Source organism: Paraburkholderia sp. Cy-641 (assembly GCF_011752945.1).
Lineage (GTDB): Bacteria > Pseudomonadota > Gammaproteobacteria > Burkholderiales > Burkholderiaceae > Paraburkholderia.
The window spans coordinates 1-53,818 of record NZ_VWWM01000054.1 but is presented as its reverse complement, the minus strand read 5'-3'; the positions used below and the strand labels follow the sequence as shown (position 1 = coordinate 53,818).

43 protein-coding genes and 1 pseudogene are annotated in these 53,818 nt (G+C 63.8%); 19 read left to right on the top strand and 25 right to left on the bottom strand.

The features are described 5' to 3' along the window. The 3 genes from bcsB to F3J20_RS25000 all read left to right on the top strand — a co-directional run. Positions 1–2,263: cellulose biosynthesis cyclic di-GMP-binding regulatory protein BcsB (bcsB, locus tag F3J20_RS25010; RefSeq protein ID WP_167284850.1), on the top strand; the 2,263-nt coding region annotated here is incomplete at its 5' end. A gap of 19 nt (positions 2,264–2,282) precedes the next feature. After that, the gene (bcsZ, locus tag F3J20_RS25005) at positions 2,283–3,485 is read left to right on the top strand and encodes a cellulose synthase complex periplasmic endoglucanase BcsZ (protein WP_167284849.1); all 1,203 of its coding nucleotides are present in this window, start codon (positions 2,283–2,285) and stop codon (positions 3,483–3,485) included. Then, positions 3,476–8,182: a cellulose synthase subunit BcsC-related outer membrane protein gene (locus F3J20_RS25000; RefSeq protein ID WP_167284847.1), complete on the top strand. Its 4,707-nt coding sequence runs from the start codon at positions 3,476–3,478 to the stop codon at positions 8,180–8,182. Before bcsZ ends, F3J20_RS25000 begins: the two co-directional genes overlap by 10 nt. Before the next feature lie 66 nt (positions 8,183–8,248). On the opposite strand, the gene F3J20_RS24995 is transcribed toward F3J20_RS25000, so the two are convergent. The 8 genes from F3J20_RS24995 to F3J20_RS24960 all read right to left on the bottom strand — a co-directional run bounded on the left by F3J20_RS24995 (position 8,249) and on the right by F3J20_RS24960 (position 14,710). After that, positions 8,249–9,334, bottom strand: coding sequence for a porin (locus F3J20_RS24995; protein WP_167284845.1), 1,086 nt, complete (start codon positions 9,332–9,334; stop codon positions 8,249–8,251). A 185-nt stretch (positions 9,335–9,519) separates the two neighbouring features. Beyond that, positions 9,520–10,584 carry a phenol 2-monooxygenase domain-containing protein gene (locus tag F3J20_RS24990; RefSeq protein WP_167043935.1) on the bottom strand — a complete coding sequence of 355 codons (1,065 nt, stop codon included), beginning with the start codon at positions 10,582–10,584 and terminating at the stop codon, positions 9,520–9,522. Between the two features lie 38 nt (positions 10,585–10,622). Continuing rightward, entirely contained in the window at positions 10,623–10,985 is a 363-nt protein-coding gene (locus F3J20_RS24985; RefSeq protein WP_167284844.1) for a phenol hydroxylase subunit P4, read from the bottom strand. Between the two features lie 38 nt (positions 10,986–11,023). Further along, a complete protein-coding gene (locus F3J20_RS24980) occupies positions 11,024–12,640 on the bottom strand; it encodes an aromatic/alkene/methane monooxygenase hydroxylase/oxygenase subunit alpha (RefSeq protein WP_167284842.1) in 1,617 nt (538 codons plus the stop codon). A gap of 68 nt (positions 12,641–12,708) precedes the next feature. Then, complete coding sequence (locus tag F3J20_RS24975; RefSeq protein WP_167043926.1) at positions 12,709–12,981, bottom strand: MmoB/DmpM family protein; 273 nt, start codon at positions 12,979–12,981, stop codon at positions 12,709–12,711. Further along, positions 12,974–14,011: an aromatic/alkene monooxygenase hydroxylase subunit beta gene (locus F3J20_RS24970; RefSeq protein ID WP_167043923.1), complete on the bottom strand. Its 1,038-nt coding sequence runs from the start codon at positions 14,009–14,011 to the stop codon at positions 12,974–12,976. Before F3J20_RS24970 ends, F3J20_RS24975 begins: the two co-directional genes overlap by 8 nt. 55 nt (positions 14,012–14,066) lie before the next feature. Next, positions 14,067–14,342, bottom strand: a complete 276-nt coding sequence (locus F3J20_RS24965; protein WP_167043920.1) for a phenol hydroxylase subunit — start codon at positions 14,340–14,342, stop codon at positions 14,067–14,069. Positions 14,343–14,413: 71 nt separating this feature from the next. Beyond that, positions 14,414–14,710, bottom strand: coding sequence for a hypothetical protein (locus F3J20_RS24960; RefSeq protein WP_167284840.1), 297 nt, complete (start codon positions 14,708–14,710; stop codon positions 14,414–14,416). Between the two features lie 23 nt (positions 14,711–14,733). On the opposite strand from F3J20_RS24960, the gene F3J20_RS24955 reads away from it, so the two are divergent. From F3J20_RS24955 to F3J20_RS24940, 4 genes are all read left to right on the top strand, one after another. Next, on the top strand, positions 14,734–16,614 hold the full coding sequence (locus tag F3J20_RS24955; RefSeq protein WP_240162897.1) for a sigma-54-dependent Fis family transcriptional regulator: 1,881 nt from the start codon (positions 14,734–14,736) through the stop codon (positions 16,612–16,614). 210 nt (positions 16,615–16,824) lie between these two features. Further along, positions 16,825–17,373: an energy transducer TonB gene (locus tag F3J20_RS24950; RefSeq protein ID WP_167284839.1), complete on the top strand. Its 549-nt coding sequence runs from the start codon at positions 16,825–16,827 to the stop codon at positions 17,371–17,373. Positions 17,374–17,607: 234 nt separating this feature from the next. After that, positions 17,608–17,916: a transposase gene (locus tag F3J20_RS24945; RefSeq protein WP_167043914.1), complete on the top strand. Its 309-nt coding sequence runs from the start codon at positions 17,608–17,610 to the stop codon at positions 17,914–17,916. Positions 17,917–18,242: 326 nt separating this feature from the next. Continuing rightward, on the top strand, positions 18,243–18,509 hold the full coding sequence (locus F3J20_RS24940) for a hypothetical protein (RefSeq protein ID WP_167043911.1): 267 nt from the start codon (positions 18,243–18,245) through the stop codon (positions 18,507–18,509). Positions 18,510–18,594: 85 nt separating this feature from the next. Here F3J20_RS24940 and F3J20_RS24935 read toward each other — a convergent pair whose 3' ends face one another. Together F3J20_RS24935 and F3J20_RS24930 are read right to left on the bottom strand one after the other, a co-directional pair. Then, on the bottom strand, positions 18,595–20,043 hold the full coding sequence (locus F3J20_RS24935) for an ATP-binding protein (RefSeq protein WP_167284837.1): 1,449 nt from the start codon (positions 20,041–20,043) through the stop codon (positions 18,595–18,597). Beyond that, positions 20,040–20,753, bottom strand: a complete 714-nt coding sequence (locus F3J20_RS24930) for a response regulator (protein WP_167043904.1) — start codon at positions 20,751–20,753, stop codon at positions 20,040–20,042. The genes F3J20_RS24935 and F3J20_RS24930 overlap by 4 nt, the downstream gene beginning before the upstream one ends. Before the next feature lie 378 nt (positions 20,754–21,131). Here F3J20_RS24930 and F3J20_RS24925 point away from each other — a divergent pair, with 378 nt between their 5' ends. Further along, complete coding sequence (locus tag F3J20_RS24925) at positions 21,132–21,407, top strand: hypothetical protein (protein WP_167043901.1); 276 nt, start codon at positions 21,132–21,134, stop codon at positions 21,405–21,407. Here F3J20_RS24925 and F3J20_RS24920 read toward each other — a convergent pair. Further along, positions 21,404–22,654: an arsenic transporter gene (locus tag F3J20_RS24920; RefSeq protein WP_167284836.1), complete on the bottom strand. Its 1,251-nt coding sequence runs from the start codon at positions 22,652–22,654 to the stop codon at positions 21,404–21,406. The two genes, F3J20_RS24925 and F3J20_RS24920, sit on opposite strands and share 4 nt — an antisense overlap. A gap of 239 nt (positions 22,655–22,893) precedes the next feature. On the opposite strand from F3J20_RS24920, the gene F3J20_RS24915 reads away from it, so the two are divergent. The 4 genes from F3J20_RS24915 (at position 22,894) to dinB (ending at position 26,266) form a co-directional block, all read left to right on the top strand. Continuing rightward, positions 22,894–23,457 carry a cytochrome b gene (locus F3J20_RS24915; RefSeq protein ID WP_167284834.1) on the top strand — a complete coding sequence of 188 codons (564 nt, stop codon included), beginning with the start codon at positions 22,894–22,896 and terminating at the stop codon, positions 23,455–23,457. 137 nt (positions 23,458–23,594) lie between these two features. Then, a complete protein-coding gene (locus tag F3J20_RS24910) occupies positions 23,595–24,179 on the top strand; it encodes a YceI family protein (protein ID WP_167284832.1) in 585 nt (194 codons plus the stop codon). A 122-nt stretch (positions 24,180–24,301) separates the two neighbouring features. Then, positions 24,302–24,880, top strand: a complete 579-nt coding sequence (locus tag F3J20_RS24905) for a YceI family protein (protein WP_167043888.1) — start codon at positions 24,302–24,304, stop codon at positions 24,878–24,880. A 219-nt stretch (positions 24,881–25,099) separates the two neighbouring features. Continuing rightward, on the top strand, positions 25,100–26,266 hold the full coding sequence (gene dinB / locus F3J20_RS24900; RefSeq protein ID WP_167043885.1) for a DNA polymerase IV: 1,167 nt from the start codon (positions 25,100–25,102) through the stop codon (positions 26,264–26,266). Here the strand turns inward: dinB and F3J20_RS24895 are convergent. The 9 genes from F3J20_RS24895 to tssI form a co-directional block, all read right to left on the bottom strand. Further along, positions 26,233–27,723 (bottom strand): heavy metal sensor histidine kinase, encoded by a 1,491-nt coding sequence (locus F3J20_RS24895; RefSeq protein WP_167284831.1) that lies wholly within the window; start codon positions 27,721–27,723, stop codon positions 26,233–26,235. The two genes, dinB and F3J20_RS24895, sit on opposite strands and share 34 nt — an antisense overlap. Beyond that, positions 27,720–28,406, bottom strand: a complete 687-nt coding sequence (locus F3J20_RS24890) for a heavy metal response regulator transcription factor (protein ID WP_013591770.1) — start codon at positions 28,404–28,406, stop codon at positions 27,720–27,722. The genes F3J20_RS24895 and F3J20_RS24890 overlap by 4 nt, the downstream gene beginning before the upstream one ends. 212 nt (positions 28,407–28,618) lie before the next feature. Then, entirely contained in the window at positions 28,619–30,283 is a 1,665-nt protein-coding gene (locus F3J20_RS24885) for an efflux transporter outer membrane subunit (RefSeq protein WP_167284829.1), read from the bottom strand. Next, positions 30,283–31,509, bottom strand: a complete 1,227-nt coding sequence (locus tag F3J20_RS24880; RefSeq protein ID WP_167284828.1) for an efflux RND transporter periplasmic adaptor subunit — start codon at positions 31,507–31,509, stop codon at positions 30,283–30,285. The genes F3J20_RS24885 and F3J20_RS24880 overlap by 1 nt, the downstream gene beginning before the upstream one ends. 23 nt (positions 31,510–31,532) lie before the next feature. Continuing rightward, positions 31,533–34,778: an efflux RND transporter permease subunit gene (locus F3J20_RS24875; protein WP_167043875.1), complete on the bottom strand. Its 3,246-nt coding sequence runs from the start codon at positions 34,776–34,778 to the stop codon at positions 31,533–31,535. Positions 34,779–35,089: 311 nt separating this feature from the next. Continuing rightward, positions 35,090–35,986, bottom strand: coding sequence for a hypothetical protein (locus F3J20_RS24870; protein WP_167284826.1), 897 nt, complete (start codon positions 35,984–35,986; stop codon positions 35,090–35,092). 22 nt (positions 35,987–36,008) lie between these two features. Continuing rightward, positions 36,009–36,905 carry a hypothetical protein gene (locus F3J20_RS24865; RefSeq protein ID WP_167284825.1) on the bottom strand — a complete coding sequence of 299 codons (897 nt, stop codon included), beginning with the start codon at positions 36,903–36,905 and terminating at the stop codon, positions 36,009–36,011. Between the two features lie 22 nt (positions 36,906–36,927). Then, positions 36,928–37,557 (bottom strand): hypothetical protein, encoded by a 630-nt coding sequence (locus tag F3J20_RS24860; protein WP_167284824.1) that lies wholly within the window; start codon positions 37,555–37,557, stop codon positions 36,928–36,930. Positions 37,558–37,564: 7 nt separating this feature from the next. Continuing rightward, positions 37,565–41,533, bottom strand: coding sequence for a type VI secretion system Vgr family protein (gene tssI / locus F3J20_RS24855; protein WP_167284823.1), 3,969 nt, complete (start codon positions 41,531–41,533; stop codon positions 37,565–37,567). A gap of 663 nt (positions 41,534–42,196) precedes the next feature. Between tssI and F3J20_RS24850 the strand changes: the two genes are divergently transcribed. The 7 genes from F3J20_RS24850 (at position 42,197) to F3J20_RS24820 (ending at position 46,751) form a co-directional block, all read left to right on the top strand. Then, positions 42,197–42,943 (top strand): hypothetical protein, encoded by a 747-nt coding sequence (locus F3J20_RS24850; RefSeq protein WP_167284822.1) that lies wholly within the window; start codon positions 42,197–42,199, stop codon positions 42,941–42,943. A 1-nt stretch (position 42,944) separates the two neighbouring features. Beyond that, positions 42,945–43,241 (top strand): hypothetical protein, encoded by a 297-nt coding sequence (locus tag F3J20_RS24845; protein ID WP_167043863.1) that lies wholly within the window; start codon positions 42,945–42,947, stop codon positions 43,239–43,241. Positions 43,242–43,359: 118 nt separating this feature from the next. Further along, entirely contained in the window at positions 43,360–43,842 is a 483-nt protein-coding gene (locus tag F3J20_RS24840) for a hypothetical protein (RefSeq protein ID WP_167043860.1), read from the top strand. 76 nt (positions 43,843–43,918) lie between these two features. Beyond that, a complete protein-coding gene (locus F3J20_RS24835; RefSeq protein ID WP_167284821.1) occupies positions 43,919–44,305 on the top strand; it encodes a hypothetical protein in 387 nt (128 codons plus the stop codon). Positions 44,306–44,390: 85 nt separating this feature from the next. Beyond that, a complete protein-coding gene (locus F3J20_RS24830) occupies positions 44,391–44,747 on the top strand; it encodes a DUF4279 domain-containing protein (protein WP_345889920.1) in 357 nt (118 codons plus the stop codon). A gap of 186 nt (positions 44,748–44,933) precedes the next feature. Then, on the top strand, positions 44,934–45,326 hold the full coding sequence (locus F3J20_RS24825) for a hypothetical protein (RefSeq protein ID WP_167284820.1): 393 nt from the start codon (positions 44,934–44,936) through the stop codon (positions 45,324–45,326). 333 nt (positions 45,327–45,659) lie between these two features. Then, positions 45,660–46,751 carry a hypothetical protein gene (locus F3J20_RS24820; RefSeq protein WP_167284819.1) on the top strand — a complete coding sequence of 364 codons (1,092 nt, stop codon included), beginning with the start codon at positions 45,660–45,662 and terminating at the stop codon, positions 46,749–46,751. Positions 46,752–47,242: 491 nt separating this feature from the next. Here the strand turns inward: F3J20_RS24820 and glmU are convergent, their stop codons facing one another. From glmU to F3J20_RS24795, 5 genes and pseudogenes are all read right to left on the bottom strand, one after another. Then, positions 47,243–48,604, bottom strand: coding sequence for a bifunctional UDP-N-acetylglucosamine diphosphorylase/glucosamine-1-phosphate N-acetyltransferase GlmU (glmU, locus tag F3J20_RS24815; RefSeq protein WP_167043851.1), 1,362 nt, complete (start codon positions 48,602–48,604; stop codon positions 47,243–47,245). 58 nt (positions 48,605–48,662) lie between these two features. Then, positions 48,663–49,880, bottom strand: a complete 1,218-nt coding sequence (locus F3J20_RS24810; RefSeq protein ID WP_167284818.1) for a polysaccharide lyase family 1 protein — start codon at positions 49,878–49,880, stop codon at positions 48,663–48,665. Positions 49,881–49,907: 27 nt separating this feature from the next. Then, a complete protein-coding gene (gene glmS, locus F3J20_RS24805; RefSeq protein WP_167284817.1) occupies positions 49,908–51,725 on the bottom strand; it encodes a glutamine--fructose-6-phosphate transaminase (isomerizing) in 1,818 nt (605 codons plus the stop codon). Positions 51,726–51,816: 91 nt separating this feature from the next. Further along, on the bottom strand, positions 51,817–52,908 hold the full coding sequence (locus F3J20_RS24800) for an SDR family oxidoreductase (RefSeq protein ID WP_167284816.1): 1,092 nt from the start codon (positions 52,906–52,908) through the stop codon (positions 51,817–51,819). Between the two features lie 53 nt (positions 52,909–52,961). After that, a pseudogene (locus F3J20_RS24795) lies at positions 52,962–53,818 on the bottom strand (Vi polysaccharide transport protein VexE); the annotation flags it as partial.

Below are 53,818 nucleotides of genomic sequence, written 5' to 3'. Positions count from 1 at the left end.
GCCGTTCGATCCGAACGCGCTCGCCCAGGCGCCGCTCGCCACGCCGACGCCCGCGCTCACGGCCGCGTCGGTGAAAGCGCTCGGCATGCGCACGCCGACCACCGCCGAGCCCGGCACGCTCGTGACGGGCGGCCGCCGCCAGACGCTCACGTTCGCCGACTTCGGCGCGCTCGATCCGCTGCAATTGCGCGGCGTCGACGGCCAGAACGGCATCGCCTTTTCGGTGCGCAACGACGAGGTCGTGACCGGCGCGACGCTGCATCTGGTCTACAGCTATTCGCCCGCGCTGCTCGCGAATCTGTCGCAGCTCAAGGTGCTCGTGAACGGCGAAGTCGCCGCGACGCTGCCGCTGCCGCACGAGCAGGCCGGCATGCTGGTCGCGCGCGATATCTCGATCGATCCGCGCTTCATCACCGACTTCAACCACCTGAACCTGCAGCTGATCGGCCATTACACGACGCGCTGCGAAGACCCGGCCAACTCGGCGCTCTGGGCGACGGTCAGCAACGCCAGTTCGCTCGATCTGACCTATGCGTCGCTCGCCACCAAGCCGGAACTGGCCGCGCTGCCGGCGCCGTTCTTCGACCGCCGCGACGTGCGCCGCCTCGAACTGCCGTTCGTGTTTGCGCAGAAGCCCGGCAACGCGACGCTCGAAGCGGCCGGCATCGTCGCGTCGTGGTTCGGCTCGCTCGCCGGCTATCGCGGCGCGCTGTTCCCGGCGCAACTCGACAACGCGCCGCTGACGGGCAACGCCGTCGTGTTCGCCACCAGCGACGAGCACCCGGCCGGCGTGACGATTCCCGAGATCAGCGGCCCGACCATTGCCGTGGTCGACCGCGACGCGTCCGCGCACGGCAAGCTGCTGCTCGTGCTCGGGCGCAACGAGGCCGAACTGAAGATCGCTGCGAAGTCGCTCGGCATCGGCCACAGCACGCTGTCGGGCGCGAGCGCGACGATCACGTCGCTGAGCGAGCTCGCGCCGCGCGTGCCGTACGACGCGCCGAACTGGCTGCCGACCCACCGCGCGGTGCGCTTCGGCGAGCTTGCCGATCCGAAAGACCTGACCGTGTTCGGCTACGACGCCGACGCGGTGCGCATCAACATGCGCGTGCCGCCCGACCTGTTCATGTGGCACACGCGCGGCGCGCCGATCGACCTGCGCTACCGCTACACGGTGCGCCCGGCGCGCGACCGCTCCTCGCTGAACGTGAGCGTGAACAACGGCTTCGTGCAGGCGCTGCCGATTCCGGCGCGCGCCGCCTCGATATTCGATCTGAGCCGCTACCTCTCGCTCGTGATGCCCGACGGCACCGCCGACGCGCGCCGCCAGGTGCGCATTCCGCCGCTGCTGCTGACGCCGCGCACGCAACTGCGCCTGCATTTCTACTACGACATTCCGAACACCGGCGAATGCACGGGCCGCCTGCTGCAGAACGTGGTCGGCGCGATCGATCCGAACTCGACCATCGACCTGTCGTCGTTCCCGCACTATATGGCGTTGCCCGATCTGGCCGCGTTCGCCAATAGCGGCTTTCCGTTCACGCGCATGGCGGACCTCTCCGAAACCGCGGTCGTGCTGCCGAACGACGCCGATTCGAGCGACTACAGCCTCTATCTGCTGACCATGGGCCGGATGGGCGAATCGACCGGCTATCCGGTCGCGGGCGTGACCGTCACCCAAGCCGGGGACGTCGACCAGTACGCGGACAAGGACCTGCTCGTGTTCGGCGCGCCGGGCAAGCAGCCGCTGCTGCAACGCTGGGCGAAGTCGATGCCGTTCTCGAGCAGCGGCGACGCGCACACGTTCCAGCTCACCGACCTCGTGTTCAAGCTGCAGGACTGGTGGCACGGCGAGCGCGGCGTCGAACGCGCGCCGGCGCGCGCCGATCTGACGATGGTCAGCTCGAACGGCGCGGCGCTGCTGACCGGCTTCGAATCGCCGTTGCGCAAAGGCCGCAGCGCGGTCGCGCTGGTCAGCGCGGCCGGCCAGTCGGACGCCGACCTGTCGGCGGCGCTGCTCGACGCCGACGTGCTGCCGAAGATTCAAGGCGCAATGGCCGTGATCCACGGCCCCGAGGTGACGATCACATCGAACGGCACCGAGTACTTCGTCGGCCATCTGTCGCCGCAGGAGTATCTGCGCTGGGCGCTCTCCTCGCATCCGATCCTGCTGTTGCTGGGCGGCGTGATCGCCGCGCTGATCATCGCGGGCCTGTGCTATCGGACACTGCGCGCGGTCGCCGCGCGCCGGCTGAAGGATTGATGGAACGGATATGACTCGTATGCGGGTTCGGATCAAGCGGAAAACCTGTTTTGCCATGGCGCTCGGCCTCGCGGCGGCGGCAACCTGCGCGGCGCTGGCGGGTAACGCCGCGGCCGCCCAGAGCGGTGCCGGTGCCGGTGCCGGCGCCGCCGCGTGCGGCGACTGGAGCGCGTATCGCGGCTTTATCGAACGCTTCATGCAGGCCGACGGCCGGGTGATCGACTACTCGACGCCGGCCCAGCAGACCACCTCGGAAGGCCAGTCGTATGCAATGTTCTTCGCGCTCGTCGCGAACGACCGCGCAACCTTCGACAAACTGCTCGCGTGGACGCGCGCGAATCTCGCCGGCGACCAGTTCGACGCGCGCAACGTGCGGCTGCCCGCCTGGCAATGGGGCAAAAAGCCGGACGGCTCGTACGGCGTGCTCGACCCGAATTCGGCCTCGGACTCCGACCTGTGGATCGCCTACGACCTGCTGCAGGCGGGGCGCCTGTGGCACGACACCGGCTATACGCAGCTCGGCGAGGCGCTGGCCGCGCGCATCGCGCATGACGAAGTGGCGAGCCTGCCCGGCCTCGGGCCGATGCTGCTGCCGGGACCGCAGGGCTTCAGGGACGGCAACGTCACACGCCTGAATCCGAGCTATCTGCCGCTGCCGGTGCTGCGCGCGCTCGCGCACGACGTGCCCGACGGCCCGTGGGGCAAGCTCGCCGAGAACGCCTGGCGGTTCGTCAAAACCGTCTCGCCGCAAGGCTTCGCGCCCGACTGGGCGGCCTGGCAGAGCGGTCAGTTCGCCGTCGATCCGAAAAACGGCGACGTCGGCAGCTACGACGCGATCCGCGTCTATCTGTGGGCCGGCCTCGCCGCGCCTGCCGATCCGCTCGCGAAGCCGTGGCTCGCGGCGCTCGGCGGCATGCGTGCGAAGGTCGCGCAGAACGGCTTCCCGCCCGAGAAGGTTTCGTCCACCACCGGCGCGGCAAGCGGCGAAGGCCCGCTCAGCTACTGGGGCGCGCTCGCGCCGTACTTCAAGGCGCTTAACGACGAGCACGGCCTCGGCCTCGCGCGCACGCGGCTCGCCGCGCTCGACGCGAGCGTGCCGGGCCGCGAGCCGGTTTACTACGATCGTGTGCTGGGGCTGTTCGGCACGGGATTCATCGACGGCCGCTACCGCTTCGACGCAGCCGGCCGTCTCGTGCCCGCCTGGAGACACGCATGCGACTGAACGCGCTCGCCCTGTCATTGCGCGCCGCGCTCGTCGCCGGTGCGGTCTGTTGTGTGGCCGCCGCCGCGCCGGATGCGCTCGCGCAGGCGTCCAAAGATCCTCTCGCCGTACTGATCGATCAGGGCAAGTACTGGCAGTCGCATCAGCGCGGCGACCTCGCCGAGCAGGCGTGGCAGAAGGTGCTCAGCATCGATCCGAAGCAGCCCGACGCGCTCTTCGGCATGGGCATCGTGCTCGCCGACCGCAAGGACGGCGCCGGCGCGCAGCAGTATCTGGCGCGCCTGAAGGCGGTCGCGCCGAACTATCCGAATCTCGACGAACTGGGCCGCCGGCTCGGCGAAACCAGCCCGCGCGACCAGACCATCAACGACGCGCGCCGGCTCGCGCAAAGCGGCCAGAACGCCAACGCGGTGCGCGAATATCAGCGCGCGCTCGCCGGCAAGCCGGCCACGCCCGAGTTGCAGCTCGAGTACGACCAGGCGCTCTCGGCCACGCCGCAGGGCTGGGACGAAGCGCGCCGCGGGCTGGAACAGCTCGCGCGCGACAACCCCAGCGACCCGCGTTACGCGCTCGCGTTCGCGCAGCATCTGACCTATCGCGACGTCACGCGGCGCGACGGCATCGCGCGCCTGCAGAAGCTCGCGGGCGACACCTCGGTCGGCGCGGCCGCCAGAAAGAGCTGGCGCCAGGCGCTCCTGTGGCTCGACGCGCGGCCCTCCGACGCGGCGCTCTATCAGTCGTATCTGCAAACCGCCGGCGACGACGCCGCCGTCAAGGCGCGCTTCGATTCGATGGTGCAGCAGGACAGCGCGGCGCGCGCCCGCGCCCAGGAAAACGCCGCCGTCGACGCGCGCGGCCGCGTGATCGCCGACGGCTTCGCGGCGCTCGACCGCAACGACGTCGCGACCGCGCGCGCGAAGTTTTCGTCGGTGCTGGCGACGAACCCGAACGACACCGACGCGCTCGGCGGCATGGGCATCGCCGCGCTCAAGCAGGAGCGTTTCGCCGAGGCACGCACCGATCTCGAACGCGCCTCGCGCAACGGCAATCCGGCGCGCTGGAAAACCGCGCTCGACAGCGCGACCTACTGGACCTACACGAGCGACGCGATCGGCGCGCGCAGCAACGGCGAGTTCGCGAAGGCGAAGTCGCTGTTCGAGCGCGCGATCGCCCTGAATCCCGCCGACGTCACCGCCCAGGTGCAGCTCGGCGAAATGCTGCTCGCGAACGGCGACCCGGCCGGCGCCGAGCAGGCCTACCGGATGGCGCTGCGCCGCCAGGCCGACAACCCCGATGCGATTCGCGGGCTCGTCGGCGCGCTGGCCGCGCAGGGCCGCGGCGACGAAGCCTTGCAGTTCGCCAATCAGTTGAACGCGGAACAGCAGTCGAAGGTCGGCGGCGTCGACCGTCTGCGCGGCGAAGCGCAAGCGGCGCAGGCGCGCGCGGCCGAAGCGCGCGGCGATCTCGGCAGCGCGCGCAGCCTGTTCGAGGACGCGCTGCTCAACAAGCCCGACGACCCGTGGCTGCGGCTCGACCTCGCGCGCATCTACGTGCGCGAGGGGGCGGTCGCGAACGCGCGCAGCATGATGGACGGCCTCGTCGCCGCGCATCCCGAGATGACCGACGCGCTCTACGCGAGCGCGCTGCTCTGCGCCGAAACGCAGGACTGGTCGACCGGTCTCGCGCAGCTCGAGCGCGTGCCGGCCGCGCAGCGCACCGCCGCGATGACGGCCTTGCAGCATCGGCTGTGGGTGCATCAGCAGGCCGAGCTCGCGACGCGCATGGCGCGCAGCGGTCAAATGCAGCAGGCCGTCGCGACGCTGCGCGCGGCCGAGCCGCTGGCCGGCAACAGCCCCGAGCTGATCGGCGTGATCGCCGGCGCGTACCAGCAGGCCGGCGATCCGGCCCGCGCGCTCGGCCTCGTGCGCGGCGCGATGAACGCGGCGCCCGGGAACACCGATCTGCTGCTGCAATACGCCGGCATTCTCTCGGCGACTGGGCAGCAGGCCGAACTCGGCATGGTGATGCGCCGTCTGCAGACGCTGCAGTTGACGCCGCAGCAGCGCGTCGACTTCGGCAATCTCAATGTCGGCATCGTCGTGCGCCAGGCCGATGCGGTGCGCCAGCGCGGCGACCTCGCAAGCGCCTACGAAGTGATCGCGCCGTGGCTCGCCGCGATGCCCGACAACCCCGATCTGCAGGCTGCGCTCGGCCGCATGTACGCGAGCGCCGGCGACGACCGCAACGCGCTCGCGAGCTACCGCGTCGCGCTGCAGCGCCGCCCCGACGACCTGAACCTCGTGCAGGCGGCGATCTCGGCCGCCTCCGGCGCGAAGCAGTTCGGCTACGCCGAGGGACTCGCGAAGCAGGTGCTCGCCGCCGCGCCCAACGATCCGGGCGTACTCGCCACGGTCGGCCGCATGTATCGCGCCGAGGGCAAGCTGTCGCTCGCGTCGACCTATCTGCAACGCTCGCTCGTCGCGGCCAATACGCCGCTTGCGGCAAGCGCGCCCCGCAACGGCGCGGCCGGCAACGTGCCGCGCGGCTGGGAAGCGGCGATGCGCCAGATCGGCGCGACGCCGCTGCCGGGCACCAATCCGTTCGAAGGCAAAACGGCGCTCGCCGGCTCGACCGATGCCGCCGACGCCGCGCAAGCCGCGCCTCCGTTCTCCAACACGCAGTCTTCCTTGCCGACGCAGACCGTGCCGAACTATCTGCCGCCTCCTCAGCCCGCGCCGTATGTTGCACCGTACGTTGCGCCTTATAACGCGCCTTATAACGCGCCGTATAGCGCACCTGCCGCGCCCTATGCGGCGCCCGCGCAGGCTTATCCGAATCCCGCGCCGTACGGCGCGCCCCGCTCGGACGCCGAACTCGGCGGCTATGGGCAGGAAGCTTATGGATCGAGCCAGTCGGGCGCGCCGTTGCAGCCTTATCCGGGCCAGGGACAGGCTCAGGGTGCGATGCCGCCGTTGCCGCAGCAGCCGTACAACGCGGGCTATGCGCAGCAGCCACAGCCTTATCCGCAGCAACCGTATCCGCAACAGCAGCAACCTTACGGACAACAGCCTTACGGCGCGCAGGACGGCTACTACGCGGCGACGCCGTGGCCGATGTCGCCGGCGGCACGCGAAGCGCAGGCCAATGCCGGATCGATGCAGCCTTATGCGCCGGCACGCACGGCCACGAACCCGGCGCGCGGCAGCGCGAAAAAGAGCCCGGCGCAAACGCGCCGCAATGTGCCGGCGTATGCGCAGCAACAGCAGGGTTACGCGCCGCAGCCCTATCAGCCGTACCAGCCTTATCCGCAACAGCCGTACGGACAGCAGCCGTATCAACCCTACCCGCAGCAGTATCCGAACCAAGGCTATTACGCGCAGCAGCCCTATATTCCGCAGCCGCCGACCGGCTACGCGCAACCGTACTATCCGCCCGGCACGCAACCCGCCAACCCGCAGCCGAACGTCGCGAACGCGCAGACGCTCGGCGTTGCCGAAGAGCTCGCGCAGGTCAACCGCGAGCAGGCCAGCACCGTGTCGGGCGGCCTCGTGTTCCGCAATCGCTCGGGCGAGGACGGGCTGTCTTCGGTCACCGACATCGAGGCGCCGATCCAGGGGCGCATCAAGGCCGGCAACGGTCACGTCGTCGTCACGGCGACGCCCGTCACGCTCGACGCGGGCACCGCCTCGACCAGCACCTCGACGCTCGCGCGCTTCGGCTCGGGGCTGTCCACGCCGGGCGGCGCGACCAACGCGGTCGCCGGCAACAACACCTACGGCAGTCAGACCGCGAGCGGCGTGGGCCTCTCGGTCGGCTACGAGAGCCGCAGCATCAGCGGCGATATCGGCGTGACGCCGATCGGCTTCCGCGAGACCAACATCGTCGGCGGCGCGCAGTACAACGGCGGCATCACCGACAAGGTCTCGTACTCGCTCGCCGTCGCGCGGCGCGCGGTGACCGACAGCCTGCTGTCCTACGCGGGCGCGCGCGATTCGGGCGCGGGCCTCGAATGGGGCGGCGTCACCTCGACCGGCGGGCGCGCCGCCCTCGCCTGGGACGACGGCACGAGCGGCCTCTACGTGAACGCGGGCTACCAGTACTACAGCGGCAACAACGTGCCGAGCAACAACGCGATCAAGGGCGGCGGCGGCGTGTATACGCGCCTGCTGAAGGATGCGGACCAGACGCTCACGGTCGGCGTGAACACGACGTTGATGGGCTACAACCGCAACCTGTCGTACTTCACGTACGGCCAGGGCGGCTACTTCAGTCCGCAGCAGTACGTGATCCTGAATCTGCCGGTCGAATGGACCGGCCGCGAAGGACTGTTCACCTACGACGTGAAGGGCTCGATCGGCGTGCAGCACTATCGCCAGGACGCGTCGAACTACTTCCCGACCGACCCGACCCGCCAGGCCACGGCGGCCGCGTTCGCGAACTCGCTCGGCAACCTCGACAGCAACGCGGTCTACCCGGGCCAGAGCAAGACCGGCGTGTCGTATTCGATCAGCGCGGTGGGCGAATATCAGCTCGCGCCACAGCTCGCGTTCGGAGCCACCGCTTCGCTCGGTAATGCTTATGAATATCGCGAGTGGCTTGCGGCCGTCTACGTGCGCTACAGCTTCAGCAAGCAGACGGGCTTGCAGCCGTTCCCGCCGACGCCGCTCACGTCGCAGTATCTGTCGCTGTCGAATTGATGGCGTTGAGGGATGTGCGCCAGGGTGAGCGGTCGGGATTGAACCCGGCCGCTCACGCTCACGGGCTTAGAACTTGGTGTTGATGCCGATCCGGGCCAGCGCCTGCGTGGCGCCGCTGGAAGCGCCGTTCGGATCGAGCACGCCGTTGATCTGCGCGTTCGCGCCGCTATTGGCGCGCTGATAAACCCCGGCGACGTAAACGAGCGTGCGTTTGGAAAGCGAATATTGCAGCGCCGCGGACACCTGATGCGCGTGATTGTCGTCAAGCTCCGCATTACCCTTCATATAGGCATAGCTTGCGCCGAGCGATAACGCAGGCGTGATCTGGTACACGCCACCCGCCTGCCCCATCCAGATGCCGCCGCCGTTGATGGAATTGCGCACGGTCGTGAACAGCACCTTGGTCGTGAAAGCGCCGAAGACATAGCGAGTCCCGACGCCCCAGTTCCGCACACTCGTTCCGGCCACGCCGCCTACGGGCCCGTACTTCTCGTTGGTGTACGCGGCGCCGATCGCGAACGGTCCATGGGCATAGTTCAGTCCCGCGCTGACCGTGTTGTTGGCGCCGATAGAGCCGGCAATGTTGCCGAATCCATACATCGCTCCACCGGTGAATCCGCCCAGATTCGCGCTCGTATACTTCACCGAGTTAGCCACGCGATTGCTGCCCGCGACCCTGTCCCAGTCGAATGCACCGGTGGGATTGTCCGGAATCGCCAGCTTCTGGAACGGACCGTTGCGAGCGCCATAGAGACCGGCCAGGTCCATCGCCGTATCGACGCTGCCGAATAGCGAGTCCACCATGAAATCGTACTGATTGCCGAGCTTGATGCTGCCGAACCTGTCGTTCTGCAGTCCCACATAGGCTTCGCGGGCAAAAATTCCACCGCCGATCATCGCCCCGCTGCCGAGCGAGAACTGATTGACAAGGCGGAATATCGCGTGATTGCCGCCGCCGAGGTCTTCGCTACCCTGCAGGCCGAACAGGTTCGGCGTGAAAATCCCGTCGTCGAACTTGAAGTTCTTGCTGCCTCCTTCGTTGCTCACGTAGGTGACGCCTGCGTCGATCAGGCCGAACAGGTTCACGCTGCTTTGCGCGGAAGCGCCCGTGGCGACCGACGCCAGCGCCAGCATACAGATAGACTTTTTCATTCGATCTCCAATGTCTCCAAGTTATCTGGTTTTCCAGAAGCTTTTATTTTTGTTACGTCATACTGATCTTTTTGATGCCTCCTTGTGCCCGACGCACGCGGCGAGAGCGTAAACATCCTCTGTCTTGCCGGACAGGCACGGCCATCCTGGATGGCCGTGCCGCCAGCCTGCGCGGATCGACGCGCTTATATCGATCTGAACAGCGGGCTTTTCGCGAGCGCTTCCGCGCCGTCCGCATTGCTGAGGAACTTCTCCGTATAGATGTCGCGTTCGAACAGTTGCCCTTGCATCAAGGCTCGGATCGACGCTTCGATCATGACGGGCGGCCCGCACAGATACGCCTTGTGGCCGCGAAAATCGCCGGCGAAATGCGCCTTGGCCGCCTCGTGGACAAAGCCGCGATAGCCGTCCCATGCGCTGTCGGCTGCCTCGTTCGAGAGCGCCGGCACGTAAGTGAAATTCGCGTGGCGCTTGGCGAGATCGAGAAACTCGTCGTGGTAGTACAACTCCAAGCGATCGCGTGCGCCGTACACGAGCGTGATCGGCCGCGTATCGCCCTGCTCCAGCAGATCGAGCAGCATCGAGCGCGGGCTCGACAAGCCCGAGCCGCCGGCAATCAGAATCACCGGTTGCGGGTCCGAGGCGCGTACGAAGAAGCGCCCGAACGGTCCGCTAAAACGCAGCTCGTCGCCGGGCTTCAGTGCTTCGTGCAGATAGCCGGTGCCCTTGCCGCCGGGCACGCGCCGCACGTTCAACTCGATCAGCGTCGACGATCCCGGCTTGCCGGCCAGCGAAAACGCACGCGGCATGTCCTCCCCCGGAATCTGCACGTTCACGTACTGCCCGGCCTGGAACTCGATGCCCTCGCCGTCCAGTTCGACGAAGATGCCTTTGATCGTCGGCGTCAGATCGACGCTGTCCTTCACGCGGCCCGCAAAGTCCTGCACCGGATAGTGGCGCGCGTCCGGGTCTTCGTCGATATCGGCTTCGATCGTCAGATCCGATTGCGCGGTCGCGCAGCATGCGAGGCACTTGCGTTCGTCGCGCTCGAAATCCATCAGCGCGAACGGCGACGCGTTGCCGTGCTCGATCTCGCCATCGACAACCTGCACCTTGCACGTCGCGCACAAACCGTGGCAGCACGCATGCGGCAGCCACACCCCGGCGCGCAGGCAGGCGTCGAGAATGGTCTGGTCTTCGCGAATCTCGATGCTGTGACCGATTGGCTCGATGGTTAGCTGATAACTCATGTCAGCATCTCCCTTTCATCGTTACAGGAATCCTCGGCCTAGCTGCACGAGCCGTGAATACCGGTCAGGCCCGACGTGCGAAAGCGGATCACCGACTTGTGCCGCAGGCCGTTTTCTTCGAGCGTGCGATCGAACGCCGGCGTGAAACGCTGGTTCGAGCTGAACCATTCGATTTCGTCGAGCTTGACCTTCTCCCAGTCGGGATGCGCCGAGTAGATGCCCGGCAGCACGTCGTTCGCGAGCGTCGCGAACGTCATCGACGGCGACACCGGAATGCAATGCGGTGCACAGAACATCAAATGATCTTCCCAGCCGATAAACAGCAGCCGGTTGCCGTGAAAGTTTTCCTCACGGTCTTTCACTTCGCCCTGGTAGCCTTCATTGAGTGCAATAACTGACATGGTGTATCTCCTTCTGATTCAATCGGCGCGGGCCAGCGTCACGCGGCCTGCGCGGCCGCTGTGTCCTGCGCATTCGCCGCGGCGCTTTCCGCGGTTTCCTCGCCGCCGTGACTCGGCTTGCCGGTCCAACGCAGCCAGTTCTTCCGGTCGGGCGAATCCTCGAACTCGTGGCCGTCCTCGCCGACGTTGATGTGGTAGTAGCGCAGTACTTCGGCAAGCGGATTGAAGTCGGCCGCGCTCGGGTCCGCGTCCGGCTCGAAACAGTTGCCCTGGTAGATCTGATGCACGGGCAACCACGCCTGCACGTATTTCTCCGGCTCGTTGTCGAAGATGTCCTTGCAGCCGTCCGAGCAGAAGTGGTACTTGTTGCCGAGATAGTCGCTTTCGCGGTAGCAGATCTTGGTCGGATCGTCGGGCTCGGTGAAGGCCATCGGAATCTGGCAGATCTGGCACAGCATCGGCAGCGTGTTGTTGTAGAAGCGCTTGCCCTGTTTCTGCTGCTCGCGCCAGTACTCGAAACGCGGCCGGTAGAGTTTGTCGAAGGTGGCCGGATATTTTTCGGCGAGCCACGCCATTTCGTCGTCGGACGGAATCCACGTATGCATCGCCGCCGCATGCGTGTAGTTGTAGAAAATGCCCCACGCCTCGTGCGAAATGCGGTCCTTTTCCTTGGCCGCGACCTCGTGATACTTCGGCATGCGAATGCCGTAGCGTTCGAGATCATGGAACAGCGCGCCGCCGTTCTTCTCGAAGTAGGTTTCCCACGCTTCCTGCCACGACATGATGCGCTTGGGCAGCATGTAGTCCATCATCATCGCGACGAGCGTGAGCAGGCGGTAGCCGCGCCAGAACCATTTGTCGACCCACTTCTGGATGATCGGCACGTTGCCCGGGTCCTGTTCGAGCAGGAACTTCACGACTTCGAGGCCGAGCGTCATATGGCGCGACTCGTCCGATTGCGCGGAAAAGCCGAACGTGACCGTCGCCATGTCGCCGTTGAATGCGGCGCCCGACATGAACGGCATGAACAGCAGATTGGTCAGCACGTATTCGAACGAGAACGAGATCGCGGTGACGAACTCGAATGGGCCGGCACTCATCGCGTCTTCGAAATACGACTTCGGCACCGACAGATACCAGACCCGGTCGTGCATGTGCTTGAAGTCGTGGAAGCCGTTGAAGAACTTGTTGTAGTGGCTGATCGTGTGGACCTGCGTCTGCGCGTGGCGCAATTCGTCGATGGCCTGCATCTGGCAGGCAATCCGCGCGCCGGCGCCGCGGAAATTGCGCCCGGCCAGCGCGAAGCCGCGGTGCGCGGCATATTCGAGCGGACTCACGCCGGTCAGAAACAGCTTCAGCGCATTGATATAACGCGGGTCGGTCACGTTGAACTGGCCGTTGTTCTGCTGGAACGCGTCGATGATCGCGTAGAGCTTGCGTTCCTTTTCGCCCTGATACTTCCAGTAGGCGTCCATGGTCAGACGGAACGGGTCTTCCCATTTGTCCCAGTCGTGGACCTTGATGCCTTCGAAGCGGTCGTACGGAAAAATTTCATCCATCGGCTGATAGGTGGTCTCCCAGCCGAGGCCGCGCGTCAGCATCGCGTAGTTTTCCTTGATGCTCAGTTTTTTCGGTGCTGCGTTCGTGGTGCTCATCGTGTATCTCCCATATCGATCGGAGCCAGCGCTTCAGCGCTGACTCCGATGCGATTCATCGTGCCCGTTCAGGCCTTCCATTCAAGAATGAATTCGTCGTCGGTCTCGTCGATATTGCCGCCGAGCGAGATCAGATTGAGTTGCAACTCGCGCAGATCGAATGCGCGGCCGATGCGCTCCTCGATCGACTCGCGCCGGATTACGAGCCGGCCGACCGCGTCGATCTTGACCATCGCCGGAAACGCGTTGACCACCGCATGCGGGTTGTCCGCTTCGATCGCCTCGATGATCGGACGCGAATCGTCGTTGGTCTGAAACGCGATAAAGACGGAATCAGCCATGCTGGGTCTCCTGGGCCGGTTGTTGCGCCGCGAGCGGCACGCCCTGCTTGCGCACGCGCGCATCGAATGCCTCGGCGATCTCGCGCAAGGCGGCATCGGCGGCTTCGCCGCCCAGTGCTTCGAGCGCGAGCGGCCGCAAGGCATCGAGCACACGCGCTTGCCACTTCGCGACCCACTGGCCGAGCAGCGCGGCGTTTTCCGCGGACTCCGACGCTGCGGTCTTCAACGTCGCATCGACCCAGCGGCTCGTCTCGTCGAACCATGCGCTCGCGAACTCGTTCAGCATGCCGAGCGCCGCGCCGTATTCGCGCGACAGACGCGCGTCGATATGGCGATACACGAGCGGATACAGCAAGCCGTCGAGCACGACGTTCTGCGCGACATAGGTCTCGAACCAGTCCTTCACGACCATCGTGTCCTCGGCCACGCGGCGCAGGCCTTGCCACATCGGATCGTCGAGCCACCGCTGTTTGCCCTCGACAAGCGAGGTGCCCGCATTGCCGTCGAGCAGCAGGCCGATACGCGAGAGGTACTGCGCGATACCGAGCCGGTCCATCGAATGGAACATCGTCGCCTGCGTGATCGCCGTGCCCCAGCCGTAGCCGGTCACGAAGCAGTTATTCGTATTGGCGGCCCATTCGACGTGGCGCAGCGGCACCATCAAGGCGGCGATACGCGCTTTCGCGTCGTCGGGCAGATCGCTGAAAAGCCGGCGGCGCGTCACGAACTCGATGTTCTTTTCCATCGTGTCCTGCTGCCGCGCCCGCGCGATCGTGTAGGCACCGTAGTAGTACTGGCGCGGGTCCTTGAACGCGTACCAGTCGTTCATCACGATCGCGGTGCGGCCCTTGTCGTAGAGCGCAAGGCCGGGTTCCCACAGCGGCCGGTAGTGAAAGTTGGTTTCGGGCTGCAATTCCAGCGTCGCTTCCTGGTAGCGCGAAGCCGGCTTGTCCGCGCCGAGCCGTCTCGCGACATGCGAGAAGGTCTGTCGGATCTGCTGGACCGAGGATGTTTTGATGTCGATCTGCATGGAGCAATCTCCTTTGTTCATTGTCTGTTGCAACGCGCGGGCCCTTGCCCGCGCGTCATTCGGCAAGACCCGGCTGTCCGTAGCGCCACTTGAGCTGTTCGAGGTCCAGCGCCTCGGCTTCGTCGTCGCTCAGATGGAACACGCGATGGGTCGCGCAAAAGGACTCGTAGTCCGGTGCGCTCATCACGAGTTCGACGCTCAGGCCCGGATCGCCGATCGAAAAATCGAACTCGACGAAACCGTCGTCGCGACGTTCCCGGACGCGGACATAGCGCCGCGTCACGTCGAAATCTCGCGGCACGGGTTCGGCCGGGGGGTGATGCAGGGGCATCGCTCTCTCCTCATGGTTCTGCGTTGTGCTTCACTGCACGCTTTCATCAAAATGCATAGCAGCGCGCCTATTCATGCAATGGCCATGCCAACGCGTGCCTGAAAGCCGCCCGGCGCGCGGCGAAAGGCGCACAATCCCTTGTGAATCAAGGGAAAAACGCGCGAAAAAAATTTCCGGGACGAAGGCGGCAAGCGCCGTGCGCCGCGTGGCGTTAGATCAAATGATCGAAATCGCCCCGTTGCGAGCGTGATAAAGCCGATCAAATCGGCATACGGGAACACCCGGGGCGTGCCGACCTGCGATTCTCGATGCAGCCATGCGCGCGGCATTGCATACTGACGGCCGGCACCTGCCGGCGAAAAACTCATGCAGTCGTTGGAGAAGAATTGCGATGGTCACCCGAATCAAGTCCGCGGAGCATCCGCACATGTCGATGGTCTCGCCGAAAGGCGCCTGCGTGGACAGCCTGCGCTATCCCGACATCGCGGATCTCATGTCGCGCCTGCACTTCTCGCCTGGCGACGGGCGCATCTGGCTCGGCGATCAGCGCATGCTGCTCGTGCATGCGGGCTCGGTCGGCGCGATGCGGCGCGAGCTGATCGACAGTCTCGGCCTCGACGCGGCGCGCGGCCTGCTCACGCGCATGGGCTACAACTCGGGCGCGCGCGACGCGGAACTCGCGCGCAAGGCGCGCCCCGACAGCTCGATCACCGAGATGTTCGCGGTCGGCCCGCAACTGCATATGCTCGAAGGCGTGACCGTGGTCGAGCCGGTGCGGCTCGAACTCGATGTCGAAAAAGGTCAGTACTACGGCGAATTCGTCTGGAAGAACTGCGCGGAAGACGAGGAGCATATCCGCACCTACGGCATCGGTGCGGAGCCGGTCTGCTGGACGCAGATCGGTTATGCGTCCGGCTATACGAGCGTATTCATGGGGCGTCCGATCGTCTATCGCGAGGTCGAGTGCCGCGCGCTCGGACAACCGCAATGCCGGATCGTCGGCAAGCCGGTCGAGGAATGGGGCGACGAAGCCGCGGACGATCTGCGTTTCATGCAGGCGCAGTCGTTTACGCAGGGGCTGTCGGCGGGCGCGGCGAAACGTGACATACAACGCGACATGCCGCACGACACGCAACATGACGCGCGGCGCGAAGCGAAGGGCAATGCGAACCTCGCCATGTTCGGCGACACGCGCCCACCCACGCCCACCGCGTTCGACGACGACAACATGGTCGGCGCATCGCCCGGCTTCAACGCGGTCTGCCATATGATCCGGCGCGTCGCGAACACGCGCGCGACCGTGCTGTTTCTCGGCGAGAGCGGCGTCGGCAAGGAAGTGTGCGCGCGCACGCTGCATCGGATCAGCGGCTGCGGCAACGGCCCGTTCGTCGCGGTCAACTGCGCGGCGATTCCGGAAGCGCTGGTCGAGTCGGAACTGTTCGGCGTCGAGCGCGGCGGCTTCACCGATGCGACGCAAAGCCGGCCCGGCCGCTTCGAGCGCGCCGACGGCGGCACGCTGTTTCTCGACGAGATCGGCATTCTGAGCCTGACCGCGCAGGGCAAGCTGCTGCGCGCGCTGCAGGAAGGCGAGATCGAACGGGTTGGCGATACGCAGACGCGCCGCGTCAACGTGCGCGTGATCGCGGCCACGAACCTCGATCTGAAGGACGAGATTCGCGCGGGCCGCTTCCGGGAAGACCTGTATTTCCGCCTCAACGTGTTTCCGATTCGCGTGCCGTCGCTGCGCGAGCGGCGCGAGGATCTGCCGGTGCTGCTCAATCACATGCTGCACAAGTATCGCGAACGTCATGCGCGCGACGTGACCGGCTTCACGGGCCGCGCGCTCGACGCGCTGCTGAGCTACGGCTGGCCCGGCAATATCCGCGAGATGGAGAACCTCGTCGAGCGCGGCGTGATTCTTGCGCCCGACGGCGGCGCGATCGACATCGGCCATCTGTTCACGAGCGGCGAAACGATCGACGCGCAGATGTTCGGCCTCGGCATCAACGGCTCGTTGACGCCCTCGGACTCGTTGCTCGATCAGAAAGCGGCCGCCGATGGCGAGGTCGAACGCGTCGTCAGAAAAGTGAATGACCTGCTGATGGGCGCGAGCGGCGAGATCGAGCCGACTTCGCTCGACGATATCGAAACCGCGCTGCTGAAAAGCGCGGTGCAGCGCGCGCAGGGCAATCTGTCGGCGGCCGCGCGCACGCTCGGGATTACGCGTCCGCAGCTCGTCTACCGGTTGAAGACCCGGGGGCTGCGGGTATAGGCCAGGAGCGGGCGAAGAACGAACGAAGAGCGAACGACGCGTCGACCCGCGGCAGGCGCCGGCCGGGTTTGCGACCTGGATCACGACCTGGGTTGCGGCCTGAGTCATGGCCTGGGTTGCAACCCGGGGCGCGTCCCGGGCATCCGGCACGCATTGCGCGAATTCCCGGACCCGCTAGAATCGTGGCGTTCTGGCGCCGGGGATTCGACCATGAAAAACAACGGACGATTGATCGCTTGCTTCCTGGCGTGCGCGCTGCTCGCGGGCTGCGCGAACGACCCGCCGAGCGCGGCGGACAACCTCCCCACCCGCCCCGCGCAGCAGGTGCTCGATCATTGTCTCGCGATACTCGCGCCGGCCGGCATGCCGCCCCCCGCGCCGGACAGTCTCAACGAGTCGCAGTGGTCGCGCTATGTCGGCTGCGCCATCGGCGCCAATCTGCATGCCCCGAGCGATCAGGTGCGCGACAACCCCGAAGCGCTCGTCGAAGTGCGGGTGGCCCCGAACGGCGAGATCAGCGCGATCCAGCTGCTCGGCAGCAGCGGCAACGCCGCATGGGACCACGCAGTCGATCGCTCGATCGGAGCGACGCCCGCGCTGCATCCCGCGCCGGCCGGTCATCGGGTCAGCAGAATGGTCCTGCATTTCAAGCCCGTCCCGCAGGGACTCGGCATGCCCTCCGCAGCCGGTCTCAGCGACGAGAGCCACTGGTCCCGGCATCAATGCATCTGGGTCAGCGGCATGCATTCGTGCAATTGACGCGCGGTTAAGTGCGCAGTTAAGCGCGCGGTCAAACACACCCTTGAAGCGACGCAATTGAAGCGCCATGAATCACCCCATGCAAAGGGCCATGACCCGCATGCGGCAACGCTACCATCATCGGCGGCAAAGCAATTCGCCGTTCAACGGGTAAAACCGCAGCCAAATCCAGCACTGGAAGCAACGCGCCAAACCGTAAGATCGAGACGACCTGTCAGTTGAACGTTGGACGGCATGCTAGATCTTCCTCTTTCCGATGACGCGTGGGCGCGTATCAGCCACCTGTTCCAGCAGGAGCCGAAGAAGCGTTCCGGACGACCGTCGCGCCCGCCGCGCGAAATCGTGAACGCGATCCTGTGGATCATGACGCGCAACGAAAAATGGCACCGTTTGCCGGCGACGTTTCCGCCGTCGCAGACCTGCTACCTCAAATGGCTGCAATGGCGGCGCTCGGGCCTCATCGCGCGGCTTCTCGACGAGCTCGAATTGACCGGGCAGGTCGCCCTGTCGGAAGCACCGGAAGCGTCGGCAGCCGACGCATAAAGTCTGCGCGGCTGCAAAACGAAGCGAAACGCAGCGCGGCTGATCGCGGCTGATCGATCCGCACGCAGCCTTGCTGCGCGGCGCACCGCGTTCACGCGCTTTTCCTCGTACCGCCGGCGGCAATGCGGCTTATATTGATGTCAGGAGCACTCGCGCTTTGCCCTGCCGGTACGGCGCGATCTGTATCGGCAACGCGCGCGCGGGTATGATGCCGAACGCGTCCCGCTCCGGCCCAGGACGCCACGCAGCGGCGACGCGCCAGCGTCGTGATCGCCGTGACCGCCGTGACCGCTCCTTAAGCCGCATTTTTCGTCGCGAGAACCATCATGTCTGCCCAACACGACAAAGCTTCCGGCTCGAGCACCCCGCCGAACGAGGCGAAGCACAAGCCGCTGTCCCTGACCGCGCGCAATCTCCTGATGGTCGCCATCGGCCTAGTAACGTTCGCGATCGTGTCGGGTGTCGTGCTCTACAACCCGATCATGTACGGCGACGAGATTCCGAACTTCGGCATCATCCTGATGCTGACCGTGCCGGTCATCGCCGGTGTCGCGTTTCGCGTCGGCATCGACGCGTGGCTCGACCGCAAGTGAGCCGCGCGGCTCCGGCAAGCCGCGCGAAACTCATCGCCCCTCTCGGCGCGGCGTAGCAGCGTGACGTGACGGCACGGCCGCTGCGTCACGCACGCGCCACCGGCAACACGACCCATACTTCGAGCCCGCCGCCTTCGCGCGCATGAAACTGCAGACTGCCGCCATGCAGCCGCGCGATCCGCTCGACAATCGACAGCCCCAGCCCCGTACCGCCGCTGTGCGCACGCGCATTGCGGCCGCGCTGGAACGGCGCCTTGAGCTTCTCCAGTTCCGCCGCCGACAAACCCTTGCCCCGATCGCCGACCGCGACCGTCAGCGCGTCCCGGGTCGCCCACGTACGCACCGCGAGCCCCGAGCCGCCGTAGACGATGGCGTTCTGCATCAGGTTCATCAGGAGCCGCATCATGCCGATCGGACGATAGGCGATGGCCGGCAGCGTCCCGAGCGACAACTCGAACGCGTGCCCGAGCCCGGCGAAATCGCCGGCGAGCCGTTCGATCAGCGCGTTCAGATCGCCGGCTTGCGCTTCCTCGCGCTCGCCGCTGCCCGCGTAGTCCATGAACTGCTGCAGGATCGTCTCGATCTGGTCCAGATACGACTCGGCCGCGATCACGAAGCTGCTGTCGCCGCCTTGCGGCATCGCCATGGCCATCGAAAGACGCAGCTTCGTGAGCGGCGTGCGAATGTCGTGCGAGATGCCCGCGAGCATCAGCGCGCGGGTCGCCTCGGCTTCCTGTAACGCCCGCGTCATCTGATTGAAAGCGCTGCCCACTGCGGCGATTTCGCTGGGGCCGTCGGTCGGCAACGGCGCGGGCGTTTCACCGGCGCTGACGCGGCGCGCGGCCCGCGTCAGTTCGCGCAACGGCTCGTTCAGATGCAGCTGGATCGCATAGCCGGCCAGCGCCGCCAGCACGCCGAGGCCGAGCGACAGCAGGATCGCCGCTTCGAGCCCGCTGCCCTGCGCGTCCTCGGGAATCGGCAACGCGATCCAGTACGGGGCGGCCGGCATCCTGCCGGAAACATGGTCCGATGCATGGCTCGAAGCATCACCCGAGGTATGGCCCGAAACATGGCCCGCAGCATCGGCCAAAGAAGAACCGCCCGCCCCGCCCACCGGTGCATGCATGCGAATCCACAAGCGCTGCGCGCCCTCGGTCTGCCAGCGCGCAGGCATGTCGGCGGGCAGATGCTTGCGCAGACTGTCGAGAAACACGCCGCGCTGATAGTTGCGATATGCGCGCATGAGACTCGGCCGCGGCGCGGCGTCGGCCTCGGGCGGCAACTGCTCGCGCGCGTCGAGGCGCGCGCTCAGCACGGCGCGCGCGGCCGGCGGCGTGGCCGCGAGCAGGCTGTCGCGCGTCGTCACGTAGGTGGCGAACACGGCCGCCGCGCGCTCGACGCGCGGCCGCTGCACGTAATGCAGCAGCACGCCGATCGAGCAAACCTGGCTCAGCATCACGAGTGCGATCAGCAAGGCAATGTTGCGCGCGAGCAGCGTCCTCGGCAGCGCCCGCTGCCAGAGCGCGCGCGTCATGGTTCGACGTCGGCGGCGAGCATGTAGCCGACGCCCCACACGGTGCGGATGAAACGCGGCTTGGCCGGATCGTCCTCGACGATCTGCCGCAGCCGCAGCACCTGCACGTCGATGCTGCGATCGAGCGCGTCATGGTCGCGCCCGCGGGCGCGCGCGAGCAGATTGTCGCGGCTCACGGCACGATTCGGCGACGACGCGAGCGCGACGAGCAGCAGCATCTGCGCCGAATGAATCTCGAGCGGTTCGCCCGCGCGCCGCAGTTCCTGCTTGCCGACGTCGAGCGTGAAGTCGCCGAAACGCACACGCTGCGAGGTCACGGTAACATCGCCCGCGGCCATCTTCTGGCGCCGCAGCAGCGCGTTGATGCGCGCGACCAGTTCGCGCGGCAAGAACGGTTTCGCGAGGTAATCGTCGGCGCCGGTTTCGAGGCCGGTCACGCGGTCGAGCGGATCGCCCTTCGCGGTCAGCATCAGGATCGGCAGCGTCTCGCCTTGCGCGCGCAGCTTCGCGCAGATTTCGAGGCCGTCCTCTTCGCCGATCATCAGATCGAGTACGAGCAGATCGAACGGCTCGCGTTCGAGATAGCGGTACAGCCGCTTGCTGTCTTCGGCGGCGCGCACGTCGAAGCCGTGGCCGCGCAGAAAGCGCAGCAGCATGTTGCGCAGTTCGGCTTCGTCGTCGAGCACGATGATTCTGGCGGGGCGTTCCATGCGCAAGCTCCTCGTAGCGGGCGCCGGCTCGCGCCCTGCGCGACCGCTGCGACCTCGGCGACCCCGCCCCGGCCGCAACCGGCGCCGTTGAACCAGCATAGGACATGCGTCAGGCGCCCACGCCTCGTGAATTCCCGCTGTCCGAACGCAGGGAAGACAGCGCCAGCAGGACGGTTCGCACGATGTATTCAGCGCTACACGTAAAGCTTGCAGCGCTTTGCACTTTCTACCGTCACGCCTGCCGCGCCGACACCTGCTGCCGGGCGCGCTTGCCGTTGCCGCAATGGGCGGGAAGCCCTGCGCGCGGGCAGGAACGAAGTTTGCTACGTAACGCCGGTTCGCGCGGGGCTAACCACCCATTTCTTCCGGAACCCTCAGATGAGTTACCAGGATATCGATAAAGAAATCGCTCACCTCGAAATCGTCTTCAGCCTGATTTCCACGCGCGACCGTTTTCCGCTGTCGTACTGGCATCAACGGCTGCATGCGCTGACCCGTTCGTCGACGATGCTGCCGACGCAACGCCAACGTCTCGCGCAACTCGAAGCGACGCTGCGCTCGGTCGGCGCGACACGGAACCTGGCCGGCGCCAAAACGCGGCGGCCTCGCGGCCTCGGCTATGAACCTCCAAACACGCTCGTCCCCGACGCTTAAGCCGTTAGAATCCGCGCGCCGAGCGCCAGCACGAGTGCCGGCACCATCACGAACACGCCGGCCTTGAGGAACTTCGCGAAGCTCACGTCTTCGCCTTCGCGGCGAATCGCGTTGAGCCAGAGGATCGTGGCGAGCGAACCGGTAATCGACAGGTTCGGCCCGAGGTCGACGCCGATCAGCAGCGCATCGATCACGCGCTCGGGGCTGTGCGCCTGCAACACCGTCGAACTCGCGATCAGGCCGGCGGGCAGGTTGTTCATCAGGTTGCTGCCGAACGCGACGATTGCGCCGGCCCAGCCCGCCGCGGCCATTTCGTTGTGTTCGGTCGCGCGCCGCAACGCGGCCGCGAGCGTCGCAATCACGCCCGTGTGATCGAGCATCTCGACGAGCACGAACAGTGCGGCGACGAGCGGCAGCACGCTCCACGAGATTTCGCGGATCATCGGCAGCGGCGATTTGCGCTCCTTGATAAGCACGACGAGCGCGGTCAGCGTGCCGAGGATCGCGGTCGGCATGCCGAGCGGGATGTCGTACGCGGAGACCGTCAGCAACGCGGCCGCCGTCACCGCGATGCCCGCGAGCGCGACGCGCCCGCTCGCCGACAGCATCACCGCCTCGAGATTCGCCGCGCAGACGCCGGCCAGCGCCTCGCGCTGGGTCCAGCGCAGCATCACGAAGGTCGCGCCGATCGACAGCAGCGACGGCAGCGTGAAGCGCAGCATCCACGGCCCGAGCGGCGGCGTGTGATTGCCGTAGAGCACGATATTGGCCGGATTCGAGATCGGCAGCACGAAGCTCGCCGCATTGGCGACGAACGCGCAGACGAACAGCAGCGGCAACGGCGGCGTTTTCGCTTTCTTCGCGGCCGCGAACACGGCCGGCGTGAGCACGACCGCGGTCGCATCGTTGGAAAGAAACGCGGTAATCACGACGCCGACCAGGTACACGAGCACGAACAGCTTGCGCGGCGAGCCGCGCGCATGGTTGACCGCGAGCACCGCGACCCAGTCGAACAGCCCCTCGCGGCGGCCGACTTCCGAGAGCAGCATCATGCCGAACAGGAACAGATAGACGTCGCTGCCCTTGCCGATCGCCTCGACGGCGAGCGACACGGGCAACAGGCCGAGCGACACGAGCAGCAGCGCACCGGCGACGGCCCATACGGCCTCGGGCCATTTGAACGGCCGCGCGATGACTCCGGCGGTGGCAAGCGCGGCAATACCCCACGAAAGAAACACGGAATTCACGAAGTCGGCCCGGCTGAAGGGTTGCGCGGATTGTGCTTTGCCTGATACAACCCGCTTGTTGGGGTCACAAATTACCACAGCGCCTCGCCCGGCGCGCCAGGCTTTCAAAGCTGTCTTTCAAAGCCATTAGCGTCACGGCGACAACAATCTGTTTTCGCTCACCCGTCTATTCAGTTTCCATGGGTGTCCCTACTATCCGCACTGATGCGCGATCCCTCGCGCGCAACCGACACGACACGATGCCCACTCGACCTTCCGATGCCGTCCGCTACAACGGCGCGGCCATCGCGCTGCACTGGCTGATCGCGGCGCTGATCATCTGCGGTTTCTATATCGGCTGGATCATGACCGATATCCCCGGCTTTACGCCCACGAAGCTCAAGTACTTCTCGTGGCACAAGTGGATCGGCGTGACCGTCTTCGCGCTCGCGGTGCTCCGCGTGCTCTGGCGCGCTACGCACCGCGCGCCCGCGCTCGACGACGCGACACCCGGCTGGCAGAAGGCCGCCGCGCATCTCGTGCACGGCGTGCTGTATCTGCTGATGCTGGCGATTCCGCTGTCCGGCTACTTCTATACCTCGGCGGCCGGCATTCCGGTCGTGTATCTCGGCATCGTGCCGCTGCCGACCTTCATCGGCCCCGACCAGGCGCTGAAGGCGACGCTGCGCACGGTTCACGTGCTGCTCAATTACACGCTGCTCGCGCTCGTCGCCATGCACGTGCTCGCCGCGCTCAAGCATCAGTTCATCGATCGAGACGGCCTGCTCGCCCGCATGGTGCCGTTTCTGAAGACGCGCGCATGACGGTACGAAGCGACACGAAGCAGCGACGCGCAGGCTTCGGCCAGCCCGCCGGCACCCGATTGACTACGACCCGTTGGCAATCTAATTCCGCGCGGTATGCAATGAACGCGCGCGACTCGGATAGGATGCGTACCACCATGAAAGCGACCCTTCACCACTTCCATCACGCCGCCCAGCGCGCCGCGCTCGCCGGCCTCGCCGCGTTTTCCCTGTTCGGCGCGGGCCTCGCGCACGCCGACGTCGATCTCGCCAAAAGCAGCGTCGTTGCCACGACGAAACAGATGAACGTGCCCGTCGACGGCAAGTTCAAAAAGTTCTCGGCGCAACTGAACTTCGATCCGGCCAAACCGACGGCGGGCAGCGCCAACGTGTCGATCGACACCGCGAGCTACGACCTCGGCGCCGACGACTACAACAAGCAGGCGCAAGGCAAGGAATGGTTCGACAGCGCGGCCTTCCCGAACGCGACCTTCGTATCGAGCGCGATCGCGCCGGCCGGCGGCAACCAGTACAAGGTGACCGGCAAGCTCACGATCAAGGGCAAGTCGCAAACCGTCGTGGTGCCGGTCGTGATCGCGAGCCAGGGCGCGACGCAAACCTTCGACGGCTCGCTGCCGATCAAGCGCACGCAGTTCGACGTCGGCACCGGCGAGTGGAAGGACACCTCGGTCGTCGCCGATGAAGTCGTCATCAAATTCCACCTCGTTTCCACGAAGAAATAACGCGGAACGCAGCATTGCAATACGCAGTACCGGATACGCAGCACCCGATACGCAGCACCGAAGCACGACGGCATGTCACACGACCGCCGTACCACGACACTTTCTGAAATCTGGAGTCCACCTTGAAAAAATCCTTCCTGCTCGCCGCGGGCGCGCTCGCCGCTGCGCTGTCGTTCAACGCGATGGCCGCCGACACCTACGTGCTCGATCCGACCCACACGTCCCCGAGCTTCGAGGCCGATCACATGGGCGGCGTCTCGATCTGGCGCGGCAAGTTCAAGAAGAGCAGCGGCACCGTGGTGCTCGATCGCGCGGCGAAAACCGGCACGGTCGATGTGACGATCGACATGACCTCGGTCGACATCGGCAACGACAAGCTCAACGAGGAACTCGTCGGCGAGAAGTTCTTCGACACCGCGAAGTTCCCGACCGCGACCTACAAGGGCACGCAGATCCGCTTCGACGGCGACAAGCCGGTCGAAGTGATCGGCACGCTGACGATGCATGGCGTCACGAAGCCGGTCAATCTGAAGATCGAATCGTTCAAGTGCATTCAGCACCCGATGCTCAAGCGCGAAGTGTGCGGCACGGAATCGACCGCGACGTTCAACCGCGACGACTTCGGGGTCGACTTCGGCAAGGCGTACGGCTTCAACATGAAGACGACGCTGCATATCCAGGCTGAAGGCATCAAGCAGTAAGGCAGGCCCGACGTAACGGGCATGTAGCAGACACGTAGCACCCATCGCGGGCGCGCCGTCGGGCGCCCGCGATGTCGTTTTCGGTGGGCCGCGGCGGCGCTCGGACGATGAGCGCCGGCAAGGTACCATGACGGTTTGGCAGACCGCGACAGACACAGCGCGGCGCCGGCATCGATCGTCCGATCGTCCAACCGTCATTACCCGCGCGTCCACCGCTTCATGAATTCTCCGCCCCGCCGCATCGCGCATCTCGACATGGACGCGTTCTACGCGTCCGTCGAGCTGCTGCGCTATCCCGAGCTGCGCGGGCGCGCGGTCGTGATCGGCGGCGGCCGCAACAGCGCGCCGCAGGTGCTCGAAGACGGCAGCAAGCGCTTCGCGAAACTGCGCGATTACGCGGGCCGCGGCGTCGTTACCACGTCCACCTACGAAGCGCGCGCGCTCGGCGTGTTTTCGGCAATGGGGATGATGAAGGCCGCCGCGCTCGCGCCCGACGCGATCCTGCTGCCGACCGACTTCGACTCGTACCGCCACTACTCGCGCCTGTTCAAGGCCGCGGTCAGGACGTTCACGGACCGCATCGAGGATCGCGGCATCGACGAAATCTATATCGACCTCACCGAGCTGCCCGGCGAGCCGCGCGACCTCGGCATGCGCATCAAGCAGGCCGTCAGACAGGCGACCGGCCTCACGTGCTCGATCTGCGTCGCGCCGAACAAGCTGCTCGCGAAAATCGGCTCCGAACTCGACAAGCCCGACGGCCTCACGCTCCTCGCGCCGGCCGACATCCCGCTGCGCGTGTGGCCGCTGCCGGTGCGCAAGGTCAACGGCATCGGCCCGAAGGCCGCGCAGAAACTGACCGCGCTCGGCATCGCGACGGTCGGCGATCTCGCCGCCGCCGACGCGGGGTTGTTGCAGGACCATTTCGGGCGCAGCTATTCGGCCTGGCTCATGCAGGTCGCGCAGGGCCACGACGAGCGTCCGGTGGTGGTCGAATCGGAGCCGAAATCGATCAGCCGCGAGACCACCTTCGAGCGCGATCTGCATCCGCGTCATGACCGCCCGGCGCTATCGAGCGCGTTTACGGGGCTGTGCGTGCGCGTCGCCGACGATCTCGCGCGCAAGGGCTACGTGGGCCGCACGGTCGGCATCAAGCTGCGTTACGACGATTTCCGCACAGTCACGCGCGATCTGACGCTCGACGACCCGACCGCCGACGCCGCCGAGATTCGCCGCGCGGCCACCGAATGTCTACGGCGGGTGGAGTTGAACCGCAAGCTGCGCTTGCTGGGCGTGCGCATCAGCGCGTTGATGCCGGCGAGCGAAGCGGCGCTCAAGCCGCGTTTGCCGGTTCAGGCCGACTTGCCCTTCGCGAGCGACCCATAGGTCGTATCGGCCGTATCGGTCGGCACGCCCGCCGCATTCGCGGCCGGGCGTGCGGGCGCCTCGGGCGGCATCTCGCCCGGCACCGCTGTCGCCGCCACCGAAAACGCAAACGTGTTGACGCCGTTCGCGCTCTGCGCGGACACGGTGCCGCGATGCATCTCCGCGATCGCCTTTACGATCGCGAGCCCGAGCCCGTGGTTTTCGCGGCTGTTGGTGCGCGAGGCTTCGGCGCGATAGAAGCGGTCGAACAGATGCTCGAACACGTCCGGCGCGATCGGCGCGCCCGGATTCGCGACGGCCACGCACCACTGGCCGCTCATGCGGCCTTCCCCGCGCGCGATCGTCACGCTGATCGACGCGCCCGGCTCGCAATGCTGGATCGCGTTCATCAGCAGATTCGTGCAGGCGCGGCCGAACAGCGAGCGGTTCACGCGCGCGAGCGCGTCGCCCTGCAATTGCGCATGCACGCGCGCCTCTTCGAGCGGAATCTCGAGAAACTCCAGCGTATGCGCGACTTCCGCCGCGAGCGATACCTCGACGAGCCCGGTCGCGCGTTCGCCCTGATCGGCGCGCGCGAGAAACAGCATGTCGTTGATGATCGCGCGCATGCGCTCGAATTCCTCGAGGTTCGATTGCAGCGTATGGCGCAGATCGTCGACCGAGCGGTTGCGCGTGAGCGCGACTTCGGTCTGGCCGATCAGGATCGTCACCGGCGTGCGCAGTTCGTGCGCGACGTCCGCGTTGAACGATTCGAGGCGGCCATAGGCGCCGTCGAGCCGTTCGAGCGCGCCGTTGAACGAGTTCGCGAGGTCGTTGAGTTCGAGCGGCAGCGACGCCGTGTTGAGCCGTTGCGAGCGATTGTTCGGACTCACCGCCGAGGCGTCGCGCGTGAGACGCGTGAGCGGCGCGAGCCCGATGCGCGTGACCGAATAGCTGAGCAGCAGCACGGCGAGACTGCCGAGCGCGGAAAGCGCGGCAAGCGTCGAGCCGAACACGCGCATCGTGCGCAGGTTCGGCGAATAGCTCGACGCGACCTGCAACTGCACGGGTGGCCGCGAGGCATTGGCCGCCAGCGTCATCGTGAACGTCAGCATGTCGGGACCGCCGTCCGCCGGCGTGATGCGCGCGTAGCCATCGGGCCAGCTTTTCATGACCGTGCCCTGCACCGGCGTGCCGAAGCGGAAATTCGGGTCCTCGCTCGACACCGCGTACACGGTGCTGCTGTCGTGCGGCGTCATGTCGGTGAGTTTTTCGCGGGCGATGCGCCATTTGTCGGCCGTGCTCGCGTGATAGACGATGATGCGCGCGATCTGCGTGCGATCGTCGAGCGATTCGCGCAGATGGTGTTCGAGTTGCGTGCGCAGCACGAGAAAGAGCCCGGTGCCCACGAGCGTGAACACGAACAGCGCGACGAACGCGAACATCAGCGCGAGACGCCGGGCGATCGAGCGGTTCATGACGGCTCGGCCTCTTCGCGCACTTCGAGCACGTAGCCCATGCCGCGCACGGTGTGCAGCAGCTTCGAGGGGAACGGGCCGTCGAGCTTCGCGCGCAGCCGCTTGATCGCGGTTTCGACGACGTTGGTGTGGCTGTCGAAATTGACGTCCCACACGAGTTCGGTAATCGCGGTCTTCGAGAGAATATCGCCCTGGCGGCGCGCGAGCACGCTCAACAGCTGGAACTCTTTCGCGGTCAGATCGAGCCGCACGCCGTCGCGCGTCGCACGGCGGCCGATCAGATCGACGAACAGATCGCCGACCGAAATCAGCGTCGATTCCTGCGAACGCGTGCGGCGCGCGAGCGCATGCAGACGCTCGACGAGTTCGAGAAACGAAAACGGTTTGGTCAGATAGTCGTCGGCGCCTTCGCGCAGACCGCGCACGCGGTCGTTCACGTGATCGCGCGCGGTCAGCATGATGACCGGCGTCGACTTGCGCATGCGCAGCGCCTTCAGCACGCTGAAGCCGTCGCGCTTGGGCAGCATCACGTCGAGGACGATCACGTCGTAATCGAATTCGGTTGCCAGATGCATGCCTTCCTCGCCGTCGAGCGCGACGTCGACGACCCAGCCCTGCTCTGTCAAACCGGAGCGCAAGTAGTCCACGACCTTGTGCTCGTCTTCAACAATCAGCAATTTCATGCGTGTCCCCTGTCGGCCGTGGCCAGTGCTTCAGCATCGGCTACGGTCCCTTGCAACGTCGCTGCCCGACCTTGCATTATACGAAACGACCCTTGATTCTTGCTGCCAGCGGCGCCGGCCTGGGCGCAGGCCTCGGCCTTGATTTGGGCCTGGCCTGGCTCTGCCACGGCCCGGCCCCGCGTGCCGAGCGGCGGGCTTCGCGAGATAGCAGGTCAGCGCGCGGGCGCCGGTGTCCGCTGCGGTTGCGCGCTAGCCGACAGGTTGGCTACGTTCGTGACGTTCGCTGCGTTCGCCGCATTCGCGGCCTGTGCGCCGCCGCTACGGCCATCATGACTGCCGCCACTACCGTTGCCATTCGCGCCGCTGCTGCCGGCGCCATCCGTCCCGCCTGCGGCACCTGTACCGCCTGCATCCCAGCCGCCGCCGAGCGCCTTCACGAGCGCGACCGACACCGTCAACTGCTGGCCATGAATCTGCACGTCCTGGCGCTCGCTCGTGAGCAGCGACTGTTGCGCATCGATCACGTTCAGATACGCGACGAGGCCGCCCGAATAGCGGTCGTTCGCGAGCGACAGCAGCCGCTGCGCATCCTCGACCGCCTCGCTCGACTGCTTCGCCGCGCCGTCGAGCACCGACAGTCCGGTAATGCCGTCCTGCACCTGCTGGAACGCGCTCAGCACCGTCTGCCGATAGTTCGCCTCGGTGGCCTTGTAGCCCGCGCTCGCGTATTTGACGTTGGCCGCGCGCCGTCCGCCGTCGAACAGCACCTGGCCAACCGTCGCGCCGAGCGTCCACATCAGCGTCGGCGCGGTGAGCAGATTGGCGAACTCGGTGCTTTCCCAGCCGATGCCGGGCGTGAGCGTCAGACTCGGGAAAAACGCGGCCTTGGCCACGCCGATCTGCGCGTTGGCCGCGGCCATCGCGCGTTCGGCCGAAGCCACGTCGGGCCGCCGTTGCAGCACGTCGCTCGGCACGCCGAGCGGAATGGCCGGCGCCTTGATGTCGACCACCTTCGGCTCGATCGCGAACTGCGGAGCCGGCACGCCGACCAGCGCGGCGATCGCATGCTCGTACTGCGCGCGCTGGTTGAGCAGCAGTTGCGCCTGCACGCGCGTCGCATCGAGCTGCGATTTCTGCTGCAGCACGTCGAGCCCCGACACCGCGCCGAGATCGTGTTCGGAGCTCACGTAGTCGAGCGCTTTCTGTTGCAGCTTGACCGACTGGTTCAGCACGTCGATCTCGGCGTCGAGCTCGCGCAGCGAGAAATAGTCGCTGGCAAGATCGGTCGTCAGCACGAGGCGCGCGTTCGCGAGATCGTCGGCAGACTGTTCCGCCGACGCCTTCGCGCCCTCGACCTCGCGGCGGATGCGCCCGAACAGATCGGTGTCGTAGCTGATCGTCGGCCCGAGCTGGATGTTGTTCTGCACCGTCGATTGCGTCGGCGTCGCGTAGTTCGTGAGCGGCCGGTCGTGCGAGATCCGGAAGCGCGAACCGCTTGCGCCGAGATCGACTTCGGGCACGCGCTGCGCGCTCAGGTTCGCAAGCGTCGCGCGCGCCTGCTCGTAGTGCGCGCTCGCCGCGACGAGCGTCTGGTTCTGCGCGAGCGCCTCGGCTTCGAGCGAGGTGAGCGTCGGATCGGCGAAGCTCGTCCACCAGTCGGGTGCGATCGGCGCATGCGAAGGCGCGGCGACGCGCCAGAACGAATCGGTGTGCCAGTCCGGCGGCACCTCGGCCTGCGGGCGCTGATAGTCCGGGCCGACCGTGCAGGCGGCGAGCAGCGCCGCGCCGGCGAGCGCGCTCAGCGCGGTGAGCGCGCCGCCACACACCCGCTTGCGCGCAGGTTCCCGCGCCCGCTCCCGGCATGAGGCCGCGAACATCACGACGCCTCCTTGCCGTTTTTCCCGGTGGGCTCGATCTGCACGTGATCGCCGTCGGCAATCGAATCGCTCGGGTTGATGATGATGTGATCGGTCAGCGCGACGCCGCTGTCGATTTCGAGCGTCTGCCCGAGGTCCTGCGCGATCACGACTTTGCGCAGGCTCACGTTGCCCTTCGCATCGACGACCGCGACGCGCGGACCTTCGGCGCGAAACAGCAGCGCATTGCTCGGCACCGTGAGCCGCGCCTGGGCGGCCGCGGGCACCGCGACCTGCACGTAGGCGCCGGGCCGCAGCTTGTCGTCGGGATTCGGCAGCGTCACTTCGATTTGCAGCGAGCGCGTCGGCACGTCGATCGCGCCCGACATGTGCGTGATCTTGCCGTCGAACTGCTGCCCCGGCAATTCGGCCTGCGTGACCACCACCTTCTGCTCGACCGCGACGTTCTGCGCGTAGGCCTGCGGCAACTGCACGTAGACGCGCAGCGGGTCCGACTGCGCGAGCGCGAACAGCGCGCGGCTCGTGCCGCTGCCCGCGTCGATCAGATCGCCGACGTCGACGTTGCGCTGCGTGACCACGCCCGTGAACGGCGCGACGATCCGCTTGAACGATTCGAGCTGCTGCAGACGCTTGACGTTGGCATCCGCGGCGGCGAGATTGGCGACGTCCTGCGTATACGTGCTTTGCCGTTCGTCGAGTTCCTGCTGCGAGACCGCATCGCGTTGCCGCAATTGCTGCCAGCGTTCGAGCGAGCTTTTCGCGAGGCCGAGGCTCGAACTGGTCTGCTGACGCTGCGCCAGCGCCTGCGCGAGTTCCTGGTCGATTTCCGGCGTGTCGAGTTCGGCGAGCAGCTGGCCCTGCTTCACGTGCGCGCCGATATCGGCGTACCAGTGCAGCAGATAACCGGTCGAGCGCGCGTAGATCGGCGATTCAACGTAGCCGCGCAACGTGCCCGGCAGCAGCGTGCTGCCGCCGCTGTCGGTCTCTTTCGGCATGACGACGTTCACGTACTGCACGGCGTTCTGCTGCGTGGTCGCCTCGACCTCGCGGCTTTGCAGCACGTTGGCGATCACGGTGCGCAGCGCGCCGAGCGCGAGCAGCACGAGCACGATGCAGACCGCGATCTTCGCGCGTTTCCATTCGCGGTGACGCGGTGGCAGCATGTGCTCCCCTTCTTCGGTTTCCCGCGGGGGAATCGCTAGCGATGCATGGTTTTTTTCGGTCATCTCAGTCAACCATCGTTTAACTTTTACGCGGGCGTCGCCGCGCCGCTATGCTCGGGCGCCGGGCTGCCGCCGCCGTTGCCATTGCTGTCGTCATTGCCGTCATTGCCGCCGTCGTGGTCGCCGCCCTCTTTCTTGCGGCGCGCGAGACGGCCATGAATGCCCGCGAACACGAGCGGCACGAAGAACAGCGTGGATACCGTCGCGAACAGCAGGCCGCCGATCACCGCACGGCCGAGCGGCGCGTTCTGCTCGGCGCCTTCGCCGAGACCGAGCGCCATCGGGATCATGCCGATAATCATCGCGAACGCGGTCATCAGCACCGGGCGGATCCGGCTCGCGCCGGCCTCGAGCGCGGCCGTGAGCGGCGGCGCGCCGGCCGCGAGCCGCTGGCGCGCGAACGCGACCATCAGAATACTGTTGGCGGTCGCAACGCCCATCGTCATGATCGCGCCGGTCAGCGCGGGCACGCTCAGATGCGTGCCCGTGAGGAACAGCATCCACACGATGCCCGCGAGCGCCGCCGGCAACGCGCTGACGATGATGAGCGGATCGACCCACGACTGGAAGTTCACGACGATCAGCAGATACACGAGCACGATCGCCATCGCCACGCCGAGCCCGAGCCCGAGGAACGAGCTGCGCATCGTCTGCACCTGGCCGCGCACCGTGATGGTACTGCCGCGCGGCAGCGACGCGCGCACCTGGTCGACGAGCTTGTCGACCTGATTCGCGACGCTACCGAGATCGCGCTTCTCGACGCTCACGTACAGGTCGATCACCGGGCGGATGTTGTAGTGCGTGATTTCCGCGAACTGCTGCTGCGGCGACACCTTCACGAGGTTGCCGAGCAGCTGCGTCGGGCCGAAGGCCGAGGTCGACACCGGCGTGCGGAGCAGTTCGTCGATCGACGATACCTGGTACTGCGGCGTTTGCACCGCGACCTTGTATTCGACGCCGTTCCGGTTGTTGATCCAGAAGCCCGGCGAAGTCTGCGAGCTGCCCGAGAGCGAAATGAGCACGTTCTGCGCCACGTCGTTCGCGCTCAGGTTCAACTGTTGCAGACGCGTGCGGTCCATGTGCAGATCGATCACCGGCTCGTCGAGCTTCTGCTGGATATGCGTGTCGACCGTGCCGGGAATCAGCCGCACCTGCTTGAGCAGCTTGCTCGCGATGTCGAAGTTGCCCTTCTGGTTCGCCCCGGAAATCTGCACGTCCACCGCGGCGGGCAGCCCGAAGTTCAGGATCTGCGTGACGATGTCGGCCGGCTGGAAGAAGAACTCGACACCCGGGAAACGCTGCGGCAGGATCGTGCGCAGCTTGTCCATATACATCTGCGACGGCTTGTGGCCTTCGTTGAGCGCGATCTGGATTTCGCCGTCGAGCGTGCCGATCGTGCCCGAGTTGCTGTACGACATGTTGATGCCGCTATACGGCAGGCCGAGGTTGTCGAGAATCGTGCCGAGCTCCTTCGGCGGCACGACTTCGCGAATCACTTTCTCCACCTCGTCGGCGAGCCGCGCGGTTTCCTCGATGCGCGTGCCGGTCGGCGCGCGCAGGTGCAGACGGATGTCGCCCGCGTCGACGCTCGGGAAGAAGTCTTCGCCGAGCACGAAGAAGAGCCCCATCGACAGCACGCAGAACCCGAGGAACAGCGTGCCGAACATCTTGCGACGCACGAGCAGGCTGCTCAGGATCACGATGTAGGCCGCGCGCATGCGCTCGAAGCCCGCGTCGAAACGATGATAGACGCGCATGAACAGGTTCGGCTTCGCGCCGGCCTTCGGCTTGTGCGCGTGCCCCATCAGCAGCATCGCGAGCGTCGGCACGAGCGTGCGCGAGAGGATGTACGAGGCGAGCATCGCGAACACGACCGCTTCCGCGAGCGGCACGAACAGATAGCGCGCGACGCCGGCGAGGAAGAACATCGGCACGAACACGATACAGATACACAGCGTCGAGACGAGCGCCGGAATCGCGATTTCGCCCGCGCCGTCGAGAATCGCATCGTGCAAATTGGAGCCCATGTGCAGATGCCGCTCGATGTTCTCGATCGTCACGGTCGCGTCGTCGACCAGAATCCCGACCGCCAGCGCGAGCCCGCCGAGCGTCATGATGTTGATGGTCTGCCCGAGCGCGTGCAGCACGATCAGCGACGAGAGGATCGACAGCGGAATCGAGATCGCGATGATGCAGGTGCTGCGCCAGTTGCCGAGAAACAGCAGGATCATCGCGGCGGTCAGCGCGGCGGCCACCAGCGCCTCGCGCACCACGCCCTGCACGGCCGCCTTCACGAACACCGACTGATCGAACAGCGCGGTGATCTGCAGATCGGACGGCAGCACCGCACGCGCCCCCGGCAACAGCGCTTTCAGCCGGTTGACGATCGTCAGCGTCGAGGCGTCGCCGTTCTTCAGCACCGACATCAGCACGCCGCGACTGCCGTTCTGCCGCACGATGTTGGTCTGCGGCGAATAACCGTCGCGCACGTGCGCGACTTCACGCAGATAGGTGGTCGCGCCGTTGACCGTGCGCACCGGAATGTCGTTGAGCCCTTCCAGCGTCGGCGGCGAGCCGTTCATGTTGACCGTGTATTCCTTCGGCCCGATCTTGGCCGTGCCGGTCGGCAGGATCAGGTTCTGCGCGTTGAACGCGTTGACCACGTCGATCGGCGTCAGCCCCTTGGCGAGCAGCGCCCGCGTGTTGAGGTCGACCGAGATCAACCGCGACTTGCCGCCGTACGGATACGGCACGGCCGCGCCCGGAATCGTCACGAGCTGCGGGCGCAGGAAGTTCAGCGCGGTGTCGTTGAGCGCCTGCTCGGAGAGCTTCGGGCTCGACAGGCCGAGCTGGATCACCGGAATCGCCGACGCCGAGTAACTGATGACGACCGGCGGCGTCGCGCCGGGCGGCATCTGCTTCAACTGCGACTGCTCGACGGCCACGGTCTGCGCGATCGCGGTCTGGATGTTCGCGTTCGGCTGGAGAAACACCTTGATGATCGAGATGCCTTGCAGCGACTGCGATTCGATGTGCTCGATGTCGTTGACGGTGGTGGTCAGACTGCGCTCGTTGACCGACGTCATCCGGTTGGCCATGTCTTCGGCCGACAGACCGGTGTACGTCCAGATGATGCTGACCACCGGAATGTTGATTTCCGGCAGCACGTCGACGGGCGTGGTGAACAGCACGAAGGGCGTCGCCAGCACGATCAGAATCGCCATCACGATGAACGTGTATGGCCGCTTAAGTGCTACGTTGACGATCCACATTGAAACGGGCCAGAGAGAATGCAGGTGGAAGGGAGAGCGAAATCCCGCTTATGCTAGATCGGTAGGACCAACACCTGCATGACACCAAAATGGCTAAATTGTCAGGAAGGTGGATGTAAGGTGATTGGGTGTTTTGCGGGGGTGCGGCGTGGGTGGAAGGTTGCCGCGGATTTAAGGGCGCGCAAACGTTTTTTAATTAGAATTGGGCGCAGTTAAGAGAGTGCTTGCTGATTTGTGGGTGGCCGTCGCGTGAAATATTGCGAAATGTGTGTTCGGTTTTCTGTGGGGTGTTTTTGTATTTGTAAGGTCGGTTATTTCGGGTTTTGACTCTTTGCGGTGTGGTGCTGGTCCAGTTCTTCCGGTGTCAGGTAGATGCGGGTGATCGTCACCGAACGCAGATTGTCGGCTGTTTTCAGGCTGGCGTAGTCAGACGGGTCGTTCCGGCCTTCAAAATAGAAGTCCGCGTAGACGTCGAATGGTGAGTCGGCTGGCAAAGGCAAACGATATGAAAGTCCGACATGGTTGCGGTCGCCGAGAAAGTCGCCCATTCCGGGATTAAAGAAACGGCCCTGTTCTTTTCGTACGCCGTCAATCAGCTCGCCGTATACAAGCCGATGGAGTCCGAGGTAGGTTTCGTAATTTTCCTTTGCGAGGTGGGGTCTGAGATGATCGCTCACCTGCAGCTGAAAATATTTGACAGTGGGCTTGCGGTCAGTCTGCCTCGTCTTATCGAATGCAAATTCAATCGACATCCTATTTCCTGGGTAGTAAATGTAGGAGAGTTCTGAGGCGCTTTCATAGGGACCGTCCTGATATTTTCCAAGAATCCACTGTACATCGTCGAAAGTGATTTCTCCGGCAACCCACCGCAGTCCTGTTTTCATCGCCTGAAGCATTTGTGCCTGCTGCTCATTTGTCATGTCATGTTTTGGCAGCATCACTGGTATTTCACTTTGCCCCATTGTTGAGAGTTGACTGCGATCCAGCAATTGAAGCGAGGCGACTTGCGTTGTAGGCGAGTGCATATTTGCGGCTGCACTGATTATCAGCAATGTTTTGAGGTTCATTTCTCGTCCAATAAATTCCAGCCAGCTCTCTACATAAAGAAGTATCGTTTTGACGAAACAAGGGGCATCGGGAAGCATGGCTTCCAGACGTCCATTGCCGGAAGCAAGCGATACGCTTTTCCTTCGCGTGCCTCGTGGCACGAAATATCCTTTACGTAGATCATCACTCCGGCTTCTGAGTCTTCGCCATGCGGCGTTGGTCAAGTTCCTCTGGCGTCAGATAAATTCGGGTGATCGTCACCGAGCGCAGGTTATCGGCTGTTTTCAGGCTAACGTAATCGGGTGGGTCATCCCGGCCTTCAAAATAAAAGTCCGCGTAGACGTCGAACGGTGAGTCCGCAGACAGCGGCAAACGATATGAAAGTCCGACATGATTGCGGTCACCGAGAAAATCACCCATTCCGGGACTAAAGAAGTGCCCCTGTTCTTTTCGTACCCCGTCAATCAGCTCACCGTATACAAGCCGGTGAAGTCCAAGGTAGGTTTCGTAATTTTCCTTTGCAATATGGGTCTTGAGATTACCATTTACCCGAATCTGAAAATACCTGACGGTAGGTTTACGATCAGTTAGTCTGGTCTTATCGAACGAGAATTTGATCGATACCCTACTGTCAGGATAGTACATATAGGCAAGGGCAGAGCCGGTATCGTAGGGACCGTCCTGATACTTTCCAAGAATCCATTGCACATCGTCAAAAGTAATTTCTCCGGCAACCCATCGCAGACCTGTTTTCATGGCCTGAAGCATTTGTGCCTGCTGTTCATTCGTCATGTCTTGTTCGGGCGGCATCATTGGCATCTCACTTTTTCTCATCGTGAGGGGTTGACTGCTGCTCAGCGATTGAGGCGAGGCGGCTTGCGTTATAGGCGAGTGCATACTTGCGGCTGCACTGATTATCAGCAATGTTTTGAGGTTCATTTCCCGTCCAATAAATTCCAGCCAGTTCCTCGCATAAAGAAGTATCGTCTTGACGAAATAAGGGGCATCGCGGGTAATTGCTTTCAGACACCAATTGCCGGAAGCAAGCGATACGCCTTTCCTTCGCTTGCCTCGTGACACGACATATCCTTTACATAGGTCATTACTCCGACTTCTGACTCTTCGCCATGCGGCGCTGCTCCAACTCTTCCTGGGTCAGATATCTGCGGATGAACATCACGGAGCGCAGGTTATCCGTCGTTTTCAGGCTGGCGTAATCGGGCTCGTCATTCTCGCCTTCAAAATAGAAGTCCGCGTAGACGTCGAACGGTGAGTCCGCCGACAGCGGAAAACGATATGAAAGCCACACATGATTGCGATCGCCAAGAAAGTCACCCATTCCGGGATTGAAGAAAGTGCGCTGTTCTTTTCGTACTCCGTCAATCAGTTCCCCACGTACAAGGCGATGGAGTCCAAGGTAGGCTTCGTAGTTTTCTTTTTCGAGGTGGGTCTTTAGATAATCGCTTACCCGCAACTGGAAATATCTAACCGTGGGATTGCGGTCATTCAGCCTTATTTTATCGAATACAAATTCAATCGACATCCTGTTTCCTGGGTAGTAGACATAGGAAAGACCGGAACCGGTATCGTAGGGACCGTCCTGATATTTCCCGAGAATCCACTGCACGTCTTCGAAAGTAATTTCTCCAGCAACCCACCGCAGACCTGTTTTCATAGCCTGAAGCATTTGTGCCTGTTGTTCACTCGTCATGTCTTGTTCGGGTGGCATCATTGGCATCTCACTTTTTCTCATCGTGAGGGGTTGACTGCTGCCCAGCAATTGAGGCGAGGCGGCTTGCGTTATAGGCGAGTGCATACTTGCGGCTGCACTGATTATCAGCAATGTTTTGAGGTTCATTTCCCGTCCAATAAATTCCAGCTAGTTCTCCACAGAAAAAGGCATCGTCCTCCCACGGCCTACTCAGATAGCCTTGTCCAATGCCATCTGCAAGCATCCTGTCCACGTCGATTGGCGTCCCTCCGGCTCCTGCATCGCTCAATAGCTCCTTTGCTTGCTGGCGCGCACTCGTATATTCACTGCTAAAAGAAATGCTGTCTGATATGTAGCTCGGACGGATATTCTCGCGGTAATACTTGTAAAGCACGAATAGATAAGCTCCTGCAGTCATGCGCTTGATACCGGTCAACGCCAAGTTGTCGTCTGGAATTTTCTGGCTTGAGGCTATGTTGACAACATCCGGCGCTGTTCCATTTTTTGCTACTTCCGCAGGCAACCGAGCTATATCAGGCGTACCACTGAAGTTTGCCGCTTGTTGCTGCATCATTGCGAACATCCAGAACCATTGCTGGCAATGACGTGTCTCGTGATAGATTGTGTTAACGAAATCTGTGAGCTTCGCTACAGCATCCGTCACCCCGGCTTCGAGAGTTTCTTTTGACCGAGTTTCAAAGAGCAGTAGCATCGCGGGACCACTCACGCTCAATGTCCATGACGCAGGATCAAATGTGCCTGCGTCATTGTTCGGCAATGGTTTAGCACTTACTATCACATTAGGTGCGCACGTCTCCGGAATGGCGAAAGAACCCGATGAAGGATCGGTAAGCGCCGATTTGATAACGGAGAGCAGGAGCCCGGCGAGTTTTTTGCATGAATCGGTCTCTAGCGGCAACGTCAATTGAAGCGACGGCCTCTTCCCCTGCCCTCCATAATAGTTATCCCCCCACAACACCTCATCGAGCAACACCTCCCGAATAGCCACCGCGAATTTCCTCGCCTCCGGAAATTCCAGCTGCCCTGGCCGATTCTCATTCGCCTTCGAATAACGCATCCCCCAGTTATACGGACTGCACAGCGCATAGTGAATATCGAATCCCGAGGTCGACGGCTGATCGCCATTGGCTTGCAAAGTACTCGAACCGATTCGATGGCTCTGAACCGCACGCTTTTCAAAAGCCATCTCGGGACTGCCCTCTGAGTGACCAACACGCTCCGCCGACTGCGTCATCATCGGCTGCAAGATCGCCGCGGCATTGCCGCTACCGTCGTTATGCAAAATCTCGACGGTTGCCATCTGCATGGTTTGGGCGAGTACCAGCGCAGTCTCGCCAATCGCGCTCGTGGTTCCCGTGATGACCTGGCCATCGGTCAGCGTCACCCTGTAAGGCTGCTCCGCTATCCGCAACCCCGAGCGGTTGTCGACCAGCACGAAATGTTCGGCGACCTTCGCGAGGGCGAGATCCGTCATGGGAGCCCTTACCGGCACATTCAGCGGGCCGTGCATTGCGCGAGATGCGGCACGAAAGAGCAACGCGCCCTTGGTGTGCCCAAAAATTCCGTTGGGTCCAAGCTCGAATAGCGTGTCGCCGGCCCTCATCAAGATACGCTGCGCCGTCAGCCGGATTTCCTTCTCCTGACTCAGGATATTGATGACCTTCCGCGCAATCAGCTCGATCTCATCGGTCTGCGATTCGACACGCACGCGCCCCGGCGTCAGGATCGTGATCGCCTTCGACGCAAACAGCGCTATCCGCCCACCGATCGACGCGTAAAGCGACTTCAGCGCCGCAATCGCGACACTCCCGCCGGAGGTCAACGCCGTGTGTTCGCGGCTCGCAATGTGCATGCTGGCCGTTGCGCTCAAGTGAACGTTGGCCGCGCTCGAAATCGCGATATCGGGATTTGCAAGTTCGGGGAAGTCGTCGGAATTCGCTGCGGCTTGGCCTCGTAGCGCCGCGTTGGCATCCTTGAGCGCCTTCGATACGTCGCCCTGGTTATCCGCCGCGCTCTGCGCGCCGTGGCGCTGGGCGAGTTGCGCCATGTCCTCGTGAATGCCGCGCGCCTCGGTCAGGCGCGCATGCGTCTCCGACACGTCCTTTGCCTGGCCAGCCGCGTTGGGCCGCGAGAACGTCGTCGCGAGAAGTCCTCGTGCTGCTCGCAGCACGCCCCAACGATCAGTACGCAATTCGAAGCCTTCGCCACGCGCATCCTGCCGCCCCTTGTTGCCGTCGATCCGCGTGATGAAGCCCAGACTCAGGCTCGACTTCGCATGATCGCTCGCAAGCTGCGCCTGCTGTTTGCCGGGTGTATCGTCCAGCGCCAGATGATTCGACTCCGCACCGTGTTCGAGACGCCTGCTGCGCATGCCACTCAAGGCCGCGTTCGCGGGCAGTTGCCAAGGCGGAAGATTGTCGCTGTCCACTACGAATCCCGCGACGACAGGCCGGTCGGGATCGCCGTGAACATGCGAGACGACCACCATCTGGCCGGCACGCCCCGGCGTGACCACGCCCATCTCGCGCCCCTGCGCTTGCGTCACGACACGTACCCAGATCGACCGGGCGCCATCGAACCTGGCCTCGCGGTCCCAGTCGAACTGGATCAACAGACGGTTGCGATAGTCGGTCCACATTTCGTGGTCCTGCGGAGCCACGATAACTGCATATTCATAACCCTCGACGCGCGGTTTCGGCGTTATCTGCGGCAATCGATATGGCTCGCCGACGGGATGCAGTTCGAATTCCGCATTGACCGCATAGGTGCGTCGTGCATCCGCTGACGTACCGACAGTCGACGTGCCGACTTCGGTCATATCCAGTTCGCAGGCCAGCACGACATATTCGCGATTCGCGGCTGCCTGCGGATAGTTCGCCAGCGTGAAGGTGCGGCCCGGCTCGAGCCCGCGCAGATGCCCCTTGCCCTTCGCGCGCAGCCCCTTGCAACGCGCCGCCTGCAACTTCACGCGCGCCAGATGCCGGCCCTCCTCGTGCATGTCGTGCTGCTCAGTCGTGGAACGCGTTTCGGGCTGCGCGAATTCGGCGGGCGCATAGATTTCGATCTCGCCATTAGCCGTGCCGCTCGTGTCCTCGTGCGCCTCGCGGCTCGCCACCCGCCCCTTCCCGAGGCGAGGCCGCATGTAGTTGTGATCGTTGACGGTCGCCCTGCCCGCCGTCGCGGTGTACGTCACGGCCAGTTCGCCGATGTGCTCCTCGTCGATCCGGCTGCCCGTGTGATAGCGCAACGTTTCATAGGCGACGCCATGCCGCTCGAATCCGCCCGACGTGTCGGAGATTACGAGGCTGTGAAAATCCTTCCGGTGCTCGAACCAGAACACCAGACCCCACTCCTCCATCAGACGAAGTGCGAACGTCCAGTCCGACTCCCATGCCTGCCGGACCATGTCGCGCGGCGGATAGTAAGCCTTGCCGCCCCACGGACCGCCGATACGCCATTCGATCGTGCCCACGTACTTCGCGAGAACGTCCCGCAGCACGTCCGTCACCGAACCGCTGAAAATGCGCGAATCGCAGTTCTGCGTCGCTTGCCATACGAAGGGGCGCAACACGAATTCATAGACGGCCGCGCGATCTTCCACACACCGGATGCGCGCCGAGACAATCTCGCCGCTGATGTAACGCGTATCGGCGCCGACATTGGCGCGCCCGATCTCGCCTTGCTCGCCCATGAAAGACGTACCGATGCCGGCAAGCTGAATCGCGACGGTGCCGTGGAGTCCGATGATCGGCTCCAGATCGATCTGCGCGGCGTCGGCCGGATTTTGCAGAAAGCCAGGCTGGCTCTCGGCGACGACGACGTATTCGAACAGTTCGCCCACCGCCTCGCGTCCCCTGATACTGCGCGCGATCAGCATCGGCTCGCTGAACGCCTTGCCGCCTGGCCCGCGTCCGACCATTTCGGGAAGCGCGGGACAGGTGAACTCGATGTCGCGCGTCTGGACATCCCATTTCATGCGCGCCTCAGGCATCGATATGCATGGCGGCGTGCGTGCTCGCGTCGCCCACGTGCGCAACGGCCACGTCGCGGTGGATAGATAGGCTCTTCGCAATGAGCGATCCAATGCCGCGTGCGTGCAAGAGCGGTTGCCGCTCCGGCGATATAGCCACCGTGTTTGGCTCCGTGTTTGGCTATCTCGCCGGAGCGGATCATGTCCTTTCCGCTTGTGTCTTTCACCATTGCGCTCCTGAGAGTGATGAGGAAACACGCAACCACACGGGTAGGGAAATCGAGCGATCCCTGCGCGGGGCCGGCCGCGTGAATCTGTTCCCCAAACGCCCGAACGGTTTGCAAAGCTCACTAGCAAACCATTCAGGAACCCTCAGGTCAACGCAATCAATTCGAGATAGAGACGCTTTAACGAAGGCAATCGCATGAAACGTTGCGAAGAGTGACGGGCACGTTGTTGTGCCGGGCGAAAGGATAGGTGCTCTGGTGCCGGTGCGTTCTGGCCGAGGCGTGGTGCGGGTGCGTGCGCGGTGCCGCGTGGCGGGTCGATTCGCGAATCAATGTTATCGACTGTGTCTGTTCTATAGCGCCATTCTTTGCCGCGTGTTACGTATACGGGCTTCGGATTTCAGATCAATCGGGAGACACATGTTGTTTGGATTGCAGACAGATGGCGATTGACTTCAAGGTCGGGGGGCATCGGAATTGCACGCTCTTCACGCGGCGGGAATACCACGGCGATACCTTTAGCGATAAATCACGCGCCGGCCGCCAGCTCATTACTTCGGCAAGCGCACGGGATCTCACCCATGACACGCGCCAACTGGCGCGACTTGTCGAGTTCATGCGCCATGCGCCGGGCTGTGCATACGTGAGCAGCGCCGCGCCGAATCAACTCGCCCGGAAACTACGAACCGCCGTCGAGGGCGGCGATGTGATTGCGGTTGCAATGGAACTGCGGATTGCAAGTGGACGTAGTGTGCGTATCGAACAGCCGCCCCGGCCGTACCATGAGACCTTCTCGCCGTCGCAACTATTCCGGCCCAAGCAACGCGTGGCGCGCACTGCTCGCTCGCTTGAGCGCCCCAGATTGCCACGGCTATCATCCGATGATGACCTCGCGATCTGGTTCTCCCGACCTGGAGACGTGCTGCCGGATGGAACGATCGCCATGCCGGTATCGACGCCGCGTGGTGATGCGCAGGCGTTTAAGTTCAGAGAGAATGCGCCACTTGGTGACGTGCGTGATCTAGCCGCGCGTGGCGTAAGCGAAGCAGACGAGGCCGAATGCTACGCTGACTACGAGCTGGATATGGAGCAGTGTCAGGTTGCGATCGCGATGTACAGAGACCCCCGTACTTACTCGCTTTGCGCGCAGCGGGCATTCGGAAAATACCAGCAATGCAGAGGACACTGATATGACGAAACCTCCACGAGCAAGCATCGTTTTTTATGATGAGGACACACAACAACTCAAGATGTGTACGGTATTGCGCTCACGCGTTCAAGCGGCCATTGACCGGTCGACGGCGCTTACCATCCCGCCCGATGTACCGGAGCACTCGGAAAAGCCATTGACAGACGAAGATGCCCGAAAACTCGGCGGCATGCTCATGTTAATGCAAGGATTTTCCAATCCGGAACTACGTGAACGACTTCAAATTACAACGGACGAGCCTATGGACTGGAACGCGCCCTTACCTTCGAGCGAGTAACACCTGACATTGTGGCCACGTCGGTATCGACGCCGCTCGGCAATGCTCAGGCGTTCGCGTATGTGCATAGCGGCCGAAATCGCACGCCCACAATCGGAGTCCTCAACGGAATTGTTCTATGGACACGAAAGAGGAAATCACGCGACGCCTGACGGCGTTGGTTGGCCTTAACGTTAGCTGGGTCAGCCACGCTGCGGATATGTTGACGATGCAGTTTGGGCCGCAGCGGCAGTACACAACGTCGAGAGGGACTGTCCTGGAAGGTGGTGCATTTGCGCTGCACGTCCAATGCTCATGGCGACTGGAAGAAGGTGGCCGGGTTGTCGCGACGGAAGATGATCTGCGTGGGCCGGACGAAAAGGCGCACGCCAGCGCTGATTGCCTTCGAGGAAGTCTGGTTGATCGCGGCCCGGTGCTCGTCGAGGCGGTGTCCGTGGACGAGGCGGCTAGCATCGTACTTTTCCTGTCTCGGGACTTTCGGCTCATCGTTACACCAGATGGTGCCGAAGACGATGAGGACTGGCGTTTTTTCGCGCCGGGCGTGAGCGGGCCGCACCTTGTCATTGAAGGCGGCAGGATTACGCCAGAATCATTTACCTAAGATGCGATCGACAGCAAAGAACGAGTACTCGCTTCAGACCGATCTGGAGATGTGCCGCATCGGAATTAATTGATCTATGGACACACTCAAGCAATACGAATTCTTCCACGACTGGTATTTGATCGGTATCTCGGCAGACATGGACGCCAGGATCGTGGAACTGCTATTGATGCTCGACGACATAGCACAGCAAGCGCGCGTGATCTTTCAAGGTGCATCGCGTTGCCTCGTCAATGACTTTCTGATTCAGAACATCGTCTACGATGCGAAGATTCTCCGTGACCATGATTCCACCGAATACAAGCAAGCACTCGAATCGCTAGAGAAATCCTATTTTGGAAAAGCATACTATCAACCCAAGCCGATAGCCGTTTTTTCGGCCACACTGGGTGCCGATCTACTGGTTGAATTCGACTCGTTCGAAATCAAGCCGGTTTCGCCTATGGCAGTTACGGCTGCATGATCGGAAAACGACCAATATGACGAAGCCTCCCAATGGCAAATGGTTGGACAACATTCACACCTACACGCCGTGAACGGGACACCAAATGAAACCACAGCACCAACTCGCCCACGCTTCGTTCAATATCTATCAGGACGTTGAGCCGCGTGAATTCTGGACAAGCTATTTCGCTGTCGTGCCGAATACCGCGGGCATAAAGGGCGAACGTTTCATCACGCCATCAGGGCGCATGAGTGCCGGTGCGCTGCGCGTCGGCCTCTGGAGTATCAGCAGTAAGAAAACCGTACAGAGTGACGCGCTGACACCTCATCTTCGTTATCTGGTCGAACGCCTGGCATTGCCTCGGGTTGACCTCTTTGAGTTGCTCAAGCGCACGAGCGCGCAGATGCGCTTTTTGCTATTGAGACAATGCGAGTGGAAACCGAGTGCCCGATGTGCCTGACGACATTCGGGCGACGATGCAAGCGCTGGGAGGCACGGTGGAGATTGACGAGTATCGCTAAGCAACCTGTCGATATGTCTATCCAGCTTCTTCGAGTGCCTCACCCGTCATCGCGCACGGAGCGCCGCGGGATTTAACGATGACGACGAAGGCGTGCCCATCTCCATGCCCCATTGGTAAATCAATATGACAGATGAAATATTGAAGACGCGGAACTATTTTCACGATTGGTATCTGGACAGCGTAGTCATTGGCCCGAATACCGAGCCCCGCACGCTGACGCTTGGTCTGTACCTCGCCAACAGGCGCGCGGCGGTCACGTTCAATGGCGTAACGTGTGTTTCAGTTGAGCACCTTGGCTTACTGAATATCGTCTACGGCATTCACATCGTTGCCCCCGACGACGAGAAGCACGCGCGGGCCAGTGCAGTGCTCGAAGCAGGTGAGCAGCTTACGGACAGGAAAGCCGCCTTGCTTGCTTTCGTCTACGCCACTCTGGGCGCCGAACTCGCGATTGAGTGTGACTCGATCGAGGTCCACGAGACCGACGGCGGAACATTGGACCCTCTGTTCCGGTGACCGAGATCTCGGAGCGTTCGCGTCAACCCATTGCCAGGATGACCCTATCTTGACGATTCTGACAGGCTTGCCTGACATCAGGTTGGTATACCTCAGCCTGTCACAATGGCTCGATCAAGTTGAGACGGTGGCCACACCCGCAGAACTTCGCATCCTCGGTCTTGAATTCGCCTTCAGCCACAAACGGGAAAACGCGGCGTGTTAGTGTTAATAACTCAACTTGAATGCTGCTCCGGCGTTACACGCAAAATCGATGGCCCACTGCCGGTAAAGTGGCTGATTCGTTGTTTTGAGGGTAACGCCGGTTTGAACCGCTAATTGAGACCAGCCTCAATGACCTCATCGATTACCCGGACACTCACCAGCATCCCATCTGCTGTCGGTCATGACAGCAATGCAGAGGCAACGCCGTCCAGACCGGCGCCAATAAAAACATCTAGCGCGTCGCCCGACGCTCGTTTTCTGGACCTGCCTTCCTTTCAACGAAGGACTGACAGCCAGGCGAATCGGCCAACGCTCGCGACGCTTCCCGACGACATATATCGGGAGATAAGCGATCACCTGCCGCTGCAAGATGTCGCCGCGCTAGCGCAAAGCCGCCTCCGCCCATTCAAAGCGTTAAAGCCTTTGAACGACGCTCACTTGTGGGCCAATAAGGCTGGCTCGTTGGATCTGGACAATCTACTGCAACTGATGGGCACGCGCGGGCTCAGCCAGTCGAACATGCAGCAGACGAGCATCGCCCAGCTAGCCCCGGTACGCCACGAAGAAGTTTTCAATCGGACCGCCACACCCCTGCTGAAGCTGCTGAATGCGGATCCCGGCAAGCTTCAGGCGCAAGATCTGCACGACAGCATCGTCACGGTAGGCAACATGCGGCCGGAAGAGATGCGCGGCGTTGCGACAGGGGCAGTTGCAAGTTTGCTGTCGCGCGTGCAGCCGAGCAAATTGCAGCAAACCGCGTTCGACCAACTTGAGAAGTTAGTCGGAACATATCCGCCGGAGAACCGGTCGCCGACGCTGATGAGCCTTAGCGCCAATATTTTCAAGTTGCCGCAACCGGCAAGCCCCGACTCGCTGCAGTACGCCGCTGGCAATCTGAACAAGGTACTGGCACATCTCGAAGCAATCGACGACACGCAACGCGGCCCCATCCTGCAAACGCTGATCGCTCAGTTTCCCACCTTTGTCTTAAACCACGGCGACTGGAAAGCACGTTTCGATGCAACAATTGCAGCAACTCGTGAGACGTCGCCACAAACCCAAGCGCTGGTGCGGTCGGCATTCGAGGGGTTTCTGCGCACATGTGAGCCGCTTCTTGCACAGAGAGAAGCCTTGCCTGGACACCCGAGGGTGTTCGTTACAGGTGACGAGTATCAGGATGCGCAGAGGCTGGTCAGCGAGTTGAATGCGAATGCGGCATAAGTGGCGCACAGGGAGCGGAAATTGAAAGCGACTTGTCATGACTGATCCGCTGAGCGAGTGTGTTTTCTATGTCATCGAACAACAGCTTCGCCAGAGGTTTCCGATATTATTTGGGTGCTGCGCTTGAGGAACACGGTAGGTTTGGGGATACGTCAGTATTAGCGTACGAAAAGTCCGTTTCTTGAGGGCCCCCATAAGACGCCCGCAAACTCGGCGGCATGCTCATGTTAATGCAAGGATTTTCCAATCCGAAGCTACGTGAACGACTTCAAATTAAGACGGACGGGCCCATGGACTGGAACCCGCCTTTGCCTTCGAGCGAGTAACCTCTTTCGTCGGCCACACCGGTATCGACGTCGCTCGGCGGTACGCAGGCGTTGTCTATCAGACCGATATACCTGGTGGCAATGCCGAGCAACCGGCGAAATCAACGGTCAACGAACGATATGCAGCCAAGATGTTCTGATAGCGGCATGTCAAGCGCTGCCCCCTCAACTCTTCCTCCTCACCGCCCGAACATACCCTCCCCTCTCAACCTGCATCTTCCTGTCGAGCACAAGCACCCCCTCAGCCACATCCTTCCGCACCGTCGTCCCCGCCGCAATGGTCGCGCCTCGTCCCACGCGCACCGGCGCGACGAACTGCGTATCCGAACCCACGAACACGTTGTCCTCGATAATCGTGCGATGCTTGTTCACACCGTCGTAGTTGCAGGTGATGGTGCCCGCGCCGATGTTCACGCCCGCGCCCACGTCGGCGTCGCCGAGGTAGCTCAGGTGGTTCGCCTTCGAGCCGGCACCGACGCGCGCATTCTTCACCTCGACGAAATTGCCCACGTGAACCTCGTCGGCAAGCTGCGCGCCGGGGCGCAAACGCGCATACGGTCCAAGCACAGCATGCGCGCCGACCTCTGCATTGTCGATGTGCGTATAAGCGTCGATACGCGTTCCCGCGCCAATCGACGCGCTACGGATCACGCAGTTCGGCCCCACGGTGACGTTGTCCGCCAGCGTCACCTCGCCCTCGAACACGCAGTTGACGTCGATAAACACATCGCGCCCGCACGTCAGCGAACCGCGTACGTCGATCCGCGCCGGATCGGCCAGCGTAACGCCCGCGACCAGCAGTGCCTCCGCCACGTTGCGTTGATGCACGCGCTCCAGTTCGGCGAGCTGCTGCTTGCTGTTCACGCCGAGCGTTTCCCATGCGTGGTCGGGCTGCGCGGTCACGGCCGGATAGCCGGCGGCAATCGCCGCTTCCACGACGTCGGTCAGGTAATACTCGCGCTGGGCGTTGTCGTTCTTCAGCGTGGCGAGCCAGCCCGCGAGCGGCGCGGTCGGCGTCACGATAATGCCCGTGTTGATCTCGGCGATCTTGCGTTCCGCTTCGCTCGCATCCTTCTGTTCGACGATGCGCGCGACCTTGCCCGCCGCGTCGCGCACGATGCGCCCGTAGCCGCTCGGGTCGTCGAGCGTAACGGTCAGGATGCCGTAGCGGTTTCGGCCCGCAGCCTCGACGAGGCGTTCGAGCGTCAACGCGCGCGTCAGCGGCACATCGCCGTACAGCACGAGCGTGGGCACGTCCGCATCGAGCAGCGGCAGGGCCTGTGCGAGCGCGTGGCCCGTGCCGAGTTGCTGGGCCTGCAGCGCGAACCGCACGTCGGGCGCGCCGACCGCTTCGCGCACGGCCTCGCCGCCATGACCTGTCACGACGACGAGGCGGGTCGGCGAGAGCGCGCGGGCCGTATCGATAACGTGCGAGAGAAGCGGCTTGCCGGCGAGCGGATGAAGCACTTTCGGCAGCGCGGAGTGCATGCGTTTGCCCATGCCGGCCGCGAGAATCACGATATTCACGAGGATGACCGTTTGCGAGTGTGGTGAGTGAAAGGAGACGGGGGAGAGCGCCGCATCGTCAGTGACAAGGCACGCGCAGCGTCTGTCCATCGGTATTGCCGGCGAACTGGCGGATTTCGTCCGCGAGTCCCAGCGTCGGTTTGTCGTACTTGTAGCAGTAAGGCACGGCTGGCACCTTCTCCGGCTGATAGCTCTGCAAAACCGCCCTGGCATCGCGCAGATAGAGATTGTCCCTGACCAGCAGAGACGCGCGATAGTCGCTCCCGCTCGCGTAAAGCTGGGCCGTCTGCTCGAAATGCTTCTGGTCCGATCCGCCGTTCGGCAATGCGCTTCTCGCCGGCGCCCCGGCGATGTAGTCGCAATAACGCGCCTTTACGCCCTCCACTGTCGGGAAGAACTCCGGCTCCACGCAACGGCGATCCGACGTGTTGCTGAAGATGTTCCCCTCCACCAGCGCCCGTGCCTGCAGGCTAAAGCTCATGCCGTAAAAATCCCAGTTCTCGAGCAGGTTGTTGAAGAGATGAAACGTGCCGAACTGCGCACGCGGATTGCGCTGCACGGTATTCAGGAAGTAGCAGTGATGGACCGTCACGCGCGCCACCTTGTCGCGCCCGTAATTGGCGAACAGGTTCTTCGACGTGATGTTGTTCAGCAGCATGACCTTGTCGTCGTCATGAAACTTGACCCACGACACCGTCACGTCCGTCGAGCCGTTTTTTACGTTGAGCAGGCGATCGGCGAAGCGCGAAAGATCGAGATGGTCGATCCAGACATCGTGCGAATAATTGGCTACGTTGATGGCCTGCGAAAACGTCCGCAACCGTCCGTCGATGGTCAGATGCGTGACGATCACGTTGCTGCTGCCGTAAATGCCGAGCCCGTAGTCGAGCAGCGTCACGCGATGGCCGCGGCCGTCGATCGTGACGTTGCCCGGCACGCGCAGTTGCGAGCGCAACGCGATGGTCATGTCCGACGCGAAGCGGATCCAGCGCCGCCCGCCGGCGTGAGCGAGCGCGTCGCGCAGCGTGCCCGGTCCCGCGTCCGCCCCCGACGTTACGGTCACGACCTCGCCGCCCTCGCCGCCCTCGCCGCCCGTCGCCGCGCGCCCGTAACCCTCGCGCTGCGCGAGCAGATCGGCGACGAACGGGCACGCCGCGTTTGCGCTCGCGCAACTGCCGCCGGAATCCGCGAACGCCGCACGCGGCGTCGCGACCAGTGCAAGGCAAACGAGCAGCCACGGCCGCCACCTTCTTATGATGCTTGAGTCGATCCTCATGAACCTTGCCTTGATGGGGAGTCCAACTTACTCGACCGTGACCGACTTCGCGAGGTTCCGCGGCTTGTCGACATCGGCGCCACGCGCGCACGCGGTGTGATAGGCGAGCAACTGCAACGGCACCGTGTACAGAACCGGCGACAGCACCCCGTAATGCGCCGGCAGGCGAACGACATGAAGCCCCTTTTCATCGGCGATGCGCGTGTCCTTGTCGGCAAGCACGTAGACCTCGCCGCCGCGCGCCCGCACCTCCTGAATGTTCGACTTCATCTTCTCCTGCATCTCGTCGTCCGGCACGATTGCGATCACGGGCATGGCCGCCGTCACGAGCGCGAGCGGGCCATGCTTGAGTTCGCCGGCCGGATAGGCCTCGGCGTGAATATAGGAAATCTCCTTGAGCTTGAGCGCGCCTTCGAGCGCGATCGGATATTGCAGCCCGCGCCCGAGGAACAGCGCATGCTCGCTGGTGGCCAGCTGCTTCGCCCATGCGGCGATCTGCGGTTCGAGCGCGAGCGCCGCCGTCAGCATCTGCGGCAACCCATGCAACTGTTGCAGATACTGCGACTCGCGCAGCGCCGTGACGTGACCGCGCTGGCGTCCGAGCGTCACGGCCAGCATGAAAAGCGCCACCAGTTGCGCGGTAAACGCCTTCGTCGAGGCGACGCCGACCTCCTGCCCCGCCTGGGTCAGAAAGCGCGTGCCGCACAGCTGCACCATCGCGCTCGACGGCACGTTGCAGATCGTGAGCGTGCGGGTCTGGTCGAGCGACTGCGCGTACTTGAGCGCGGCCAGCGTATCGGCGGTCTCGCCCGACTGCGAGATCGTCACGACGAGCGCGCGCGGGCTCGCCACCGGTTCGCGATAGCGGTACTCGCTCGCGATCTCGACATCGGTCCTGATCTTGGCGATCGATTCGAGCCAGTACTTCGCGACGAGACCCGCGTAGTAGCTCGTGCCGCAGGCGAGTATCTGGATGCTGTCGATGCCGTCGAACGTCGCGGGCGCGGCCTCGCCGAACAGCTCGGCCTTGAACGCTTCGACACCGCGCGTGGTCGCGGCCACCACGGCGGGCTGCTCGAAGATTTCCTTCTGCATGTAGTGCCGGTAGCTTCCGAGCTCCACCGCCGCGTTCGCGACGCTCACCTGCTGGGACTCGCGCACGACCGGCTTGCCGTCGCGCGCCACGATGCGGATCGATTCGCGCGTCAGTTCGCAGACGTCGCCGTCGTCGAGAAACATGAAGCGCTCGGCCTGGCCCGTCAGCGCGAGCGCGTCGGAGGCGAGAAAATTGCCCGCCTCGCCGGCGCCGATCAGCAGCGGCGAGCCCTCGCGCGCGCCGACGATAAGGTCCGGCCGGTCCTCGTGCACCACCGCGATCGCGTAGGCACCGTGCAACCGTTGCACGGCCTCGCGCACCGCCGCGAACAGGTCGCCGTCATAGACGCTGTGGATCAGATGGGCGATGACTTCCGTATCGGTCTGCGACACGAACTCGTAGCCGCGGCCGGCGAGTTCGTCGCGCAGCGATTCGTAGTTTTCGATGATGCCGTTGTGGACCACCGCCAACGCATCGCGGGACAGCATCGGATGCGCATTGCGGATTTCCGGTGCCCCGTGTGTCGCCCAACGCGTATGAGCAATGCCGCTCGCGCTTTCGAGCCCCGCGCGGCGCAGCCGCGAATCGAGGTGCGATACGCGCTCGATACTACGCATCCGTTCAAGACCCCGCTTCGAATTCACGGCGACGCCGCACGAATCGTAGCCGCGATATTCGAGGCGCCGGAGACCTTCGACCAGCACCGGAACAATATTCTCTCGCGCAACCGCACCAACAATGCCGCACATGACTGTTTCCTTTTCTCGTGTTGGGGCGTGCTTTCACGCCCATGCCTGAGTGTGTGTTATCGATTGACGCGACCTGCCGCATCGGGCCGACTCAAGCCGGCGACCGCTCGCCCGCGATGAATGCGAGGTACCAGGAGAGCGCTTCCGTCATGCCGCGCCTCAGATCGAACAGCCCTGAGAAGCCCAGCTCCCGTACCGCCTTCGCGATGTCGGCCTGCGAATGGCGCACGTCGCCCGCGCGGAACGACTGGTAGACCGGCTGCTTCGCGTAGTGCACGCCGTGCGTGGCGAGCCCGGCCTGGATGATCGAGAACAGGTCGTTGAGCGTGGTGCGGCCGCCCACCGCGACGTTGTACACGTCGCTCGCGGCGAGGTCTTCCTTCAGCGCGGCGCGCAGGTTGGCCTGCACGACATTGCCCACGTAGCAGAAGTCGCGGCTCGTTTCGCCGTCTCCGTTGATCTGCACGTCGTCGCCCGCCAGCATCGCCGCGATCCATTTGGGGATCACCGCGGCATACGCGCCGTCCGGGTCCTGACGCGGGCCGAACGCGTTGAAGTAGCGCAGGCCGATCGAATGAAAACCGTAGGTGCGCGAATAGACGCTCGCATAGAGTTCGTTGACGAGCTTCGTCACCGCATACGGCGAGAGCGGATTGCCGATGCGCTCCTCGCGCTTCGGCAGATTGGGTTCGTCGCCGTAGGTCGAGCTCGACGCGGCATAGACGAAGCGCCGCACGCCGGCCTGGCGCGCGGCGTCGAGCATCGACAGAAAGCCGGACACGTTGACGTCGTTGGTCGTTTTGGGGTCCTTCACGGAGCGCGGCACCGAGCCCAGCGCCGCCTGATGCAGCACGTAGTCCACGCCGGCGACCGCCTTCGCGCACGAGTCCGCGTCGCGAATGTCGGCCTCGTGGAACGCGAACCGGCTCCAGGCCGCCCCGCCGACCCGCTTCTTCACTTCGTGCAGGTTGTGCCAGTGGCCGGTGGCGAAATTATCGAGGCCGCGCACGTCCTGCCCGAGCAGCAGCAAGGTCTCGACGAGATTGGAGCCGATAAACCCCGCGGCGCCGGTGACGAGCCAGCAATAGCGCTTTTCCTGCAACAAGGTTCGCAGCCCATCCTGCGTTCCGTCCTGTAGCCATGACGGCAAGCCGGCTTGCGCCGCGGTTTCGTTCTGTTTCATGTTTGCTTCTCCACGTTCTGCGTAATCTTCTACGTAATCGTTAGTGAACCCAATCAACCCTTGTCCGTCGCCGCATTCGAGCGGTCGGCCGCCACCACGTGCCGCCAGAGCCCGCCGCTCAGGCGCAGGTTTTCCGGCTGCCCGGCGAGATGGCCGCGCAGATGCGCGAGCCATTCGTGCTGCCATCGCGCCACGTAGTCTTCGAGCGTTTCGCCGTCATGCGGCTCGGAGAGCCGTTCGAGCGTATGCACGATGCGGCCCCGCTCCCATCTGGGCGCATAGAAAACCGAGGGCAGTCCGAGGCGGTAGCTCGCGCGCGCGGCGAAGCTCGACCACGTGATCTCCTGGCTCTCGAACGGCACGCGCGCCGCGGCCGGATTGAGCGCGCCATCCACGGCGAGACACACGGCATGTCCTTCCTGCAGCGCCTTGAGGCTGGCCTTCACGACCTGCACTTCGGTCCTGTCGCTCGTCGAGATCAGCGAGCGGGCGTAGTGGCTGCGGCTGATACTCGGCGTCGATGCGACCCAGCGCGACGGAATGTCGAGCAGATCGAGCGCCATCAGGCCGCCGTACAGCGGCCCCACGTGGGCCGTGGCGAGCACGAAGCCGCGTCCGCCCTCGCACAGCGGCTCGAAGAACTGCTCGGCCTCGTCGAGGTTCGCGAGCAGTTCCATCGCTTCTTCCGCGCGATCCTCGCGGCATTCGAGCCAGTCGAGCAGCAGGTGGTCGGCGAGATAGCCCCATTGCGCCGCGCGCTCCCAGTCCTCGCGCGACAACGCTTGTGTCGCCGCTTGTGCTGCCGCTTGTGCTGCCGTTTGTGTCACCGCCTGTGTCGCCGCTTGCGCCGCAGGCTGTGCCGCCGCCGGCTCCGCGCCGGCTTCGCCGCTCGCGCCGCGCAGCGCCCAGA

Bases quoted from the DNA above. Each gene is read 5' to 3' on its own strand.
- F3J20_RS24880 (WP_167284828.1), bottom strand. From the start codon at position 31,509: ATGACCGAAAAAAACCATGCATCGCTAGCGATTCCCCCGCGGGAAACC.
- F3J20_RS24970 (WP_167043923.1), bottom strand. From the start codon at position 14,011: ATGCAGATCGACATCAAAACATCCTCGGTCCAGCAGATCCGACAGACC.
- F3J20_RS24860 (WP_167284824.1), bottom strand. From the start codon at position 37,557: ATGATGCCACCCGAACAAGACATGACGAGTGAACAACAGGCACAAATG.
- F3J20_RS24840 (WP_167043860.1), top strand. From the start codon at position 43,360: ATGGACACGAAAGAGGAAATCACGCGACGCCTGACGGCGTTGGTTGGC.
- F3J20_RS24975 (WP_167043926.1), bottom strand. From the start codon at position 12,981: ATGGCTGATTCCGTCTTTATCGCGTTTCAGACCAACGACGATTCGCGT.
- F3J20_RS24800 (WP_167284816.1), bottom strand. From the start codon at position 52,908: ATGAAACAGAACGAAACCGCGGCGCAAGCCGGCTTGCCGTCATGGCTA.
- F3J20_RS24950 (WP_167284839.1), top strand. From the start codon at position 16,825: ATGAAAAACAACGGACGATTGATCGCTTGCTTCCTGGCGTGCGCGCTG.
- F3J20_RS24850 (WP_167284822.1), top strand. From the start codon at position 42,197: ATGGCGATTGACTTCAAGGTCGGGGGGCATCGGAATTGCACGCTCTTC.
- F3J20_RS24930 (WP_167043904.1), bottom strand. From the start codon at position 20,753: ATGGAACGCCCCGCCAGAATCATCGTGCTCGACGACGAAGCCGAACTG.
- F3J20_RS24835 (WP_167284821.1), top strand. From the start codon at position 43,919: ATGGACACACTCAAGCAATACGAATTCTTCCACGACTGGTATTTGATC.
- F3J20_RS24935 (WP_167284837.1), bottom strand. From the start codon at position 20,043: ATGACGCGCGCGCTCTGGCAGCGGGCGCTGCCGAGGACGCTGCTCGCG.
- F3J20_RS24965 (WP_167043920.1), bottom strand. From the start codon at position 14,342: ATGCCCCTGCATCACCCCCCGGCCGAACCCGTGCCGCGAGATTTCGAC.
- F3J20_RS24985 (WP_167284844.1), bottom strand. From the start codon at position 10,985: ATGTCAGTTATTGCACTCAATGAAGGCTACCAGGGCGAAGTGAAAGAC.
- F3J20_RS24990 (WP_167043935.1), bottom strand. From the start codon at position 10,584: ATGAGTTATCAGCTAACCATCGAGCCAATCGGTCACAGCATCGAGATT.
- F3J20_RS25000 (WP_167284847.1), top strand. From the start codon at position 3,476: ATGCGACTGAACGCGCTCGCCCTGTCATTGCGCGCCGCGCTCGTCGCC.
- dinB (WP_167043885.1), top strand. From the start codon at position 25,100: ATGAATTCTCCGCCCCGCCGCATCGCGCATCTCGACATGGACGCGTTC.
- F3J20_RS24885 (WP_167284829.1), bottom strand. From the start codon at position 30,283: ATGTTCGCGGCCTCATGCCGGGAGCGGGCGCGGGAACCTGCGCGCAAG.
- tssI (WP_167284823.1), bottom strand. From the start codon at position 41,533: ATGAAATGGGATGTCCAGACGCGCGACATCGAGTTCACCTGTCCCGCG.
- F3J20_RS24825 (WP_167284820.1), top strand. From the start codon at position 44,934: ATGACAGATGAAATATTGAAGACGCGGAACTATTTTCACGATTGGTAT.
- F3J20_RS24810 (WP_167284818.1), bottom strand. From the start codon at position 49,880: ATGAGGATCGACTCAAGCATCATAAGAAGGTGGCGGCCGTGGCTGCTC.
- F3J20_RS24890 (WP_013591770.1), bottom strand. From the start codon at position 28,406: ATGAAATTGCTGATTGTTGAAGACGAGCACAAGGTCGTGGACTACTTG.
- F3J20_RS24830 (WP_345889920.1), top strand. From the start codon at position 44,391: ATGAAACCACAGCACCAACTCGCCCACGCTTCGTTCAATATCTATCAG.
- bcsZ (WP_167284849.1), top strand. From the start codon at position 2,283: ATGCGGGTTCGGATCAAGCGGAAAACCTGTTTTGCCATGGCGCTCGGC.
- F3J20_RS24960 (WP_167284840.1), bottom strand. From the start codon at position 14,710: ATGAGTTTTTCGCCGGCAGGTGCCGGCCGTCAGTATGCAATGCCGCGC.
- F3J20_RS24925 (WP_167043901.1), top strand. From the start codon at position 21,132: ATGAGTTACCAGGATATCGATAAAGAAATCGCTCACCTCGAAATCGTC.
- F3J20_RS24945 (WP_167043914.1), top strand. From the start codon at position 17,608: ATGCTAGATCTTCCTCTTTCCGATGACGCGTGGGCGCGTATCAGCCAC.
- F3J20_RS24915 (WP_167284834.1), top strand. From the start codon at position 22,894: ATGCCCACTCGACCTTCCGATGCCGTCCGCTACAACGGCGCGGCCATC.
- F3J20_RS24955 (WP_240162897.1), top strand. From the start codon at position 14,734: ATGGTCACCCGAATCAAGTCCGCGGAGCATCCGCACATGTCGATGGTC.
- F3J20_RS24940 (WP_167043911.1), top strand. From the start codon at position 18,243: ATGTCTGCCCAACACGACAAAGCTTCCGGCTCGAGCACCCCGCCGAAC.
- F3J20_RS24845 (WP_167043863.1), top strand. From the start codon at position 42,945: ATGACGAAACCTCCACGAGCAAGCATCGTTTTTTATGATGAGGACACA.
- glmS (WP_167284817.1), bottom strand. From the start codon at position 51,725: ATGTGCGGCATTGTTGGTGCGGTTGCGCGAGAGAATATTGTTCCGGTG.
- F3J20_RS24910 (WP_167284832.1), top strand. From the start codon at position 23,595: ATGAAAGCGACCCTTCACCACTTCCATCACGCCGCCCAGCGCGCCGCG.
- F3J20_RS24875 (WP_167043875.1), bottom strand. From the start codon at position 34,778: ATGTGGATCGTCAACGTAGCACTTAAGCGGCCATACACGTTCATCGTG.
- F3J20_RS24995 (WP_167284845.1), bottom strand. From the start codon at position 9,334: ATGAAAAAGTCTATCTGTATGCTGGCGCTGGCGTCGGTCGCCACGGGC.
- F3J20_RS24820 (WP_167284819.1), top strand. From the start codon at position 45,660: ATGACCTCATCGATTACCCGGACACTCACCAGCATCCCATCTGCTGTC.
- F3J20_RS24980 (WP_167284842.1), bottom strand. From the start codon at position 12,640: ATGAGCACCACGAACGCAGCACCGAAAAAACTGAGCATCAAGGAAAAC.
- F3J20_RS24895 (WP_167284831.1), bottom strand. From the start codon at position 27,723: ATGAACCGCTCGATCGCCCGGCGTCTCGCGCTGATGTTCGCGTTCGTC.